Consider the following 56,711-nt stretch of genomic DNA (forward strand, 5'->3'; position numbering starts at 1 on the left):
CAGCCTCGTCCAGCTGCGCCCGCGTGAGTACGGCGCGGATCTCGAGCGCGAGGTCCGCGAGCGGGTTCTCCCCGGCCGGTGAGCGGTCGATCGCGCACACGACGGTCTCGACGATCGCGCCCGCGTCCCGCAGGGCGTTGGTCGCGTCGCGCACGGCACCACCGGTCGTGATGACGTCCTCGATCAGGGTCACCCGGCGACCGGACACGTCCGGGCCCTCGGCGAGCTTGCAGGTGCCGTACTCCTTGGCCTTCTTGCGCACGAACAGCGCCGCCGTGCCGGTCTTCGCGCTCACCATCGTGGCGATCGGGATGCCGCCCATCTCGAGGCCGCCGAGCAGCTCGGTGTCGGACGGGAGCAGGTCGAGCATCTGCGTCGCGACCCGGTCGAGGAGCACCGGGTCGGCCTCGAAGAGGTACTTGTCGAAGTAGGTGTCGGCGACCTGGCCCGAGCGGAGGGTGAACTCCCCCGTCAGTCGGCAGAGCGCGTTGATGTCGGCCGCGAGGGTGGCGTCAGTGGTCATGGGGGCATCCTCCCGCACGTCACGGAAGTGCCCAAGACAGGGGATCCGTCGGCCGCCCGCTCGGAGTAGCGTCAAAAATCGGTCGGACGTCGCGGGTCTCTCAAAGGAGCGTCACAACATGAGCACCTCCATCGATGCCCTGCGCGAGCAGGTGCGGGCTCAGATCATCACGGCCGACGACTCGGCGTACGACGATGCGCGAGCCGTGCACAACGGCATGTTCGACCGCAAACCCCTCGCCATCCTTCGGGCCGAACAGGTGGCCGACGTCGTGGCCGGCGTCAACTACGCCCGCGACGCCGGCGTCGAGCTGGCGGTTCGCGGCGGGGGTCACAGCGCGCCGGGCTTCGGTAGCACCGACGGCGGACTGGTCATCGACCTGTCGGGCATGCGCGGCGTCCACGTCGATCCGCGAGCGCTCACCGCACGAGCGGGAGGCGGTGCCACGTGGGGCGACTACAACTACGCGACCCACGCCTACGGGCTCGCCAGCACGGGCGGCATCGTCTCGACCACCGGTGTCGGTGGACTGACGCTCAACGGCGGGATCGGCTACCTCACCCGCGGGCAGGGCTTGTCGATCGACTGCCTGGCCTCGGCCGAGGTCGTGACGGCGGACGGACAGGTCCGGACCGCGAGCGCCGAGGAGAACCCCGACCTCTTCTGGGCGATCCGGGGCGGGGGCGGCAACTTCGGGGTCGTCACGTCGTTCGAGTTCAACGTGCAACCGGTCAAGGATGCTTACGTCGGGCTCTTCTTCTATGAGCTGGAGCATGCCGGCGACCTGCTGCGATTCTTCCGCGACTGGATCCAGGATGCGCCACGCGAGTACGGCGCGTTCCCGGCCTTCCAGGTGGCGCCTCCGCTGCCCTTCGTCCCGGAGGACCGCCACGGCGACACGTTCTGCGTCGCCGTCGTGCATTGGACCGGACCGATGGACGAGGGCGAGAAGGCCATGCAGCCCTTCCGCGACCTGGCGCCGCGCGTGGCCGAGATGTGCGATGTCTGGCCCTATCCGCAGCTGAACGGCGCGTTCGACGGGCTCTTCCCCAAGGGGATCCGCAGCTACTGGAAGGGCGCCTACGTGATGGAGCTGACCGATGAGGCGATCGAGGCGCACCTGGCCCACGGACCGCACGCTCCCGACGCGAGCTCGACGATGCACCTCTATCCGATCAACGGCGCCGCTCACGACCCGAGTCCGAGCGACACCGCGTTCGCCTACCGCAGCGCGACGTACGCCGCCGTGATCCTGTCCGCGTGGCAGGACCCCGCCCTCGACGTGGAGCGTCGCCAGTGGGTCCGCGACTACTACGACGCGATCTCACCCCACAGCGAGCGCGGCGGCTACCTCGGCTTCATGGCCGAGGACGACGCCGACAAGGTCGAGGACAACTTCGCGGGCAACTACCCGCGGCTGACCGAGGTCAAGCGTGCCTACGACCCCGACAACCTGTTCCGGCTCAACCAGAACATCGTGCCCTGAGTGGAGTCCATGACCAGGTCGTAGGGTCGCGTGCATGAACTCATCCCGGCTCGCACGCCGGCTCGACGGCATCCCGCCGACGGTCTTCTCCGAGATGTCCGCGCTGGCTGCCCGGACGGGGGCGATCAACCTCGGCCAGGGGTTCCCCGACGTCGACGGTCCGCCGTCGGTGATCGCGTCCGCGGTGGCGGCGCTGCAGAGCGGCGCCAACCAATATGCCCCCGGCATCGGCGTGCCCGCGCTGCGCCAGGCGATCGCCCGGCACCAGCAGCGCCACTACGGACTCGAGCTCGATCCCGACCGCGAGGTCGTCGTCACGACCGGCTGCACCGAGGGCATCGCGGCCGCCCTGCTCGGGCTGATCGATCCCGGTGACGAGGTCGTCGTCCTGGAGCCCTACTACGACAGCTACCTCGCCATGATCGAGATGTGCGGCGCCGTACGCCGACCGGTGACGCTGCGAGCGCCGGAGTTCCGCCTCGACGCCGACGCCCTGCGTGCGGCGGTCGGGCCCCGGACGCGCGCGATCCTGCTCAACAGCCCGCACAACCCGACCGGCACCGTGCTGACCCGCGCCGAGCTGCAGGCCGTCGCTGACGTCGCGATCGAGCGCGACCTGGTGGTCATCACCGACGAGGTCTACGAGCACCTCGTCTTCGACTCCCACGAGCACGTGCCGCTCGCGACGCTGCCGGGGATGTGGGAGCGCACGCTGACGCTGTCGAGCGCCGGCAAGAGCTATTCGTTCACCGGCTGGAAGGTCGGCTGGGCGACGGGGCCGGCCTCGCTCGTGGGGGCCGTGCTGGCGGCGAAGCAGTGGCTGACGTTCACCTCCGGCTCGCCGCTGCAGCCCGCGGTCGCGCACGCGCTGGACCACGAGCCCGACTGGCCGACCGCGCTCGCCCGCTCGCTGCAGGACCGTCGCGACCTCCTCGTCGCCGGCCTCGCCGACGCCGGGCTGGTGGCGCGGGTGCCGGAGGGGACCTACTTCGCGACCACCGACATCAGCCACCTCGGCTGGGAGGACGGCCGCTCCTTCTGCCTCGCGCTGCCTGAGCGGGCCGGCGTCGTGGCGATCCCCAACCAGGCGTTCTACGACGACCAGGACGCAGGACGGCACATGGTGCGCTGGGCCTTCTGCAAGGAGCCCGACCTCATTGCCGAGGGCGTACGGCGACTGGCGGCCGCCGACCTGACGCGCTGATCAGGTCGTCAGCGCGGCTCGAGCCAGGCCCGCACCTCGGGCCGGCGCAGACAGCTCACCGTCGTCAGCGCGGCGAGGGCCGGGATGAGCGCGACCGGTGATCCGAGCGCCGCGACGATGCAGAAGACGGCGCACAGGGCGGAGCTGATCAGCAGGCCCTTCGCGGCCCAGGCGCGACGGCGCGCGGTGAGCACGGCCAGCACGACGGCGAGACCGGACCACAGGGTCGCCAGCCCGCCGGAGACGAAGGCCGTCGTGAGCAGCAGGGACTCGCTGACGCCCTGCTCCTCGAGGTCGGGGTTCTGCCGGCGCAGCTCCTCGAGCACGAGGTCGGACTGGGTCGCGAGCAGCGCCAGGCTGACCAGCGTCAGCACCAGCACGATGCCGGCCACCACGACCGTGAGGACGAACGCGACCTTCACCGGGTCGGGACGCTGGTCGGGCGCCGGGGCGCCGACGGACCAGCCGGTGGACGACGACGTCGGGGGCAGCTCGGGCCGGGCGGTCCCGGTGGGCGCCTGCTCCGCCCGCAGCGGCTTCGCCGGCTCCGGGATCGGCTTGCCGGCCAGCCACTCGCGCGACGGCGAGAACCACAGCATCCCGGCCGCGATCGCGACCACCGACGACATGAAGCCGCCGGCGACGAGGCCGGTCAGGAAGATGGGCACCGCGAGCAGCGACAGGACCAAGCGCGCTTGCCGGCTGCCCTGGAGCACCTGCCAGCCGAGCGCGACGGCGGCCACGGAGCAGACCGCCGCGATCATCGCGAGGACGTGCAGGACCTGGATCATCGACTCGACCGAGAGGTCGAGGCCGGAGCCCGGCGCGTCGGCGAGGAACTTCTCGATCGACTCGCGGGTCTCGATCGAGCGCAGCCGCGAGACGGTGTCCCAGACGGACAGCACGACGAAGCTCGAGGCCAGCATCACCATCACGCCGGCCATGGTGGTCTGGCGCGGGCGGGGCGCGGTCGTCGTACTCACCCGCTCATTCCACCATCGAGGTGGTTAGGCACTGACGGGGACCAGCCTGCTCGGCCCCATCAGCCCCTCCTTGCGGGCCACGACAGCGGCCAGGGCGATGGTCGCGGCGGCAGCCAGCAGGTTGATCGCGAGCATGGAGACGCTCTTGACCAGCACGAACGTCTCGAGCGACTGCGACTGCAGCAGCCACAGCGTCATCGACGCCTTGGTGAAGCCGAGCACCGCCCACATCGCGGTGAGCTGCCAGAAGAGCCGACGCACCCGCGGCCGCGCGGCCAGCTCGTGGTCCATCGGATAGAAGTCGCCCGCGAGCCGAGCCACCATCGGGCGCGCGCTGGCGAGCGAGAGCAGGAAGAGCGCCGCCACGGCCCCGTCGCTGATGACGGGTTGGAGGAAGTAGAGCCAGGTGCTGTCCGCTGCGATCGAGAGCGCCGTGCGGCCCGTCAAGAGGATGGCCGTCAGGATCAGCAGCCCGGACGTACGCCGACGGGTCACTGCGCGCCAGGCGATGGCGCCGTACGACCAGACGAGCGCAGCGATGATCGCCGTCCACACGCCGGCCAGCACGAAGACGCCGTAGAAGACGACGGCCGGGATGACGACCGCGATCAGCAGGCTGAGCGAGACGCGGTGGATGACTGCCGCCAGGGTGGGGCGGTGGGTGTCATGAGCTGCCAAGGGGGAGAGCCAATCCTGCCGGTTCGGGGGCACCGGGCGTTGCGGGGTGTGTCGCCGTGAAATGACGACATCAATCAGCGTCAGGGGGTTCCTCGGCCCTTCCACCGTACGTCGTGATGCGTCTGCGGTCCTGATTTCCGCCATTCGAGCGGCCAGAGGCGCCGACGCGGGTCAGCGGACTTCCGTGTGGAAGTTCGGCGGCCCGTTCGGGCCATCTTTGGGTGTTCGGCCTCGCGAAGTGCCTGCGGTCCATACCACTAGAGGGGCGTGGACCCCTTCTGGGGACTGCGAACCCCCAAGGAGCAACACATGAGCAAGCACACGATGAACCACGGCACCAGGTCCAGCAGCCGTCGGAGCAAGGTGTTGGGCGTCACCGTGGCGCTGGTCGCCATCGGCGGCACCGCCTTCGCGTACTGGACCACGACCGGCACGGGCGTGGGCTCGGCTGACACCGGCACCACCGCCGCGGTGACTGTCATCCAGACGAGCTCCGTGACCGACCTGGCGCCCGGGTCGGGAACACAACCACTGAGCGGCACCATCCTCAACCCCAACAGCGGGCCGGTGTACGTCACCAAGATCGTCGCTGTGGTGACCGCCGTGAACGATGCCGCGGGTGACCCGATCGCCGGGTGTGGCGCCGGCGACTACACCATCGCCGGCACCGGAGCCGTGGGTGCTGATGTTCCTGCCGATGACACGGGGTCGTGGGGCAATCTGACGATTGCGTTCAACAACACGACCGCGAACCAGGATGCCTGCAAGAACGGTCAGGTCGTGATCGGCTACACCGCCAGCTGATCGTTCCGGGTAGGGGCGGCACTGTCGCGTCCCTACCCGGCTCCTGATTGATCCGAGCCTGAGGAATCCTTCGAGATGCCAAGCACCGCCCTGAACGGCCCGGCGCACCGCGCTGGTCCTCGTCATGCGGTGGTGCGCGATCCCCGGCGCCCCAGTGCCGCCAGCGTGGTGTTCACCCTGCTGGTCACGCTGGTGCTTGCCCTCGCGGCAGCACCCGCGGGCGCAAGCTGGACCAGTGGTGGGTCGGGAAGCGGTACTGCCGCGACCGGCACCCTCGCTCCTCCGGTGAACGTGACGACACCTGCAACCGCGATCGCGGACGTGGATGTCTCCTGGACCGCCGGCTCCGGTGGCGTGGCGCCTGAGGGCTACTTCGTCGCCCGCCACAAGGCGGCCGTGGCCAACAGCCCCGCCACGGTCGAACCTGCCTGCGCAGGTGGCCCCACCGCGTTGGTGTCGGGGCTCAGCTGCACCGATACCGGGGTGGCTGACGGGGACTACACCTACGTCGTCTTCGCGGCCTTCGCCTCCTGGACCGCCCGGAGCTCACCCAGCGATCCGGTGCACGTCACCAACGTCGCCGGCCTCGCCTTCACCGCCGCCCCCCACGACGTCACTGTCGGAGCAACGATGACACCGGCGGTCACGGTGGCCCTGCGCAACGCCGCGGGCGAGCCCATCACCGGCGCCGGAGTCCCGGTGACCCTCACGATCGGCACCAACCCCTCCGGCGGCGTCCTGGGCGGCGACACGACGCGCGGCACCGACGCCGGCGGTCAGGTTTCCTTCGGCGACCTCTCCATCGACCGACCCGGTGCCGGGTACACCCTGGTCGCCAGCAGCCCCGGACTGGCCCCGGCGGTGAGTGCGGAGTTCGCCGTCGTTGCCGCACCGCTCCTCGGCGACGCCGGGAAGTACTCGGTGCTGGCCGGAACCGCCATCGTCAGCACGGGACTGACGTCGATCAGCGGCGACATCGGTGTCAGCCCCGCGACGGCGATCTCGGGACTGGGCCCGGACAACGTCGGCGGACAGATCCACGCCGGCGACGCCGACGCGGCCCAGGCGCAGGACGCGATGTCGCTGGCCTCCGCCGAGCTGGCCGCGCTCCCCTTCCCCGCACAGAACGAGCTGGTGGGAGACCTCGGCGGTCGTACCCTGACCGCTGGCGTCTACCACAGCACCGCAGCCCTCGCGCTCACCGGAATCCTGATCCTCGACGCGCAACACAACCCGGGCGCGACCTTCATCTTCCAGGCGGACGCGGCGTTCAACACCGCCGCCGCCGCTCGCATCGTGCTGACCAACGGCGCGAAGGCCTCGAACATCTTCTGGGTCGTCACCGGCGCCACCGGCGCAGGCGCGGCCTCATACCTGGCAGGGACCATCCTCGGCCGAGGGGCGATCACGCTTGGTGCCGGCACCGAGCTCATCGGACGCGCCCTCTCCAAGGGCACCGTCACCTTGTCGAGCAACAGCATCCGGTTCACCGCCGGCCTCCCGCCCACGATGACCATCACCGGTGGCGCCATCGCTCTCACCAAGGACAGCACACCGACCATCTCCGGCACCACCAGCGCACCCGCCGCGAGTCCGGTCACGGTGAGCGTCACCGGACAGACCCTGTCCACGGTCGTCGCCGCAGACGGCAGCTGGACCGTCACCACCGCGACCCTCACCGCGGGCGTCCACAACATCACTGCGAAGGTCCGGGCACCCAGCGGCGACGGTGCCACCGCCCGCCAGGCCCTCACGCTGGAGGTCAACCCACCACCGGTGTTGCTCGGCACGGCCAGCTCGTTCTCCGTGCTGGGCACCACGGGCGTGGTCAGCACGGGTGTCACCCACCTCAGCGGCGACCTGGGCGTCAGCCCCTCCACCTCCGTGACCGGATTCGGACCCCTTCAAGGGGGCACCCTGGACGGCGACATCCACGCGGGTGACGCCGCCGCAGCGTCGGCCCGCGCCGCTCTGGTCACCGCCCTCGATGACGCGTCCACCCGCACCCCGCACACCGAGATCGCCGGCGACCTGGGTGGCCGCACCTTCCACGTCGGCGTGCACCACATCACCGCGGCACTGGCCCTGACCGGGACCGTGATCCTCGACGGTGAGGGAGACCCCAACGCGGTGTTCATCTTCCAGACCGACGCGGCGTTCAACACCGCAGCAGGCAGCACGGTCCTCCTGGCCGGCGGCGCGCAGGCGGCCAACGTCTTCTGGATCGTCAATGGAGCCGCAGGCACGGGCGCGCTTTCGTCGCTGTCAGGCTCGATCCTTGCCCGAGGCGCCATCACCCTTGGCGCGGGCGCCACGGTCAGAGGCCGGGCACTCTCGCTCGGCACCGTCACCCTGGCGTCGAACAGGTTGTCCGGGGTCATGCCATGACGTGCGAACCCCCACAGGCCAGTGGCCTCAGCACCAACGCCGGTCTGCTCCTGGCCGTCACGATCGCCTGCCTCGTCGCTGGCGCCGCCGTCGTGCTGCTCGCCCGACGTGGGCACAGCGTCCCAGCATCACTCGGGGGGCTCCTGCTGCTGGGCGCGGGGTCTGCAGCGATCGTCCTCGGCTGGCAAGCACCGGGACCGCCCGAGGAGTCGGGCTGCACGTCGTCCACCCCCGACATCACCGTCACCCAGACCTCGTCCATGGTGGGACTCGCCCCCGGGGTCGCGCCGGTCCCCGTGACCGGAAGGCTGGTGAACCGCAGTCACGAGAGCGCCCACATCACCACCGTCGACGTGCGGATCACCTCCGTCGCCTCCCGGCACCTCTCATCGTCCGGCGTGTGCACTGCCAGCGACTACCAGCTGATCCACCCCCGGATGCCAGTCCGACTGAACCTCAGCCCGGGATCGAGCACGCCGTTCGCCGGGTCATTCATCGGTTTCGCGAACAAGCCCAGCAATCAGGACGCTTGTCAGGGAGCAGTCGTCCACCTGCTCTACACCGTCAACCGCGACTGACACAGTGCGAGGCCGAGGTTCCGGCTACGACGGCGAGCGATCTCCGCGCCGGACCCGGTATCGAAGGTGAGTCGCCTCTCGACCCTCGATCGTGCGGACGTGCTCGAGCTCGACGCGATCGCCGTCGAGGGACTCGAACAGCCTTCGGCCTCCTCCGAGCAGGACGGGCACGAGGTGGATCTCCAGCTCGTCGAGCTCGCCCGCTGCGAGCAGCGACTGCGCCGCGCTGGCTCCGTGCACCATCACCGCGCGACCACCGGCTGCTCGTCGCGCCTGGGCGGCGCAGGCGGCGACGTCGTCGAAGTACGTCACCAGGTCCGGCCGATCGTCATCTTCGTCAACGCCATGGGTCAGGACATGGATCGGTACGCCGTCGTGATGATCACCGCCCCATCGGCCGGCGAGCTCGTAGGTTCGACGACCGGAGATCAGCGCTCCGGTCGCAAGCGCCTCGGCGTACACCTGGCCGTTCGGACCGGAAGCCAGCCGGTCGTCGAGCCAGTTGAACAGCCGCCCGCCATTGCGGCCGAGCTCCTGCCCGGCGCGGTCGTCGGGTCCCGCGATGAAGCCGTCCAGCGACATCGACATGTAGAGCCTGATCGGCGCCGCCGGGGATGCCTCTTCGGCTGGCGAGATCTGATCGTTGATCTTCGGTGTCCGCATCATCGTCTCCTTGGTCGTGACGCCGCTCCCGCGAGCAGCCTTCACGATGGCTACGAACAGCGCGACCTCGATACGACAACGACGAGTCATTTCTGATTGCGCATCTCGCGGCGAAACGACGAGCGAAGCTCAACCAGCCGGCAGCCGGTCGACGAGCCCGAGCACAGCACCCGGACCCTCGACATGCGCGTTGTGCCCCAGCCCAGGCAGCGTGACGGGATCCGGGACCAGCGCCGCGAGGTCAGCGTCGGAAACCATCACGTCGTGCTCACCGCGCGCCAGCACGACCGGACACCGGGCGCCTGCGAGCAGACCGGTCATGTCCGGCACGCCCACCCCGAACGTCGCCTGGTCCTGCGCGACCCGCCACCCGTCGTCGACAGCGACGACGCCCGGTGCGACGGACGATGAGTCAGGCGAGACCAGGTCTGAGAGACCGGCCAGGCGCAGATAGCGCCCTACCGCCTCGTCCCGCGTCGCGAACACCTGCACCGGCCGAGCAGCCACCCGCTCCGCACCGGCCACATCGGACGGTGGCCAGCTCACCTTCACCCCGAACGCCACGACACCGCGCACGCGCGGATCAGTTGCCAGCTCCAGCGCCACGACGCCGCCCATGGAGTGGCCGACGACGACGACCTCCCGTGACGGGGGCAGCACGTCGAGCACGGCGTCGGCATGGCTGCGGAACGTGTACGGCGCATCCCACGCGGAGCGACCGTGCCCGGGCAGGTCCACGACCAGCCACCCACCGGGCCAGCGCGACGGAAGCAGGGCGCAGGCATCGGCGTACACCTCGGCTGTGGCGCCGAGCCCGTGCAACATCACCAGCAGCGGGCCGTCGTCGCGACCGCAGGTTCGGGACCAGATCACGCCGTCACGCTAGCGGCATCACGCACTGTCCACCGGGCGTTCACGCACACCCGGAGGCGCGCTTCACCGAGGTGCGAGAGCAAGGAGGCATGACTCTTCTTCGCCTCTCCATCGCAGCCTGCGCCGCCGCCGTCCTGGCCCTTCCCGCTCCGTCCGTCGCCGCCGACGGCCAGGCCAAGCCGGCATCGACCAGCTTCGCGGTCATCGGTGACGTGCCGTACGGCGCCGCGCAGATCGAGGCCTTCCCGGGCTGGATCGACCGGATCAACGAGCAGGCCGGCCTCGACCTGGCCTTCCACGTCGGTGACATCAAGAACGGCTCGTCCCCGTGCACCGACGCCTACAGCGCGATGATCCGCGAGCAGTTCGACCGCTTCGAGATGCCGCTTCTCTACACCCCCGGCGACAACGAGTGGACCGACTGCCACCGGACTGCGGCCGGCGCCTACAACCCGCTCGAGCGCCTCACTGCCCTGCGCGCGGCGTTCTTCGAGACGCCCGGCCTCACCCTCGGCGACCCGCTCAAGGTCGACAGCCAGGCCGACCTCGGCTTCCCCGAGAACCAGAGCCTGCGCACCGCCGGGGTCGAGCTGGCGACCCTGCACGTCGTCGGCAGCAACAACGACCGCGCCCCCTGGACCGGCATCGGCCTCACCGCCCCGACCAGCGAGCAGCTCGCCGAGGAGAGCGCCCGGATGGCGGCCGCGATCGACCTCGTCGAGGAGACCTTCGCCCGCGCCCGCCGGACCGACGCCCGCGCCGTCGCGCTCTTCCAGCAGGCCGACATGTTCGACCCCGGCTATCAGCCGGGCTGGGACCTCAGCGCCTTCCAGCCGCTGGTCCAGGCGCTCGTCGACGAGGCGTCGACCTTCGACGGCGAGGTCTATCTCTTCGACGGCGACAGCCACGTCTACAACACCGACCGGCCGCTCGCGACCGGCTCGCGCTGGCTCGCCATCCACGGCGTGCAGGGCAGCGCCGACAACCTCACCCGCGTCACCGTCGACGGGGAGGCCAACAACACCAACTTCCTGCAGGTCACGCTCACCCGGCCGGGCGCCGGCGACGTGCTGACGTGGGAGCGCGTGCCCTACGACTCGTAGGTCAGACCCTCCTCAGCCGCGGAGGACCTTCTCCATCGCCTTGCCCATGGCGAGCTCGTCGACGAGCTTGTCGAGGTAGCGGATCTTCTGCATCAGCGGGTCGTCGATCTCCTCGACCCGGTGACCGCAGATCACGCCGGTGATCAGCCCGGCGTTCGGGTTGAGCCGCGCCTCGGCGAAGAAGTCCTCGAAGGTCGTCTCCGCGGTGAGGTGGTCGCGCAGCGCGGCGTCGTCGAAGCCGGTCAGCCACTCGATGACCTGGTCGAGCTCAGCTTGTGTGCGGCCCTTCTTCTCGACCTTCGCCACGTAGTGGGGATAGACCGACGCGAAGCTGATGGTGAAGATGCGGCTCACGATCACGAGCCTACGAGGGTGAGCCGCACCTCGCAGGTGTCACCTGCGTGCAGGTCGTTGGCGAGCCTCACCGGCTTCTTCATCGGCAGCACGAACGTCCCCGCCTTCGAGTCCGGGAAGAGCGAGGTCCGCCAGGTCGAGCGCCCGACCGTCACCTCGACGCGGACGCTCCCGAACCCTCCGCGCGGCCCCGCCTCGAAGGCCACGTCCTCGGCGACGTCGGCGGGCAGCGTGAGGAAGTGCCGCGACCCCGGCTCGTCGGGAGAGTGCTCCCAGACCTGCGCATGGAAGACGTGGTCGCTCATGCGCAGATCGTCGCACCGACCACCGACGTCAGCCCGCCGCCAGCTCCGAGAGCCATCCCCGGCGAACGCTGGCCCTCGGCACAGTTGCTCGCGCTCGCGGCCCGAAGGTCATTGCTGGTCTAGCCAACAAGGTAAAGGTCCGGGCGATCCGCGACGCCCGCCCGCCAGCAGGAACACGCTGGAGGCTCTCGAAGCCACCCAAGGGGATGGTGCAGGAAATCATGACCATCGGAGCAGAACGGTCCAACGCCGCGCAGCAGCTCGACCGAGCAGACCGCGCCCTCGACGGCCGTCCGATCGCCGCTGACGCGGACTCCTCGCTCACGACTCTCGTTCGGCAGTGGGTGAAGACGTCGGAGGCCGTCGAGCGGCAGGCGGTGGCGCCTCTCGTGCCCCGCCCTGCACTGCCCCGACGTCATCGACAGCCGCAAGCTCGGTCCTCCCGACGACTGGCCGTGCTGATCGACGCGGCGTCCACGACGGCGGACTACGCGGATGCCCTGTTCGCCGTGCTCGCGGACCACGGGACGGTCAGCGTCTGTCGCGCGTACGCCGACTGGACGGCCCCGGAGGCGGGCGACTGGTGGTCCGCGCCGCTGCGCCAGCACGGGATCCAGCCGCACCACCACTTCGGCCACGACGGTGACCAGCGTGGGCTGGTCGCACTCACCGTCGACGCCATGGACCTCGCACGCGAATCGGCCGTGGACACGGTGGTGATCGTCGGCGACCTGACGTCGATGCACCCGCTCGTGGCACGGCTCAACGCGACGGGGTTGAAGGTCCTGGCCTTCGGCACGACGGACACCCCCGACGACGTGAGGGCGCTCAGCCATGAGTTTGTCGACCTGACATCGATGGCCACTCCCGGCTCAGGCAGGCACCGCGCATAACCGACCAGACGCCGCACCGAACACCGACGTCAGCCCGCCGCCAGCTCTGCGAGCCGCGCCAGCGCCGGTTTCGTGTGTACGCCGAGGCGCTCGCGCGCGTCGTCCAGAGCCGCCGACGCCGGGTAGCCGGGCGGGATGCGGGCCGGGTTGAGCGCGACCCCGTCGGCCCACGCCTTGATGTCCGGCTCGGCCGAGAAGCCCATCGTGGACCGGGTGCCGACGACGTTCATCAGCGCCCAGGAGTCCATCGTGTCGGGGTACGGCGAGGGCGGGGCCAGCCTGTTCTTCACGTCGTCGTCGGTCCGGGTCGCCTCGACGTAGCCGATGAGGGCGGCCCCGAAGCAGGGGAAGCCGGCCCGGACCGGCTGCAGGGTGATGTCCTCCGGGCGCCACACCGGCAGCAGGCCGGGGTACTTCAGCCCGTCCGCGGCGCAGTGCACGACCAGGGCGTCGTCGGCGATCCCGACCGCGCCATCGGCGAAGACGAGCTTGCCCCGCTCGACGGCGTCGATGTGCCCGCGCCGTACGACGTCCTCCAGGCTCCGCAGCTGCCCGAGCTCCCACGTCGCGAGCGTCGGCGCCTTCGCCATGCTCGGCATGACGGACCTGTCGATGCGCAGCATCACCTCGGCGTCCTCGAGGCGGAGGAAGAAGTCCTCGAGCGAGCCGGCCGACGCACCGGCCTGCATCACGTCGGCCGCCATGGACAGGAAGACCGCCGGGTCCGGCTGGACCCTCGCCCGGTTGAGCATCCACGGCTCACGCGGGCGCACCCAGCAGATCGCATCGGGGTCGACGCCGCGCGCGAGCAGCCAGATGCAGGCGTCGGTGGCGGTCTTGCCGGAGCCGGCGACGACGTACTGGCTCGGTGTCTCCTCCAGCCGTGCGAGGGCGTTGACCGGCAGCACGCGAGCACCGTCACCGACCCCGAACGGCGCCGGCACCTCCGCCGGGATGCTGGGCGCGAGGTGGTGGGCGTTGACGATCCGGCACGACGCCGGTACCTCCCACCGCTCGCCGGAGATGCGCGAGGTGATCGTGCGGTCGACGACCTCGCTGTTGGGCAGGAAGGAGACCTGCCCCGTCCGCACCATCCGGTCGAGCATCCGCGCGTAGTAGGCCGTGATCTCCGACTGGGTCGCGCGCTCCTGCAGCCCCTCCTCGGGTCCGCTCTCCTGCACCCGGCCGCCACCGAGCAGGGTCGAGGGCACGCCGTACAACGCGGAGGCCTGGTGCAGCCGGACGAACGGATAGGCCTCCAGCCAGTGCCCGCCGACACCGTGGCGGCGATCGACCAGCACCACCGTGGCGTCGGAGTGGTCGATCAGCGCGTCGGTGAACGCCATGCCCATGGCGCCCGCGCCCACCACGAGGTAGTCGGCCGCCAGAGTGCGAGTCATGCGTCCACGGTGGCACTCGACGAGCGCCACCGCCACGCTCCATTTGGGTAGTCCTACGCGTACGGTTCGGGGCGTGACCTCGGACGTTCTCCTCGTCGGCTGCGGCGACCTCGGCGCCGCCGTCGGCCTCCGGCTCGTCGAGCGCGGGCACGACGTGCTCGCGCTGCGGCGCAACGCCGACCGCGTGCCGCCGCCCCTGCGCGGGCTGTCCGTCGACCTGACGCGCGAGACGCCGGTCCTCCCCGACCTCCGCGCGCGCCTCCTGGTGGTCGCGCTGACGGCGCGGCCACGGACGGAGGAGGCCTACCGATCGACGTACGTCGAGGGCATGCGCCGCGCCCTCGACGCCCTCGCCGACGCCGGACCGCTGCCCGAGCGGGCCGTGCTCATCTCCTCGACCGCCGTCAATGCCAGCACCGACCGGCCGGGGCTCAGCGACGAGACGACGCCCGCCGGGCCCAAGGACGGACCGGGCCGGATGCTGCTGGCGGCCGAGGAGCTCTTCGCCGAGCGCCTGCCCGGCGGCACGGTGCTCCGCCTCTCCGGCCTGTACGGCGGTGGCAGCACGCGGCTCCTCGACCAGGTGCGCGAGGGACGGATCGAGGACCCGCACCGCTGGACCAACCGCATCCACCGGGAGGACGCGGCAGCAGCCGTCGTGCACCTGCTGACGCGGCCCGAGCAGCCGGAGAGCCTCTACCTCGGCACTGACGACGAGCCCGCCCAGCTCGGCGACGTCGCCGCCTTCCTCGCCACCCGGATGGGCGCTTCCGCACCCCCGCCAGCCGACCCCGAGCAGGGTCACGGCAAGCGTCTCTCCAACGCCCGGCTCCGGGCGACGGGATGGCGCCCGACCCGGCCGAGCTTCCGCGAGGGCTATGGCGATCCGGGCCCCGCAGCGCGGTCCTGAGCACTACCCCAGGGCGACTAGAATCCTTGTGTGAACGACGCCCACGTCCTTGCGTACTACGCAGATGACCCCACCCGGAGCTACCAGCTGATCCAGTGGCTGGAGGTGCTCGAGGTCCTGCACGAGCGCCACCCGGTGGCCGTCGTGGTGCGCAACCCCGACGTCGCGACGTTGCTGGCCGAGCGGACGGCGCTGCCGATCCTGCTCGCCCCGTCCTTCGCCGAGCTGACCGAGCTCTATGCCTCGCTCGACGCGAAGGTCGTCCTCTACTGCAACAACTCCTCGCTCAACTTCAACTCGCTCGTCGACGGCACCAAGCTGCACGTCCACATCAACCACGGCGAGAGCGACAAGCAGTCGATGGCGAGCAACAACGCCAAGGCCTACGACCGTGTCTTCGTCGCCGGCCAGGCCGCCGTGCAGCGCCACCTCGACGGCCTGCTCGAGCTCGACACCAGCCGCCTCGTGCGGATCGGGCGGCCCCAGCTGGACCTGCGTCCCGCTCCCCTGCTCGCGCCGACCCACCGCCGTACCGTCCTCTATGCGCCCACGTGGGAGGGCGACGCGGACTACAACGACTACACCTCCGTCGACTCGATCGGCCCCGAGGTCGTGCGCCAGGTCCTCGCCGTCCCGGACGTGCGCGTCGTCTACAAGCCGCACCCCAAGGTCACCACGAGTCTGGCGCCCGCCATCCAGTCCGGGCACCTCGCGATCCTGACGGCGATCGCCGAGGCCGCCGAGCGCGAGCCCGACGCCGGCCACACGACCGTGCTGACCGGCAACATCCTCGCGGTCATGCCCGACTGCGACGCAATGGTGACCGACGTGTCATCGGTCGGCCTCGACTGGCTCTACCTCTGCACCGACAAGCCGATCCTGATCACCGACCGCCACCAGGACGCCGCGCGCTTCCGCGACGAGGTGCCGGTGAGCCACTGTGCCGACGTGGTCGACGAGTCGAACGTGGGCGACCTGGCCGAGCTGCTGACCGCGCGGCTCGAGCACGACGAGCTCCACCTCGACCGGCGGGCGATGCGGCACTTCTACTTCGACGACATCCAGGTCGGCGACAGCACCACCCGCTTCCTCGACGCCGTGACCGAGCTCGTGCGCCTGCGTGACCGGCTCGTGCACGCCAAGCTGCACGGCGACGCCATCACCGCCTGAGCGGTCCTCAGCCCTGGGGCAGCCCGGCGCCGTTGCGCTGGAAGTCGAGCAGCCGCTCGTTCTCGTAGCCGATGCGCGCTGCCGTGTCCTCGAGCTCGCGGAACATCTCCTTGAGGGTGCGGATCCCCCCGGGCGACTGCCGGGCGACGGCGCCGGCGAGGGTGAGCGCGGTGGCCTCCGCCTCGTCCTCGGGTGCCGTGTGCTGGACCAGCCCGATCGACGCGGCCTCGGCGGCACCGACCGCCCGGCCGGTGTAGATGAGCTCCTTCGCCCGGGACAGGCCGATGAGCTGGGTCAGGCGCGCGGGCCCGACGGGCACGCCGAGGCGGCTCCCCGCCCAGGCGAGCTTGAGGTTGTCGCCGGCGACGCGCAGGTCGCAGCCCGCGACGATCTCGGCGCCAGCACCGACGCAGTTGCCGACGCACACCGCGATGCTCGGCACCGGCAGCTCGTCGAGGAGGCGGTAGAGCTCGGCGAAGGCCACCATCCGGGCCACGCCCCCCGCCGCGTCCAGCGGCTCGCTCACATCGGCGCCGGCGCAGAAGGCGGTGGTCGAGGTGGTCGAGAGGACGACCGCGCGCAGGCTCACGTCCGCGGCGAGCTCGACCAGCGCCTCGTTGAGGAGGTGCAGGGTCGCGGTGTCGAGGGCGTTGCGCTTGTCGGGTCGGTTGATCCGCACCAGCTCGACGCCGTCCTCACGACGCTCTCGCAGGAGGCTGGACCGGGTGGGCGACGCGCTCGACTGGGACACGCCGGAGGACACTACAGAGGCCGCTCGGGGAGGATGTTGCCATGACTCACCTGTTGAGCGACCTGCGCGCCGCCATCGGCGACGCGCACGTGCTGACGGACCCGGCCGACCTCTCGCCGTACGCCGCCGACTGGCGTGGCGCCTATCGCGGGACGCCCCTCGCGGTGGTGCGGCCGGCGTCGACGTCCGAGGTGGCGGAGGTCGTGCGGCTCGCGCACGCGGCCGGGGTCGCGATCGTGCCGCAGGGCGGCAACACCGGCATGTGCGGCGGGGCGATCCCGAGCGGCGACGGCTCGCAGCTCGTCCTCTCCCTCGGCCGGCTCCGACAGGTCCGCGAGGTCGACGCCGCGGGCGGCACGATCACCGTCGAGGCGGGCGTGATCCTGGCCGACGTCCAGGCCGCGGCCCAGGCCGTCGACCGCCTCTTCCCGCTCTCGCTCGGCGCCGAGGGCAGCTGCACGGTCGGCGGCAACATCGCGACCAACGCCGGCGGCACCGCGGTGCTGCGCTACGGCATGATGCGCTCGCTGGTGCTCGGGCTCGAGGTCGTGCTGCCGGACGGGCGCGTGTGGGACGGGCTGCGCTCGCTGCGCAAGGACAACACCGGCTATGACCTGACCCAGCTCTTCATCGGCGCCGAGGGCACCCTCGGCATCGTCACCGCCGCCGTCCTGACGCTGCACCCCGCGACGCCCGCCCGCGCGACCGCGTGGGTCGCGCTCCCCTCCGTCGCCGCGGCGGCGACCCTGCTCCCGCTGTTGCGTGAGTACGCCGCCGAGCGGCTCACCACCTGGGAGCTGGTCTCGCGCCCGGCGCTCGAGCTGGTGCTGGCCGCCGGTCTCGCGGACCCGCTGGCGAGCGACGCCGAGTGGTTCGGCCTGATCGAGATCGCGGGCCCCGCGGGTGCGAGTGTCGACGACGACCTGGAACGGGCGCTGGCCGCCGCCGTCGAGGCCGGCCTGGTGCTCGACGCCGCGGTCGCCGGCTCGCCCGCGCAGCGGTCGGGGCTCTGGGCCCTGCGCGAGCGGGTCTCCGAGGCCCAGGAGTCGCTCGGCCCGACGATCAAGCACGATGTCTCGGTGCCGATCACCTCGCTCGACGACCTCGTCGCGCGCCTCGGGCCGGCGCTGGAGAGCGCCCTGCCCGGGATCCGGCCGATCGTCTACGGCCACGTCGGCGACGGCAACCTGCACTACAACCTCAGCCGTCCGGCTTCCCTCTCAGGCGACCATTTCGTCGCTCAGGCCGCGATGTTGTCGACGATCGTGCACGACTGCACCGTCGAGCTCGGCGGCTCCATCAGCGCCGAGCACGGCCTCGGCTCCGGGAAGGCGGCCGCCGCAGCGGCGTACAAGAGTGACGTCGAGGTCGACCTGATGCGCGCGGTCAAGAACGCGCTCGACCCCGCCGGGCTGATGAATCCCGGCAAGGTGCTGGCCCCGGACTGAGCCTCAGCGACCGACGACGGCGTAGTCGTCGGCGTCGAACTTCGCGCGGCGCTTGTACTCGAGGCCGAGCCCCGGCCAGTTGGTGGTGATCCGGCCGTTGGCGTTGCGGTACCACGACGAGCAGGCCGACCAGACGCTGTTGGCGAGGCGGCCTTGGAGCTTGTCGTCGAACTCCTGGTCGACCTCCGGCTTGACCGTGAGCGGCCCGCCGGCGACGTCGAGGTGGTCGACGAACTCGCGCACGTAGGTCGCCTGCACCTCCAGGAAGAAGACGATCGAGCCGCCACCGGTGTTGGTGTTGGGGCCATACATCATCAGCAGGTTGGGGAAGCCCGGCACCGTGAGCCCGCAGTAGGCGCGGGCGCCCTCGTGCCACTGCTCGTGCAGGTCCTGCCCGCCGACCCCGGTGATCGCCATCGGCGACAGGAACTCGGTCGAGCGGAAGCCGGTGCCGTAGATGACCACGTCGGCCTCGTGCAGCTCGCCGTCGGTCGTGCGGACACCGTCGGGAGTGATCTCGGCGATGCCGGTGGTGATCACGTCGACGTTGGGCTTCGCGAGCGCCGGGAGGTAGTCGCTGGAGAACAGGATCCGCTTGCAGCCGACCGGATAGGAGGGCCACACCTTCTCGAAGAGCCCGGGCACCGGCTTGGTCTGCTTGGCCATGTGCCGGCGGCTCATCCGGTGGATCAGCGCCGAGAGCGGCTTGCTGTAGAGGAAGGCCGTGCTCAGGCCTTCCATGACGGCATACCAACCAGCGCGCTCGGCCAGCTGCGTCGCCGGCACCCGCTCGAAGAGCTTGTGGTGCCCGCCATGGAACTCGGTGTCCGGCCTCGGCAGGAGGTACGGCGCCGTGCGCTGGAACATGTCGAGGTGGGCCACCTCCCGCTGGATCTCGGGGACGAACTGGATCGCGCTGGCGCCGGTCCCGATCACCGCGACCCGCTTGCCGGTGAGGTCGACGGAGTGGTCCCACTCCGCGGAGTGGAAGCTCGGCCCGGCGAAGGTCTCCCGCCCCTCGATCTCCGGCCAGGAGGGCCGGGAGAGCTGGCCCACGGCGGCGACCAGCACGTCGAGCTCCACCGACTCGCCGCCCGCCAGGGTGACGGTCCAGGTGTTCTTCGTGTCGTCGAAGGCGGCCGAGGAGACCTCGACGCCGAAGCGGACGTGGCGACGCACGTCGTAGGTGTCCGCGGCCTGCTTGAGGTAGTCGAGGATCGCCGGCTGCTGGGAGAAGCGACGCGGCCAGCGGGGGTTGGGCTCGAAGGAGAACGAGTAGAACGGTGACGGGACGTCGCACGCCGCACCGGGATAGGTGTTCTCGCGCCAGACGCCACCGACCTCGTCCGCCTTCTCGAACACCACGATGTCGTCGTGTCCTGCCTTCTTCAGCTCGATCGCGGCCGCGAGCCCGCCGAAGCCGGCGCCGATGATGCCGATGCGTGTCATGGCGGAACTTTCCCACGCCGCTGGGCCAGCGCACTACGAGTTGTCCACGGGCGAGGTGGCCGGCCTCCCAGCCCAGCCACCCCGCCCATGGAGCCCGCGGTCACCGGGCCGCGGCGACGACCCTGATGAGCACCGGGCAGCGAGAAGGCAGCCTCATCGGCTCCCCTCCCAGGGAATTCACCGTCGGGCCTCCCGAGCCGCGCTTACGGTCGCGTAACCGTAAATGGTCCCGCGCCTGTGCGCCAGCCCCTGGCCCGGGAAATGGGAGGAATCTTCCCCCGGGACGTCCGACGAAGTGATCCCCTCATCCGCTTTGAGCAGCGAGCCAGGTGGCGAAGTCCGGACCGGCGATGACCGCGTCCGGCCCAGGCAGGCAGGCGCCGTTCGCCATCGCCACACTCTCGACCGCGGTCTCCACCGTCACCGCCTCGCCACGGTGTACGGCGACCTGCCGGACGAGGTCGGCCAGGTCCTCCGGCTTCGGCCCGGCGAGCTCGACGCGCGGGCGCGGCTCGGTCCCGTCAGCCAGCGCCACCAGCAGTCGGGCGATCTCCTCGACGGCGACGGGCTGCGTCTTCATCTCCGGCAGTGTCACGACATCGCCCTGCCTGTTCCAGTCGAGCATCTGGCCTGGGAAGTTGAGGAACTGAGCAGCCCGCAGGATGTGCGGATCGGGCGCGTGTGCGGCGACCGCCTGCTCCTGCGCCAGCTTTGCGGCGTAGTAGCCGTAGTCGAGCATCTGGTCGACGCCGATGATGGACAGGGCGACCGCGCGGGGCACGCCCGCCGCGGTGGCCGCCTCGCCGAGGTTGCGGGCGACAGTCGTGAAGAACTCAGTGGCCACGCTCTCGTCGAGGGACGGGCTCTGAGTGACGTCGATGACGGCCTCGGCACCGGCGAGACGTTCGGCCAGGCCGTCAGGAACGGTGAGGTCGACGCCGCTCTCGCGAGCTAGCTCGACGATGTCATGACCGGCAGCCTTGGCTGCGGCGACGACGTTGCGGCCGACGAGTCCCGTCGAACCGGCGATGGCGATGCGCATGGTGCTCTCCTCTGCTCAAACCCGGACAACTCTTGTCCGAGTCATAGCAGCATACTCAGACAAACTATGTCCGGATATAGTCCGGTGCCATGAAGATGTCTGCGGGCGTGGAGTGGTCCCTGCACTGCTGCACCGCGCTGAGCACGTCGGCCAGGCCGGTGCCGGTCACCAAGCTGGCCGAGCTGCACGGCGTCTCCCAGACGTATCTCGCCAAGCACATGCAGGCGCTGTCGCGAGCCGGCCTCATCCACGCGGTCGAGGGGCGCGACGGCGGCTATCTCCTGTCGCGACCCGGCGCGGAGATCTCGGTCTACGACGTCGTCCAGGCGGTCGACGGTCCCGAGCCGGCGTTCCGGTGCACCGAGATCCGCCAGCAGGGACCACTGCCGGCGACCGGTGAGGCGTGCAAGGTGCCCTGCGGCATCGCGAAGGTCATGGCCGCGGCGGAGACCGCGTGGCGCGACTCGTTGCAGGCCGTCACCCTGGCCGACCTCGCAGCGACGCTCGACTCGACCTCACCGGGTGCCTGGGACGCCGTACGCCACTGGCTCTCGGGGACGAGATTCGACGCACCATGAGACCGCCCCCGCTCCTCGGCATCGGGGGCCGAGGAACGGGGGCGGTGGCTCAGGACAGATGACTCAGATCGTCGAGCAGTTCGACGTCACGGGGACGCCTGCGAACCGATCCTCGAGGAACTTCAGCGCGGTCGGGTAGTAGTCGAACGCGCCACCGATGTGCCCGGGCAGGATGCCCTTGCGGAAGGTGACGTTGGCGCCCTGCGCACACCAACGCTGGGCGGTGCCCAGCCCCGCGCCGTACGGGACGACGTCATCGGTGCCCGAGTGGAAGACCAGCGTCGGCACCGACGGCTTGCGACCGTTGCCGATGAGCTGCTCGCCGATGATCTGGTTCCACTCCGGGTCGCGCAGCATCGTCGGCACCGAGCGCCCGTCGAGGGTGAGGGTGGACGACTGGATGAAGGCGTGCGTCAGCACGGTCTCGATCACGCACTCCTCCTTGAGCTCCGCGATCAGCGCGCGGCCCTTGGTGTTGAGGAACGAGTTGAGGTCGACGCCGTAGGAGCCCTCGCCCACACCGGCCAGGGCATAGCCCAGGAAGCCGACCGTCAGGGTGCCGTCGAGCTTGTCGGCCGTGGCCAGCAGGTCGCCGGGCACGCCGCCGGTGGCGACACCGGCGATCGTGAGCTCAGGGGCGTAGGCCGAGGCGATCTCGGCAGCCGCGGCGGCAGCCCCACCACCCTGCGAGTAGCCGGTGAGCCCGATCGGCGTCGAGGTGGTCAGCCCGGTGTTCGGCACGTTGAGCGCAGCGCGGACCGAGTCGAGGACCGCGCGGCCCTGGACCTCACGGCTCATGTAGGTGTGCACGCCCGGGGTGCCGAGGCCCTGGTAGTCGGTGAGGACGACGGCAAAGCCCTTGGCCAGCAGGCCGGCGATGAAGAGGTTCTCGTACTCCAGGCCGCCACCGTCGGACAGTCGCGACGGAGCACAGGTGTCACCGAGCCCCTGGGTGCCGACGGCGTAAGCGATCAGCGGACGAGGACCGGTGCCGGACCATGCCTTGTTGGGCACGACGAGCTGGCCGGTGACGGGGATCTGCGTGTTGGTGCGGTCGCTCGAGGTGTACATCATGCGGGTCACCGCGGCGTCGACCGGGACGACCTTGAGGGGCGTCACCCAGAACTGCGACGGCTCGGTGCGCACGAGCTTGCCCATGCCCGCCGGCAGCGTGGCCGGGGGCGTGTAGAACGCAGCGCCGGTCGCGCCGTCGCCGCACACGAGGCGGGCGTCGGCGAGGTCGGCGTGGTCGTAGTCAGAGCCGTCGCCGATGTTGTCGATCAGGATGTCGAGGCGATTGGCGCCCGCAGTGTTCACGGACAGCGACTTGGTGGCGGTGCCGTTGTACATCGCGCCCGTGTCGGCGGCCTCGACCCCGTCGGCGAAGATCCGGAACCGGACCGATCCCAGCCAACCCTGCGAGTCGTCGACGCCCACCTTCGCGGTGAAGGCCGAGCACTGCCCGCCCAGGTTGTAGCTGATGAAGGCTCCGGCGTGGGCGCCGAGCCCCTTGGCGTAGGTCACTCCGTTGAGCTTCAAGGCCGGCCCGTCGCCGGCAGCCGTCCCGCCGTTGGCGCGATCGCGCTCGACCGGGCCCCAGCCGTTGGTGGGCACGCCCAGGAAGGGCCAGTCACTGGCGTAGACCGACGAGCTGGGCGGAGCAGGCAGCGTCGTCGGGGCGGCGACACCGTCGCCCGAGCAGCGGAACTTCGCGCTGGCCCAGTCGGCGTGGTCGGCGTCCGCACCACCCTCGGCCTGGGAGACGAGCAGGTCGACGGTCTGGGCGCCGTCGATGCTGGCGTAGATCGTCTTCACGTCGGACGAGCCGGTCAGCGTGGCGGTCTGCGCGACCTGGACGCCGTCGGCGACGACGGCGAACACGACGCTGCCCTTCGTCCCGGCCTCGTCGTCGATGCCGACCTCGGACTGGAAGAACTCGCAGTCGCCGCCCACGTCGAAGCGGATGGCGGAGTCGGCGTGGACCCCGATGCCCTTGGTGTGGCTCTTGCCGTCGACCCAGATGGTGCGGCCGTCGGTGGCGCCCTGCTCGCCGTTGGAGCGGTCACGCTGGGCGGGACCCCAGCCGTTCGTCTCCGAGACGAACGGCAGGTCGGAGGCCCACACCTCGCCTGTGAGGGGCGTCGGCTCGACGCCGGAGGAAGCTGTGACCGGGGCCAGGGTCGCCGCGACGACCACGACTCCGGACAGCACTGAGACGCGCGAGAACAGACTCATAGATTCCCTTTCAGGGTGCATGAGTGGGTGACCCCCCGACCGCCCACGATTACGGTTACGTCACCGTAGTGGCGTGGGTCACACCCCGCTAGACCTTCCGCCACATTTTTGTGGCGACGGTCACACCCCTCTGTCCCCGCTCAGCCCAGGACGAGCCCGTCCTCACCGACGTCGACCGTGACCGTGCCACCGTCGGTGACCTCGCCGCCGATCAGCAGCCGCGCGAGCGGGTCGCCGATGGCGGACTGGATCAGGCGCCGCAGCGGGCGGGCGCCGTACGCCGGGTCGTAGCCGGTCTCCGCGAGCCAGGCGCGGGCCGCGTCGGTGACGTGGATCGAGATCCGGCGCACCGCGAGCCGCTGCTCGAGCAGCGCGAGCTGGAGGTCGACGATGTGCGCGAGGTCGTCCTTGGTGAGCGCGTCGAACATGACGATCTCGTCGAGCCGGTTGAGGAACTCCGGCTTGAAGGACGAGCGCACGACGCCCATCACCGCCTCGTGCTTGGCCTCGGGCGCGAGCGTCGGGTCGACCAGGAACTGCGAACCGAGGTTGCTGGTCAGGATCAGGATCGTGTTGCGGAAGTCGACCGTCCGCCCCTGGCCGTCGGTGAGGCGCCCGTCGTCGAGCACCTGCAGCAGGATGTCGAAGACCTCCGGGTGCGCCTTCTCCACCTCGTCGAGCAGCACCACGCTGTAGGGCCGCCGGCGGACCGCCTCGGTGAGCTGGCCGCCCTCGTCGTAGCCGACGTAGCCGGGAGGAGCGCCGACGAGCCGGCTCACGCTGTGCTTCTCGGAGTACTCGCTCATGTCGATGCGGACGATCGCCCGCTCGTCGTCGAAGAGGAAGTCGGCCAGCGACTTGGCCAGCTCGGTCTTGCCGGTGCCGGTCGGGCCCAGGAAGAGGAACGACCCCGTCGGACGGTTCGGGTCCGCGATGCCGGCTCGCGATCGCCGTACGGCATCACTGACTGCTTGTACGGCGTCGTGCTGGCCGATCAGGCGCGCGCCGATCACCGACTCCATCTCGAGCAGCTTGGCGGTCTCGCCCTGCAGCAGCCGACCGGTGGGGATGCCGGTCCAGGCCTCCACCACATCGGCGATCTGCTCGGCACCGACCTCGTCGCCGACGAGCTTCTCGGTGACCGCCTCCTCCGTCACCTCAGCGTTGGCGATCTGCTTCTCCAGCGCGGGGATCGACTCGTAGTTGATCTTGCTGGCGCCGGCGAGGTCACCCTCGCGCAGCAGCTTGTCGGCCTCGATCCGCAGCGCGTCGAGCTGGCGGCGCAGCTCACCCTCGCCCTCGAGCGTCGACTTCTCCCGCTCCCAGCGGGCCTCGAGCCCGCGCAGCTCCTCCTCCTTGTCGGCGAGGTCGGCCTTGAGCACCGCGAGCCGTTCGACGGACGCGTCGTCCGACTCCTTGGCGAGCGCGAACTCCTCCATCTTCAGCCGGTCGACCTGGCGGCGGAGCTGGTCGATCTCCTCCGGGCTCGACTCGTGCTCCATCCGCAGCCGCGACGAGGCCTCGTCGATCAGGTCGATCGCCTTGTCGGGCAGCTGGCGGCCGGTGATGTAGCGGTCGCTGAGCGTGGCGGCCGCGACGAGCGCGGCGTCGGTGATGCGCACACCGTGGTGGGCTTCGTACTTCTCCTGGATGCCGCGCAGGATCTGGATCGTGTCCTCGACGCTCGGCTCACCGACGAAGACCTGCTGGAAACGGCGCTCCAGCGCGGGGTCCTTCTCGATCCGCTCGCGGTATTCGTCGAGCGTGGTCGCGCCGATCATGTGCAGCTCGCCGCGCGCGAGCATCGGCTTGAGCATGTTGCCGGCGTCCATCGCGGAGTCGCCGCCGGCGCCCGCGCCGACGACGGTGTGCAGCTCGTCGATGAAGGTGATGACCTGCCCGCCGGCGTCCTTGATCTCCTCGAGCACGGCCTTGAGCCGCTCCTCGAACTCGCCGCGGTACTTCGCACCCGCGACCATCGCCGCCAGGTCGAGGCTGAGCAGCCGCCGACCCTTGAGCGAGTCGGGCACGTCGCCGTCGACGATGCGCTGCGCGAGCCCCTCGACGACGGCGGTCTTGCCGACGCCGGGCTCGCCGATGAGCACCGGGTTGTTCTTCGTCCGCCTGCTGAGGACCTGGATGACGCGCCGGATCTCGGCGTCGCGGCCGATGACGGGGTCGAGCCGTCCGTCCTGCGCCGCGCGCGTCAGGTCGATCGAGAACTTCTCGAGGCTCTCGTACGTCGACTCCGCATCCGGGCTCGTGACGCGCCGGTTGCCACGGATGGCCGTGAGGCCCTCGCGCAGCCCGGCCTCGGTGAGGCCGGCGTCGGTGAGGATCTTGCGGGCCGTCGACTCGACCGTGGCGAGCGCGATGAAGAGGTGCTCGGTCGCGACGAAGTCGTCCTTCATGCTGCCCGCGAGGTCGATCGCGCTGGCCAGGACGCGGGTCAGCGCCGCGCTCGCGGCGGGCTGCTGCACGGTGGCGCCGCTCGCCTTGGGCAGGGCGCCCAGGGCCTGCTCGGCCTGCGCGGTCAGGACGGCGGCGTCGAGGCCGGCCTTGGTGATGAGGTTGCGGGCCGTGCCGTCCTCCTGGCGCAGCAGCGCGACCAGCAGGTGGATCGGCTCGGTCTGGGTGTTGCCGGCGGTGGTGGCGGACAGCTGCGCGGCCTCGATGACCTCGCGGCTGCGGGTGGTGAACTTCTCGGCGCCGAACTGGCTCAACTCTGCTCCTCCATCGAGTCATGGTCGACCACTGGTCGATCACTGGTGGACCACTGTGGTGCACCGCCGGTTCAACGCGCCAGAAGTTGAGTCGATTCCCCTCAACTTCGCCGAATGTCGGTGTGCCGTGCCATCGTGCCCGCACAGCCGTGAGGAGACAGATGTACGACGACAAGCTGGCCCGGATCCGCAAGCTGCTCGCGCAGGCGGAGGACCCCGCAGCGACCACCGCCGAAGCGGAGGCGTTCAACGCCAAGGCCGCCGAGCTGATGGCGCGCCACGGTGTCGACGCCGCCCTGCTCGCGGCCGCCGACCCGGGTCGCGAGGTGGTCGGCGACCTGACCGTCGAGCTGCTGGCGCCGTACGCCTATGAGAAGGGCACGCTCGGCGCGGCCGTCGCACGCGGCCTGCGCTGCAGTGCCGTCCTGCGCAAGCAGCGCGGTGGTGGCGAGACCGCCCACTCGCTGCACCTGTTCGGCCACACGACCGACCTGGTGCTGGCCGAGATGCTCCTGACCAGCCTGATGGTGCAGGGCACCGGCGAGCTCACCCGCCGACCGGTGCCGCCCGGCGAGCACCCCGCGGCCTACCGGCGCACCTGGTGGCTGGGCTTCGCCTCCGCGATCGGTCGCCGCCTGGAGGAGGCCGAGGCGGCAGCCGCCCGCGACTCGGAGGCCGACTTCGCCGCGGTCGGCACGTCCGCGGCACTGGTGCTGGCCGACCGGGCGACCCTCGCCGAGCGCTCCGCGGCCGACGCCTACCCCCGACTGCGCACCGCCCGGCCGCGCTACCTCTCCGGCGGCGGCATCGCCGACGGCCACGCTGCCGGTGAGCGGGCCGACCTCGGCCGCGCCACCCGCGTCCGCGCCGCCGATCGCAAGCGGCTCGGCTGATCGGTCAGGGCTTCGCTGCGCTCGACCGGCGCTGGAGCTCCACCGTCATCGCGATCATGCCGTCGATCATCCGGTCGCGGTCGAGCTCGGTCGGGGTGATGAGCTGCCCGAGCACGAAGCGCACCACCAGCTCGGCGCTCACCTCGGTGGCGTCGCGGTCGAGATCGGGCCACCTCTCCAGCATCATCTCGACCACCCGCCGGCGGACCGGCTTGATGATCGCGTGGGTCTGCACGGTGAGCAGGGGGATCAGGCCGTCGGTCGACCCGGCCTGCGCGTCCTTCACCATCCGGCCCAGGATGCGGTGCCCGGCCATCTCGTCGAGCAGCCACACGAGGGAGGAGCGCATCGCCTCGTCATAGCGCTCGGCACCCGACATCCGTCCCTCGATCCCCGCGAGGAAGCGGGACACCTCGCGCTCGAACAGGGCCGTCACGAGGTCGTCCTTGGAACCGAACTCGTTGTAGATCGTCTGCCGGCTGACACCCACCTCGTCGGCGAGGTCGACCATCCGCACCTGGGTCCAGGAGACCTCAGCCGCGCGGGACCAGGCGGCGTCGAGGATCGAGGAGCGCAACAGGCTGTGCACGCGCTCGCGGAACAGGCCCCCGGTCCGCGCCTCAGTCGGCTCTCTCATGGCGCAATCGTGACACGCGGAAGTGGCTCAGGAAGAACCGATCAGCCCTGGCTGACGATGCGCTCGGCCGCCGGCTCGTCTCGCGATCACGCCTCGGGCTTGGGGTGATCGGGGAGGTCGGTCGCGTCGTCCTGGTCGACGAGGACGGCACGACAGAAGTCCTCGCCGAACGGCGTGAGGTTGATCGAGCGACGCAGGACCTTGGCGTGCCGCACGGACTTCATCGCCTCGATCACGTCGGGCTGGGCCTCGAGCACCTGGTACTCCATCGGGTCCCTGACCAGCTCGCGGGAGAACCACACCATCCCGAGCCGGAACAGGTTGTGCAGGTAGGACGGGACCTGGTCGACGTAGCGACAGCCCGCCCGGGGCCCGATCATCGTCAGGCCGGGCTTGACCAGCGTCGAGCTGACCATGCCGACGGCCCCACCGGTGCGTACGTCGACGCTGGGCTGCGGCCCGCCACGCATCAGCAGCACGAGCACCCGCGCCTCGTCGGGGGCCAGCTCCTCGAGGATGCGTGCGTAGGCGGGGTGGGCGGCGTCGGTGCGCCAGACGTCGCGGCTGCGCTCGAGCAGCTCGGTGCCGCGCTCGCGCAGGCTGGGCACGCGGCGCAGCATCCGCTCCCCCGCGTCCTGCAGGGGCGTGGTCCGCTGCTGGCCCGGTGCCAGCACGGGGTCGGCCAGCTCCCCGAACGAGTCGCCGATCTGGGCGAGGATCTCCGGGAGCGGGGCGCCCGCGGAGAGCGCCCGCGTGACGTCGGAGACGAGGTGGGCGGTCTTGCCGACGTCCTTGACGAGGGCCTGCGCCTCCTCCCGGTCGGTGGTGGCGCGAGCCAGCCGGCCGGCGACCCTGGCCGAGGTCATCAGGCCCCACTCGGTGCCGTGCAGCCAGGTCGACGCCGCGAGTCGGGCCAGCCCCGGCACGTCGGTCATCCCGGGTCCGATCGGCTCGGGGACGTGCACCGGCCCGTCGTCGTCGCTGTTGTCGAGCTCGATCGTCATCCGCCACCCACTCCAAAGATCGCCAAGTGCACCAGCCCACCAGCAAAGCCCATGATGGCGCCATGGGCGTAGAGCATCCACTCGTCCTCCTTGAAGGCCGAGCGCATCATCTCCACGAACTCCTCGGGCGGCAGGGCCTTGGTGCGCTCGGAGAACAGCTGCTGGATCCGCACGCCCTGCTGGCGGCTGAACTCCGGGTCGCGGAACGGGCGGACGGTCTGCAGCATCGCCTCCTCGGCGAAGGAGTCCTTGATGTTGTCGTAGGACCGGCGCCCGATCGCGATCCGGGCGGCCGCCCGCAGTGGGCCGGCGGCCTTGTCGATCGCCGGGCCGAGGGCACCGACGAGCATCTGCCGGGTGCGATCACCGCGCGGACCGTCGAGCAGGAAGTCGCCGATGCGCTCGAGGGTGACGACCTCGTCGGCGATCAGCCGCGCATAGATCTCCGCAGCCTCGTCCTGACGGCGCAGGAAGAGCCCGTGGAAGCGGAAGCCGAAGTAGCGCTTCGGCACCAGCGGCTCGAAGATCAGCCACATGCCGAGCTTGTTGGTGATCCACCCGACCAGGATGCCGAGCACGGGCAGCAGCCACGCCTGGTGGAACCAGTGGTCGGCGAACGCGACCGGGACACCGAGCAGGAAGCCGAAGATGGCACCGAAGTGGACCATCATCCGCAGCTCGTGGGCGCCGATGTCGCGGAAGACCCGGACGACGAGCTCGGGGTGCTCGCGGAAGTGGTTGATGATCATCAGCTTGGGGTCGAGCAGCTGGTCGATGTGCTCACCGATCTGCCCGGTCACCGACCGCGCCACGGCGGGCAGCTGCAGCTGCACGCGCGAGACGAGGGCGCGCTTGCCGACGGCGGGCAGGTCACGCCAGAGGCTGGGGTGCTCGCGCCGCATGACCGAGTCGACGAGCTCGGGCAGCTCGGGTTCGAAGACCTTGACGATGTGGTCGGCGATCCGGTCGGGCTCGAGCTGCTCGTAGAAGTCGGCGGGCGTGCCGATCTTGGCGATCGCCTTGTCCACCGCGATGCTGCCCATCTTGGCGGCGCGGGCCGGCACGATGCCCTGCCAGCCGATGCCGCCGGTGAGCAGGCCGGGGATCTCCTGGATCTTGTGCGGCGCGCGACGCGTCAGCTCAGCCAGACCGCGAACCCTCACCCCGTGGAAGTGGATCGGGAAGAACAGCATCCACAGCCCGGTGAGGTTGATGAGCCAGCCGATCGCGGCGGTGAACAGCGGGATCGAGGCGAAGGCCAGCCACTCCATCGGCGTGTCGATCCGCTGCAGCGTCCAGTCCACGTGCAGCAACCAGTCCCAGACGTCTGCCACGGTCACAACTCCACTCACGGCCGGGGCCCGGCCTGTCAGGCGCACCCTAGGGCCTCCACACACACGCCACGAGTGACTACGACAATATGGTGTACAAATAGCGCCCATTCGTCAAGCAACGCGGGTGCGGAGCCCCGGACTGCGGGCTTTCCTGACATCGTGGAGGCCATGACCGTCACGATGCATTCCGACGCCTGGCTGGTCGTGATCGATCCGCAGCGCATCTTCGCCTCGCCCGACAGCCCGTGGGGATCGCCGATGTTCACCGACATCCTCGATCCCGTACGGCGCCTCGCGGCCGTCGCAGGCGACCGCACCGTGGTCACCCGCTGGGTGTCCCCCGACCCGGCGCAGGGCAGCTGGGCGCCGTACCTCCAGGCGTGGCCGTTCGCCGACGTGCCGGACGACGACCCGCTCTTCGACGTCGTCGACGAGCTGGCGGACCTGGCGAGGACGGTCGTCACCGCGACCACCTTCGGCAAGTGGGGGCCGACCCTCGCCGAGGTCACCGGGCCGACACCGCGGCTCGTGATCGCGGGCGTCGCCACCGACTGCTGCGTCATCTCCACCGCGCTGGCCGCCGCGGACGCCGGCGCCACCGTGACGATCGTGTCCGACGCGTGCGCCGGCTCGACGCCGGAGAACCACCGGTCGGCGCTGGCCGTGATGGGCCTCTACCCACCGCAGATCACCATCGCGACCACCGCCGAGGTGCTCGCGTGACACGCGTGATCCACACCGGTCAGGCGCTCGTCGACGTCGTGATCGAGGTGCCCGACCTGCCCGAGCGTGGGCAGAACGTGATGGCCACCTCCGTCACCGACTACGCCGGCGGCGCCGTGACGGTGCTGGTCGCGGCCGCGCGGTCGGGTGCCCGGTGCGTGCACGCCGGCGCCCACGGCACGGGACCGCACGGCGACCTCGTGCGGCAGGCGCTCGCGGCGGAGGGGGTCGAGCTGAGCGCGCCGCCGATCAGCGGCCACGACACCGGCATCTGCGTCGTGCTCATCGAGCCGAGTGCCGAGCGCACCTTCGTCACCACCCTCGGCGCCGAGCGCGAGATCACGTCCGAGTCGCTCGCGACGTCGGCGCCGGAGCCCGGGGACCTCGTGTGCGTCACCGGGTTCTCGCTCGCGCTCGAGCAGACCGGCAAGCCGCTCCTGGCCTGGCTGCGCACCCTGGACGCCGGCGTCGTCGTGGTGCTCGACCCGGGCTCGGCCTTCGCCGGCCTCTCGCCGCACGTGCGGACCGAGATGCTCGCCCTCACCGACGTCTGGTCGAGCAACCTGGAGGAGGCTGCCGACATCCTGGGCACGCCCGAGGCCGACGACCTGGCCGCCGTGACTGCCGCGGTCGCCCCGCTCCTGCGCGGGGATGCGATCACGATCGTCCGCGACGGAGCGGCCGGCTGCGCCGTACTCGTCGACGGCGAAGCTGTCCTCGTGCCGGGCTTCCCGCAGACGCCCCTGGACACCAACGGTGCCGGCGACACCCACACGGGAGCCCTGCTGGCCGAGGTGGCCGCGGGCACCCCCTGGGTCGAGGGCTGCCGCCGGGCCAATGCCGCAGCGGCGATCAAGGTGACACGACGCGGCCCCGCGACTGCGCCCACCGCCGCCGAGGTCGACGCGTTCCTGGCGGAGCAGGCGTGAACCTGCCCGTCCTGCAGGCCGACTGCTCGCAGTGCTTCGCGCTGTGCTGCGTGCTGCTGCCCTTCCAGAAGGGCGAGAGCTTCCCGGAGACGAAGCCGAGCGGCGTGCCGTGCCACAACCTCGACGACCGCGACCGCTGCGGGATCCACGCGACCCTGCGCGAGGACGGCTGGTCCGGCTGCGTGGCCTTCGACTGCTTCGGCGCCGGCCAGCAGGTCGCGCAGGTGACCTACGGCGGGGTCTCGTGGCGCGAGGGCGGCAACCTCGGCGAGATGGCGGCGGTGCTCTCGGTGATGCGCCAGCTGCACGAGATGCTCGCGCTGCTCGACGAGGCCGTACGGCGCAGCGCCGGCCCCGCAGGCCCGTGGCTCGAACGCGTCGTGGGCCTGGTCGGCGGCACCCCCGAGGAGCTGCTCGCCCTCGACATCGACCAGCTCCGGCTCGAGGTGGGCGCGGTGCTCGGCGAGGCGAGCCGCGGCGTCCGTGCGCACTGGACCGACGCGCTCGACCTGACCGGTCAGGACCTCGCCGGGCGCGACCTGCGCGAGCTCGACCTGCGTGGCGCAGCGCTGCGCGGGGCGGTGCTCCTCGGCGCCGACCTGCGTGGCTGCGACCTCACCGATGCGGACCTGCTCGGGGCCGACCTCCGCGGCGCCGACGCCCGTGGGGCGGAGCTGTCGGAGGCGCTGTTCCTCACCGTCGCGCAGCGCGCGGTGCTCCGGGTCTGACCCGGGCCGGGCTCAGGGCTGGCGCCAGACCACGACCGACTGGCCGGCGGCCGAGTGGCGCAGCACGGGCAGCGTGTTGGGGTGGACTGCCCCCGCGGCCGCGCGGGCCTGGCGTAGCGCCGCCCGGGTCGCCTCCAGCTCGGCGACGAGGTCCTCGTTGCGGTGGCGCAGGGCGGTGACCTGGTTGTCGAGCTCGAGGATGCGGCGCACGCCCTCGATCCCGGTGCCGTGGGCCGTCAGGTCGGCGATCTCACGCAGCAGCTCGAGGTCGTGGTGGGAGTAGCGCCGGCCGCCGCCCGGCGTGCGCCTGGGCGTGATCAGCCCCATCCGCTCGTAGGCACGCAGGGTCTGCGGGTGCAGCCCGGTGAGCTCGGCCGCCACGCTGATGACGTAGACGGCCGCGTCGGGCGAGGGGGTGCCGAAGGTGTTCACTGGGCGTCCCGGAAGAGCTGATCACGCACCGGCGTCGACGCAGTGGCGGCGCGGTAGGTCGCGAGCGCCTCGCGGGCAGCCTCGTCGAGGGTGGCCGGCACGACGACCGCGATCGTGGCGAGCAGGTCGCCGTGGGTGCCGTCGGGCTTGCGGGCGCCCTTGCCGCGGACACGGAAGGTCCGGCCGTTGGGGGTGCCGGCCGGCACCTTCAACGTGACCGGGGCGCCACCGAGGGTCGGGATCTTGATGTCGCCACCCAGCGCGGCCTCGTCGAACGAGACCGGCACCTCGATGGTGAGGTTGTCGCCCTTGCGTCCGAAGACCGGGTGGCCGGCCACCTTGATCGCGACGATGAGGTCGCCCGCCGGGCCACCGCTCTCGCCCGGGGAGCCCTTGCCACGGAGCCGGATCTTCTGGCCGTCCTTGACCCCGGCCGGGATCCGCGCCTGGACCGTGCGCGCGGAGGTGCCACGACCGGTGCCGTGACAGACCGGGCACGCCTCGTCGTAGACGAGCTGGCGACCGTGGCAGGTCGGGCAGGTCTCATTCATCGAGAACGCACCGCCCACCCCGGCCACGACGTAGCCGGCGCCCTCGCACTCGGGACAGATGTGGGGTCGGGTGCCGGGCTTGCCACCGGTGCCCTTGCAGGTGGGGCAGGCCGCATCCGAGGTCAGGCGCAGCGAGATCGTCGTGCCGTCGAGGGCGTCGACGAACCCGATCGTGGTCGTGGCCTCGAGGTCGGCGCCCTTGCGGGGCCGGGCCTGGCGCTGCTGGCGGGCTCCGCCACCACCGAAGAGGTCGCCGAACATGTCGCCGAAGCCGGCGCCACCGGCCTGGTCGCGCAGCAGGTCGTTGATGTCGAACCCGCCCTGGCCGGCGCCCCCGCGGTTGAAGCCGCCGAAGCCGCCACCGCCTGCGGTGAGCGCGCGGAACTCGTCGTACTTCTTGCGCTTGTCCGCGTCGCCCACGACGTCGTAGGCCTCCGCCACCGACTTGAAGGTGTCGTGCTTCTTGGCGTCGTCGGGGTTGGAGTCGGGGTGGTTGGCGCGCGCGAGCTTGCGGTAGGCCTTCTTGATGTCGTCGGCCGTCGCGTCCTTGCTCACGCCGAGCACGGCGTAGAAGTCCTTGGCAGCCCAGTCGTTGCGGAACCCGTCGTTCTTGTCAGCCATGCGCTCACCTCCTCCTCGTGGGTCGGGTCTGCTGGGACGTCATGGGGACCGGTCGTTCGGACGACCACTCCCCATGACGTTGTGATCGGTCGGTCAGCTCTCGGGCGTCTCGGGGTCGACGACGAGCACCTGCGCGGCGCGCACCACCCGGTCGTTGATCTTGTAGCCGGCCTTGGCCACCACCTTCGCGGTCACCACCTCGACGTCCGGGTCGGTGCCGAGGTGGCTCAGCGCCTCGTGCAGCGTCGGGTCGAACGCCTCGCCCGGCTCGCCGAAGCGGGTCAGGCCGAGCCCGTTCACGATCCGCTCGAGCTGCTCGGCCACGGCCTTGAGGCCGCCCTCGAGCTCACCGTGCTCACGCGCGCGGTCGATCGTGTCGAGCACCTCGACGATCGGCTGCAGGACCTTGTACGTCGCGTTCTCGGCGATCAGGCCACGGTCGCGGTCGACACGGCGCTTGTAGTTGAGGAACTCCGCCTGCAGGCGCTGCAGGTCGGTCGTGCGCTCCGCCAGCTGCTCCTCGACCGACGCGACCTGCTCGACCTCAGCGACGTCCTGGGGCTCGAGCGGACCCCCCTCCTCGAGGAGGTTGTCGATGCCGCTGATCTCCTCGGCGTGCGGGTCGACCGGGGTGTCGGCGCCGGCCGAGGCCGAGGCGCCCTCAGCGGGCACCTCGACCTCGGTCTCGTTCGCCATCTCGGCTGCTTCGTCCCCGAAGGATGAAGTCACTTGGACTCACCCTCGGCGGTCGCACCGTCCGACGAGTCGTCGGCGGGCTCGTCGACGATCTCGGCGTCGACGATGTCGTCGGCCTGGTCGTCGCCAGCACCCTCGGTCGCGTCGCCGGCGTTGTCGGCCTCGGCGGCGGCGTACATCGCGGCGCCCATCTTCTGGCTGGACTCACCGAGCTTGGTGACACCGGCCGTGAGGTCCTCGGCCGAGGCGTCCTCCTTGGCCAGGGTCTCCTTGAGCGCGTCGACGTCGGCCTGGACCTCGGTCTTCACGTCCTCGGGGATCTTCTCGCCGTTCTCGGTGAGGAACTTCTCGGTCGAGTAGACGAGGCTGTCGGCCTGGTTGCGGACCTCGATGGCCTCGCGACGCTTGGCGTCCTCCTCGGCGTACTGCTCGGCCTCCTTGACCATGCGGGCGACCTCGTCCTTGGACAGGGCCGAACCGCCGGAGATCGTCATCGACTGCTCGCGACCGGACGCGTGGTCCTTCGCGGAGACGTGCACGATGCCGTTGGCGTCGATGTCGAAGGTGACCTCGATCTTCGGGATCCCGCGCGGGGCCGGCGGCAGCCCGGTCAGCTCGAAGTTGCCGAGCGGCTGGTTCTGCGACCAGAGCTGGCGCTCGCCCTGGGCGACCTTGATCTCGACCGACGGCTGGTTGTCGTCGGCGGTGGTGAAGATCTCCGAGCGCTTGGTCGGGATCGTGGTGTTGCGCTCGATGAGGTTGGTCATCACGCCGCCCTTGGTCTCGATGCCGAGGGAGAGCGGGGTGACGTCGAGGAGCAGCACGTCCTTGACCTCGCCCTTGAGGACGCCGGCCTGGAGGGCGGCGCCGACGGCGACGACCTCGTCAGGGTTGACGCCCTTGTTGGGCTGCTTGCCGCCGAGCAGCTCGGTGACGAGATCGGAGACGGCCGGCATGCGGGTCGAGCCACCGACGAGCACGACGTGGTCGATCTTGCTGACCTCGACGCCGCCGTCCTTGAGCACCGACTTGAAGGGCTCGCGGGTGCGGTCGAGGAGGTCGGCGGTGAGCTTCTGGAACTCGCTGCGCGTCAGCTTCTCCTCGAAGTGCAGCGGGCCGCCCTCGCCGTGGGTGATGTAGGGCAGGTGGATCGTGGTCTCGCTCGAGGACGACAGCTCGATCTTGGCCTTCTCGGCGGCCTCCTGGAGGCGCTGCTTGGCGATCTTGTCGGCCGCGAGGTCGACGCCGTTGTTGTCCTTGAACTTCTTGACCATCCACTCGACGACCCGGTTGTCCCAGTCGTCGCCACCGAGGTGGTTGTCACCGGAGGTCGCCTTGACCTCGACGACGCCCTCGCCGATCTCGAGCAGGGACACGTCGAACGTGCCGCCACCGAGGTCGAAGACCAGGATCGTCTGGTCGTCGCCCTTGTCGAGGCCGTAGGCCAGCGCGGCCGCGGTCGGCTCGTTGACGATGCGCGAGACGTTGAGGCCCGCGATCTCGCCGGCCTCCTTGGTCGCCTGGCGCTGGGCGTCGGAGAAGTAGGCGGGGACCGTGATGACGGCGTCGGTGACGGTCTCACCGAGGTAGGCCTCGGCGTCGCGCTTCAGCTTCTGCAGGATGAACGCGCTGATCTGCTGGGGCGTGAAGTCCTTGTCGTCGATCTTCTGCTTCCAGTCAGTGCCCATGTGGCGCTTGACGGAGCGGATGGTGCGATCGACGTTGGTGACGGCCTGCCGCTTGGCGACCTCACCGACGAGGACCTCACCGGACTTGGCGAACGCGACCACCGACGGGGTGGTGCGAGCGCCTTCTGCGTTGGCGATGACGGTGGGTTCTCCACCTTCGAGGACGGAGACGACGGAGTTCGTCGTCCCGAGGTCAATGCCGACCGCACGAGCCATGGGGTGTACCTCCTGGGATACCGAGTGTTTTGCGTGTGTTGCGATGTCTGGGTGGTGGCGCAACGCCATCCTGCCGCGACAGCGACGAGTCTGGCAAACAAGTTGAGTCGATTCAACTCAAGTCTGTTCAGGGGCTCCAACGCAGGAGCAGGCGTCCTTGTTCCGGCCCGCGACGACTTTTCCCAACTGCCTGCGCGACCCCGGTCCTGACCGCACACTTCTGGGGTGATCCTGCGAGTCGACGTCCGCCACCTCGCGGTCATGGCGCTCGCCGTACTCCTCGTCACGTCCGTGCTGCTGACCGCGCGGGCCCGCGGAGCGGACGCCGCCCTGTGCGAGCGGCACGCGACCGACGCGGCGGCCCGCGCCCAGCTCCTGACGGGCAGCGGCACCCCGGTCGCGGTCATCGGCGACTCGTGGACCGTCGGCCTGGGGCTGGGCGACCTCGGCGGCTCCTGGCCCAGCGAGCTCGCGGCCCGGGTCACGGTCGCCGGCTTCTCCGGGTCGGGCTTCAGCCGGCGCGCGAGCCACTGCGGCAACCGCGCCTTCGTCACCCGCGTCGCTGCCACCCGGGGCGCCGACCTCGTCGTCGTGGCGGGCGGCCTCAACGACGTCGACCAGCCGACGGCCGACATCCGCGCGGGTTTCCGCTCGCTGATGGACTCCCTCGAGGGTCGTCGCGTCGCCGTCGTCGGACCCGCGTCCGCGCCGTCGCGGGCCGCCGGCGTCGCGCGGGTCGACGCCACGCTGGCCGCGCTGTGCGAGGAGTACGGCGTCGCCTACCTCGACACCAGCGCGTGGGAGCTCTCCTACCTGTCCGACCGGCTGCACCTCACCCGCGCCGGCCACGCGGCGTACGGCAAGCGCGTCGCGAGCGAGCTCGTGGCCCGCGGCCTCCTGGGCTGAGGCCGATCCAGACACTGGCGAGCGCCTGTCCGGAAGTAGGTAACCAGTTACCTACCTGCGCGCTGAAGGCACACGTGACTGAGGGAACGAGTGCTGCTGGTCGGCCTCCGCAACACCGTGCGGGTCACTTCTACATCTTCACGCATTGCACCTTCCTGCATGGCGTTCTCCATAGACCGATGCCCCTTCGCATTGCCAGTTTGTGCAGTGCGCCTGTTACTCCGCAGGTGCATCGGATGGCCGAGATCCGGCCATGAAGGAGAGGAACCCCCGTGACACGCTCACTCGCGAGCACTCCACGACTGGCAGGTCTGGCCGCGCTGGCCCTGTCGGCCGCCACGCTGGCCATCCCGACGACCTCGGTGATGTCGGCCAACGCCGCACAGGACGACACCAGCTCACTGCAGGCCGCCAACGACAGGGCGGCCCAGTGGATCGCCAGGCACGAGGGCCGGGTGAAGCTGTCGGAGGGCGACAAGCTCATCCGCACCGCCACCCTGCAGGGCGGCAACGGCACCGTCTCGGTCGCCTACGAGCGCCTGCACCGGGGCCTGCCCGTCATCGGCGGCGACTTCGTCGTCGTGACCGGTGCCGACGGCGCGGTCCTCAACACCGAGGTGGCCCAGACCGCACCGGTCGACGTCGCCTCCACGCCCCCCGCGCTCGCGCGCGAGCGAGCCGTCGAGATCTCCCGCGCGCAGGTCGACGCGGTCGACAACGTCGAGGCGACCACGCTGGTCATCTGGCAGGACGGCGCCACCAGCCGCCTCGCCTACGAGACCACCGTCTCGGGCCGCGACGCCGGCACGGCCTCGCGCCAGTCGGTGTACGTCGATGCGCAGGACGGATCCGTCCTGGGGACCAAGGAGCACGTGATCCACGGCAGCGGCACCGCCGCCTACAGCGGGCCCAACCCGCTGACCTTCGCCACCAGTGGTTCCGGCAGCAGCTTCACCATGACGGACCCGACGGCGACCACGCTGAAGTGCCAGGACTCGGCCAACAACGTCACCTTCTCGGGCACCGACGACGTGTGGGGCAACGGCATCGCCACGAACAAGGAGACGGGCTGCGTCGACGCGCTCTACGGCGCACAGCAGATGAAGGCGATGATGTCGTCCTGGCTCGGCCGCAACGGCATGAACGGCACCGGCGGCTGGGTGCCGATCCGGGTCGGCCTCAACGACATCAATGCCTACTACGACGGCACGCAGATCCAGATCGGCCACAACCAGTCGAACCAGTGGATCAGCTCCATCGACGTGGTCGCCCACGAGTTCGGCCACGGCGTCGACGACAAGACCCCGGGCGGGATCTCCGGCGGGGGCACCCAGGAGTTCATCGGTGACGCGCTGGCGACGGCCACGGAGTACTACGACGGCCAGACGTCGCCGTACGACTCCCCCGACCACACCATCGGCGAGGAGATCGACCTCGTCGGCCAGGGCCCGATCCGCGACGGCTCCAACCCGGCCAACGCGGGCGACCCGGCCTGCTGGACGACCTCCATCCCCAACGCCGAGGTGCACGCGGCCGCCGGCCCCGGCGACCACTGGTTCTACCTGCTCTCGCGCGGCGGCGTCTCCAAGTGCGACGGCACCACCGTCACCGCGATCGGCGAGCAGTCCGCGATCAAGGTCCTCTACAACGCCATGCTGATGAAGACCTCCACGTCGTCCTACCTGAAGTACCGCACCTGGACGCTGCAGGCGGCCAAGAACCTCGACAGCACCTGCGCCCAGTTCAACGCCGTGAAGACGGCCTGGGACGCGGTCAACGTGCCGGCGCAGACGGCTGACCCGACGTGTGGTGGCACCACGCCACCGCCCACCGGCGGCAACATCCTGCTCAACGGTGGCTTCGAGTCCGGTGCCGCATCGTGGGCCGGCAACACGGGCCTGATCACCACCAGCGCGAGCCGCCCGGCCCGCACCGGTTCCTACAAGGCGTGGTTCGGCGGGAACGGCGCCACGTCGACGGAGAACCTCACCCAGACGGTCACGATCCCGGCGACCGCCACGGCCGCCAATCTGACCTACTGGATCCGCACCGACACGGCCGAGAGCGGCTCGACCGTCTACGACACGATGAAGGTCCAGGTCGTCGTCGGTGGGGTCACCAGCACACTGCGGACGTTCAGCAACGTCGGGACGAATGCGACGTACACGCAGTTCAGCCACAGCCTGCTCAGCCACAAGGGCAAGGCCGTGACGGTGAAGTTCCTGATGAACGAGGACTCGTCGCTGCAGACGAGCTTCGTCGTCGACGACACCGCGGTCAGCGTGAGCTGAACCCTGGGAGGCTGGGGACGGCTGGTTATCTTCGAGTCATGACTTCCGTTCCCAGCCTCCCGCTCCACGACGGCACCTCGATCCCGCAGCTCGGCTTCGGCGTCTACCAAGTGCCGCCGGCCGAGACCGCCGCGACCGTGCTGATGGCCTTCGAGGTCGGCTACCGCCACATCGACACGGCCCAGATGTACGAGAACGAGGAGGGCGTCGGTGCGGCCATCAAGGACTCCGGGCTCGCACGTGACGACCTCTACATCACGACGAAGCTCAACAACGGCTTCCACCTCCCCGACGACGCGCGCCGGTCGCTCGAGGAGTCGCTGAGCCGGCTCGGGCTCGACCAGGTCGACCTCTTCCTCATCCACTGGCCGCTGCCGACGCGCTACGACGGCGACTTCGTCTCCACGTGGGAGACGCTCGTCGCGCTGCAGGAGGAGGGCAAGGCACGCTCGATCGGCGTCTCCAACTTCCAGCCCTCCCACCTCGACGAGATCGTCGCCAAGACCGGCGTCGTCCCCGTCGTCAACCAGGTCGAGGTGCACCCGTTCTTCGCCAACGAGGACGTCCGCGCGGCCAACGCACGCCACGGCGTGGTCACCGAGGCGTGGTCCCCGATCGCGCAGGGCAAGGTCAACGACGACGACGTGATGGGCGAGCTCGCCTCGCTCGTCGGGAAGTCACCCGCCCAGGTCGCCCTGCGCTGGCACCTCCAGCGCGGCGACATCGTCTTCCCCAAGTCGATGCACCGCGAGCGGATGCAGCAGAACTTCGACCTCTTCGACTGGTCGCTGGCCGACACGCACATGGCGGCGATCGACGAGCTCGACGCCGGTTCCGCCGGGCGACTCGGTCCCGACCCCGACCTGTTCGACTACATCCCCCGCTGAGTCGGCGCCAACCTCACGCGCGCGGCGTCGCCGTACGCCTGCACCAGCGGTGTGCGACCGCTGCTGGGCGGACAGGGGGAGGGAGCAGTGGTCACGGCCCGGAGCCGCCGCCGACCAGGCGCCACTCGCCGTCCCGCTCGGCGAGCGAGTAGAACCAGGTCAGCCTGCCGGGTCGGATGGAGCCGTCCCCACTTCCGGAGGTCGTGAGGACAGTGGAATAGGTGACTTCACCATCACGCGGGCCGGCGGGCTCGCCGATCGGCTCGAACGCACTGACCACCACCGCGTCGCAGAGCTCCCCGTTGCCCACGGTGAACGTGTCAGTGCCGAGTGCGTGCGCGGTGACGCAGTCCTCGGCGAGGAGGGCCCGCAGGTAGGTCTCGAGGACCACGGCGTGCGATGCGTCAGCAGGGGGTGACGGGACGGACGGTGTGTCTTCGCAACCCACCAGGAGCGTGGCTGCCGCCACGAGGGACAACGCGCGCAGAGTGGGTCGCAGGCTCACGAACTCAATATGGCAGAACGGCATGGACGAATCCCCTGATCCGCTCGCCGTCCGCAACGTCATGGGGACTGGTCGTCCGGACAACCAGTCCCCATGACGTTGCGCTCGCCGGGCTCAGATCCCGAGGGTCGTCGTCCACTGCGTCAGCAGGTGGGCCAGCCTGGTCCGCTCGAGGTCGGAGAATCCCGCGAGCAGGCGTTCCTCGTTGGCGAAGTGGAGCCCGACCACCTCATCGACCAGGGCTCGGCCTGGTTCGGTGAGGGCGATGCGGCGTACGCGCCCGTCGTGCTCGACACGCTCGCGGGTCACGAGGCCGGCGGCAGCCAACCGGTCGACGCGCTTGGTCACGGTGCCCGAGGTGATCATCGTGGTCTCGGCGAGCTGACCGGGGGTCAGCGCGAACGGCGAGCCGGCGCGACGCAGCGCGGCGAGCACGTCGAAGTCCCCGTCGCTCAGGCCCGCCTGCTCGAACACGGGGCGGAGCTCGGTGTGCAGGGCGTCCGCCAGCCGGTGGAGACGGCCGATGATGCCCATCGCGCTGGTGTCGAGGTCGGGGCGCTCGCGCGCCCACTGGGCTTGCAGCCGGCCGACGTGGTCGAGGTCGCCATTCACGAATCGGAATATATCTTCCTCGGCAGATATTGTCTCTTCTGTGGAAACTATTCTTCGGAGCCGGTTCGGGATCATCCTCCTGACGGCGATCGCACCGGCGGCGTGGGGCACGACCTACATCGTCACCGAGCAGTTCCTGCCCCCGGACCGTCCGCTCTTCGCGGCGCTCGTCCGGGCCCTGCCCGTCGGCCTCGTGCTGCTCGCCTGGCGACGCCAGCTGCCGCGTGGCGACTGGTGGTGGAAGGCCACGGTGCTGGGCCTGTTCAACATCGGCCTGTTCTTCCCGCTGATCTTCGTCGCGGCCTACTACCTCCCCGGCGGGCTCGCCGCGACCATCCAGGCGACCTCACCGCTGGCCGTCATGGCGCTGGCCTGGCTCCTGATCGGCGAACGAGCCGCCGCGGCGCGCATCGTCGCCGCGGTCATCGGCCTCGCCGGCGTCACGCTCCTCGTCCTGCAGAGCCCCGACGGCGTGACCACGCTCGGGCTCGCAGGCGCCTTCGGCTCGGTGGCCGTCAGTGCGCTCGGCTTCGTGCTGATCAAGCGCTGGACCCCGCCGGTCGACATGCTCACCCTCGTCTCCTGGCAGCTCGTCGTCGGTGGCCTGGCCCTGCTGCCCGTCGCGCTCCTCGTCGAGGGCGCGCCCCCGGCCGTCGACCTCACCGCCGCGCTCGGCTACGCCTGGATCGCGATCGTCGGCACCGGCCTCGCCTACGTCTGCTGGTTCACCGGCCTGCGCGCCATGCCGGCCGGCGCCGTGTCGCTGATCGGCCTGATCAACCCGGTGGTGGGTACGGCGCTGGGCGTCGCGTTCGCCCACGAGGTGTTCGGTCCCATGCAGGCGCTGGGCGTGCTGCTCGTCCTCGGCGGCGTGGTGCTCGGCCAGCGCGTGTCCCGTCGTCCGGCACCCACTCCTCCGGAGCCGGTGGCAGACGTCGGCGACCGGGCGTTGACAATGACCAGGTGAGTTCCGGGGACACCGAGCGCGTGGACGCGACCTTCCGTCTCCGCGACGTCGCGCTGTCGGCGTACGCGCCCTCGATCGTCAGTGCGATCGGGCACGGCGCGGTCCTGCCGGTCCTGGCGCTGCGCGCCCTCGACCTCGGCGCGGACGTCCCGACTGCCGCCTTCATCGTCGCCCTGCTGGGCGTCGGCAGCCTGCTCGCCTCCCTGCCCGCTGGCGCCCTCGTCGCGCGGATCGGCGAGCGCCGGGCCCTGACCACGGTCGGGTCGCTCGACGCGGTCGCGATGGCCTTCGCCGCCCTCACCGACTCGGTCGTCGCGCTCGGGCTGGCCGTGCTGCTCAGCGGCATGACCTGGACCGTCTTCATGATGGCGCGACAGGGCCACCTCATCGATGCCGTCCCGCTGGCCTTCCGTGCGCGGGCGATGGCCGCGCTCGGTGGCAGCATGCGGATCGGGGTGCTCGTCGGACCGCTGCTCGGCGCCGGCCTGATCCACCTCGGCGGGCTGACCTGGGTCTTCTGGCTGGCCGCCGCGATGTCGCTGGCGTCGGCGCTGCTGGCCCGCTCGATGCCCGACCTCGGCTCCGAGCACCGCGGCGCGACGCCGCACCTGTCGGTCGTGTCGGTGCTGATGGAGCACCGGCGCACGCTGCTCACCGTCGGCGTCGCGGTCGTCATCATCTCGGCCAGTCGAGCGCTGCGCATCGGCCTGCTGCCGTTGTGGGCCGAGCACGTCGGGCTGTCCGCGAGCACGACCTCGCTGATCTTCGGGGCGGCCGCGGCCGTCGACCTCGTGTGCTTCTTGCCGGGCGGCTGGCTGATGGACACCTACGGGCGGTTCGTCGTCGCCGTACCCGTCGTCGCGACCACGGCCCTCGCCTGCCTGCTGCTGCCCCTCGCGACGACCGCGGTCACGGTGGCCGCGGTGATGGCGCTGATGGCCGTCGGCAACGGCCTCGGCGCCGGCATCGTGATGACCCTGGGCGCCGACACCGCGCCGATCGAGGGACGCGCGCAGTACCTCGGCGGCTGGCGGCTGTGCGGCGACATCGGGCTCTCCGGAGGCGCGCTGCTCGTCAGCCTCGCCGCAGCCGCGGCGCCGCTGGCGGCCGCGTGCCTGGTGATGGGCGCCGGGGCTGCCCTCGGCACCGTCTGGGTGGGCTACTTCACCCGGCGGCTGGACCTCAGCCGACGGTGACGACGACCTCGTTGGAGACGAGGTCCTTGTCGGTGTCGATGACCCGGAAGGTGTTCTCGCCGGTCTGACCGGTCTGCACGTAGGTCGAGAACGTCTGGTTGTTCACCGACGCCGTCACCGGGAAGTCCTCCCAGCTGCCGTCCTCGAGCCGCTGCACCTGGAGGATCGCGCCCTCGCCGGTGGGGTAGCTGCCGGTGAGGTCGATCTGCTGCATCGCACTGACCGACTGCTGGCCTGCGGAGAGCTCGATCTCCTTGCTGTTCGCGTCGGACGGGTCGACGGGCGAGGCGGTGGTCGACGCCGGGCTCTCCGGCACCACCGTGTCCGAGGTGATCGTGGGCTCCGGCAGGTAGAGCGAGCCGCTGCTCGTGGCGCTGCCCGCCGACGAGGCAGTCGTGTCACCGTCGAGACCGAGGACCTTGCTGCCGACGAGAGCGGCCAGGCCGCCGATGATGCCGATCACCGCGGCGACGGCGACCAGCGCGATCAGGCCGGTCAGGACCGGGCGGTCCTCGGTGTCGACCACGTGACTCTCCTCGTTGCAGGCTGGGGTGGCCGCCATTGTCGCCGACGGCCGGTCAGGAGCCCAAGCCGGCTCAGAAGCCGCGGGTCCACACGACGTCGTCGACGATCCCGCGCGAGCGCCAGCCGAGCGGCGTACGCACGAGGTCGTGGTGGTAGTAGCCGCCCACCTCCCACAGCTTCTCCGTCCCGTCGGGGTCGGTGCTCACCATCGGGTTCGTGAAGTACGCCGTCGCGCGGGCCGCATCCCCGTCGAGCTCGATCGACACCTGGCCGATGAGGTGCTGGAAGCGGTCGAAGCCCGCCAGCCCCTTCTCGATCCACGGGACCACGACGGCGGGCACGTCCTTGGGGCCGCCGACGATCGAGTAGTCGAGCACCGCGTCGTCGGTGAAGACGTGCACGAGGTCCTCGAAGGAGCGCGTGTCGACCGCTCGCGTGTAGCGCGTGATGAGGTCGGTGATCTCCTGGCGGTCGCTGAGCTCCTGCAGGTCCATGGCGCGAGCCTAGAACACGTTCTAGTGTGTGGCCATGAGATTCACGTATGCCGAGGCGATGACCCAGGCGAAGTTCTACGCCCCGCTCGCCCAGGCCGCCGAGGCCGCGGGCTACACCTCGATGACGGTGGCCGACTCGCTGATCTATCCACGCGAGTCGGACTCGAGCTATCCCTACACCGACACCGGCGACCGGGAGTTCCTCGAGGACAAGGAGTTCGTCGAGACGATGGTGATGTGCGCGCACCTCTTCGCGGTCACCTCGACACTGCGGCTCACGCCGTTCGTGCTCAAGCTCCCCGTCCGGCCGCCGGTGCTCGTCGCCAAGCAGGCGTCGTCGCTGGCCTTCCTCTCCGACAACCGGCTGGGGCTGGGCGTCGGGCTGTCGCCGTGGCCCGAGGACTTCGTGACCCTCGGCGTCCCGTGGGAGCGCCGCGGCAAGCGGATGGACGAGTGCATGGACGTCCTGCGCGGGCTGACGTCGGGTGAGTTCTTCGGCTACGACGGGGAGTTCTACAGCTTCCCCGAGCTCAAGCAGAGTCCGGCGCCGACGTCACCGATCCCCCTCCTGGTCGGCGGCCACAGCGATGCGGCGCTGCGCCGCGCCGTACGCAAGGGAGACGGCTGGATGCATGCCGGCGGGGACGGGGAGGAGCTCGACCGGCTGCTCACGCGGCTGGCTTCGATTCGGGCCGAGGAGGGGGACACGCGCGACGACTTCGAGGTGCACGTCATCTCCTACGACGCCTACGACCCCGACGGCGTGAAGCGGCTCGAGGACCGCGGGGTCACCGACTGCATCGTCGGCTTCCGGGTCCCCTACATCCTGGGCCCGGACACCGAGCCGCTCGCGAAGAAGGTCGAGCACCTGGAGCGCTACGCCGAGTCGGTGATCTCGCGTGTCTCTTGACCTGTTCCGCGACGCGATCGAGGAGGCGGAGCAGCTCATCCGCAACCCGCCCTTCGACATCACCGAGCAGGAGCTCGCCGAGGGGCTCGACTACCTCGCCGGCTCGATCCGCTCGGCGATCCAGATGGCGTTCGACCACGACCTCGAGCACCCCGTTCTGATCAACCCGACGCACCAGTACTCACGCCAGGGGCTCGACAACCCCGACGCGGTCTACTTCAACGCCAACCTCACCTCCGACGCGTCGTACGTCGTCTCGGGGCGCCGCGGCACGACCGCCGACCTGTCCTTCCAGATCATGAGCGGGGGCTACACGTCCTCGGGGACACCGGACACGCTCGCCGCCTTCGACGACCGCTCGCTCCCCGTCGCCGACGACGGGACCTTCGAGTGGCGGTTCGGGCCGGAGCTCGGACTCCGGAAGGGCTCGACGCTGATCGTCCGCGAGGTCTACTCCGACTGGCTGGCGGAGGACCGGGGCACCCTGCGCATCCAGCGCCTCGACACCGCCGGGGTCCCACGCGCTCCGGTCTCGGTCGAACGGATCGAGAAGAGGTACGCCGTCGCGGCGAAGCTGCTCACCGGACGGCTGGCCACGTGGTTCGCGTTCCCGGAGTGGTTCACATACAAGGAGCCCGTCAACACGCTGACCGCCCCGGCCACGACGCCCGGCGGCCTGCCCACGCAGTTCTCCTCCATCGGGCACTACGCGCTCGCCGACGACGAGGCTCTCGTGGTCTCGGTGCCGGCCAGCGCGGCGCCGTACCAATCGATCCAGGTCGGCTCGAAGTGGTACGTCTCGACGGACTACGAGCACCACCAGACGTCGCTGACGCGCGCGCAGTCGCACGTCGACGACGACGGGATGCTGCGCTACGTCATCTCCGCGCAGGACCCGGGGCTGGCGAACTGGCTGGAGACGACCGGGCACGCGGCCGGCGTGATGATGCTGCGCTGGCAGCGGACGGACCAGGCTCCCGGTGGGCCGACGGTGTCGGTCGTGCCGTTCTCCTCGCTCGCGTCGATGGCGTCGCTGGCCCACCAGCGCGTGACGCCTGCCGAGTACGCCGCGCGGATCGAGGCGCGGCAGGTCGGGATCGCGCGGCGGATGATCTCGTGAGTGGGTCGTCTGCGCCGCAACCCTCGACGCAGAACTGAAACACGTTCTAGTCTGACGCCATGACGCTCCTCCAGGACAAGGTGATCGTGCTCTCCGGTGTCGGCCCGGGGTTGGGCCGTGCCCTCGGCGAGGAGGCTGCGCGGATGGGCGCCGACCTCGTGCTGGCGAGCCGCACCGAGCGGCGGCTGGAGAAGATGGCAGCCGTCGTCGGCGAGCTGGGGCGCCGGGCCCTCGTCGTACCGACCGACATCACCGATGAGGCGCAGCGTGCCGCCCTCGTCGAGCGAGCGCTGGCGGAGTTCGGGCGGGTCGACTGCCTGATCAACAACGCGTTCGGGATCCCGCCGATGGACCCGCTGACGACGCTCGACCTCGACGGCCTGCGCGCCGCGCAGGAGACCAACGTCTTCGCCCCACTGCGGCTGAGCGCACTGTTCGCCGACGCCCTCGCGGCGAGCAGCGGGTCGATCATCAACATCAGCTCGTGCGTGGTCTACACCTCGCAGCCGGAGTACAGCGGCTACAAGCTGTCCAAGGGCACCCTCCAGCACCTCAGCTCCAGCCTCGCGACCGAGCTCGGCCCGCGCGGCATCCGGGTCAACTCGGTCGCGCCGTCCTACATCTACGAGGACGTCAACAAGGCCTACTTCGACTGGATCGCGTCGGAGTCGGGCCGCACCCACGACGAGGTCTACGCCGAGAAGGCCGCGCCGACCGACCTCAAGCGGCTCGCGACGGCCGACGAGGTCGCGCGGGCGACGCTCTTCCTCGCCAGCGACCTGGCCAGCGCGGTCAGCGGGCAGACGCTCAACGTCGACTGCGGCGAGTTCCACTCGTGAGGGTGCGTGACGATGTCGGCACCCTCGACGACATCACCGCGGCGGCCGTTCGTACGACCGGGCTCAGCGACTTCGGCGACGACACCCACGAGGAGGGACTGGGGGTTCTCCTCCAGGACTACGCCAGCGCCTCCGGCCTGACCGGCGTCGGCAACTACCGCATGCGCGGCATGGTCAAGGGCCTGCTCGTCGCGAAGCTGATGGCGCAACAGGGCTTCAGCGCCAACCCCGCGTCGAAGGACGTCGCGATCGAGAGGCCGGTCTTCATCATGGGTCTCCCCCGATCCGGCACGACGCTGCTGCAACGCCTCCTGACGGCGGACCCGGCACACCAGGGCCTTGAGCAGTGGCTCGCCGACCTGCCGCAGCCCCGCCCGCCGCGCGACACCTGGGAGAGCGACCCGATCTTCGGCGCGATGCAGGCGGGCTACGCCGCGTTCCACGAGGCCAACCCCGAGCTCGCCGGGCTGCACTACTCCGACGCGGCGTCGCACGAGGAGTGCTGGCGGCTGCTGCAGCACACCGGCCGCTCGGTCGCCTTCGAGACGCAGGCCTTCACCCCGGGCTACTCCGCCTGGCTTGCCGGGCAGGACTGGACGCCCGCCTACGAACGGCACCGCGCACTGCTGCAGCTGATCGGCCTCAACGACACCGAGAAGCGCTGGATCCTCAAGAACCCCAGCCACCTCGTCGCGCTCGATGCGATCAAGGCGGTCCACCCCGACGCGGTCGTCGTCGTCACGCACCGCGACCCGGTCGCGTGCACGGCGTCGATGTGCTCGCTGGCCGCCGCCTCGACCCGCGGCACCTCGGACGTCTTCGTCGGCGACACCATCGGTCGCACCCAGCTCGACCTGCTCGCGCGTGAGCAGGCGGCCTTCCGCGCGAGTCCGCACTCGGGCGACGTGGTCGACGTGGCCTACGACGACCTCGTCGCCGACCCGCTCACGACCGTGCGCGGGGTGTACGGCGCTGCCGGGCTCGAGTGGAGCGACGCCGGCGCCGCAGCGGTGTCGGCGGAGCTGGCGCGGTCGCGCAGCGGCGTACGCGCCCCGAAGCATGCCTACGACCTGGCCGACTACGGCCTCACCGAGGCGCAGGTGCGCGACGTCCTGACCGAGTAGTTCGCCTCGGTCTCGACACGGCGCTGGCGCGCCTGCTCAACCAGCGGCACAGGTTCGCTGGTTGAGCAGCGAGGAACGAGCGCGTCGAAACCAAGGACTCAGCGCGTGATGCGGATCGTCGCGCCGTCGCGCGGCACGCTGGTGATGTTGCGGACCTTGGGCTTGTCCTCGCCCATCGACTCGACGGCATAGGTCGAGAGGACCTCGCGCAGCACGACGACGCCCTCCATCAGCGAGAAGCCGGCGCCGATGCAACGGCGCACGCCGCCGCCGAACGGGATCCAGGTGTTGGTCGCCGGCTGTCCCTCGATGAAGCGCTCGGGCCGGAACTCCGACGGCGACTCGTGGTTGTCGGGCCGCGAGTGGGCGATGATGATCGAGGGCCCGACGGTGGTGCCGGCGGGCAGGTCATGGCCACCGATGCTCGCGGGCTTCATCAGGGTGCGCACCACCATCGGGATGACGGGGTGCAGGCGCATCGACTCCTTGAGCACCGCCTCGAGCCAGTCGTCGTCGCCCTCGACGGCCGCCGCGCGCGAGCGCTCGAGCAACGCGGGAGATCGCCCCAGCTCGTAGAGCGCCCACGCCAGCGCCGTCGCGGTGGTCTCGTGACCGGCGAGCAGGAGGGTGATGAGCTGGTCGCGGAGCTCCTCGTCGGTGAGGCGGTCATCGGTGGAGCCGCCCTCGGTGCCGACGCGGATCAGCCGGGACAGCACGTCGGTGCGCGAGTCCAGGTCGGCTGCCGCCCGACGCTCGCGGATCTCGGCGTAGATGAGCGCGTCGAGCTCGAAGGCGTTGTCCTTCGACCGCTTCCACGGGCCGAGCTTCTGCAGCCGCGGCATGCCGTAGCCGAAGAGGATCGCCGGGCTGATGTCGACGACCTTGTTGACCCGTGGGCGCATCTCGGCGAGCCGGGCCTCGTCGGTGACACCGAAGACGACGCGCAGGATCACCTCGAGGGTGAGCCGGTTCATCCGCCGGAGGGCGGAGAACGACTCCCCCGGCAACCACGACGCGACCTCGGCGGTGGCGACGTCGGTGACGAGATCGGCGTACTCACGCAACGCGTGGCCGTTGAAGGCGGGCATCAGGAGCTTGCGGGCCCGCTTGTGCTCGCTGGAGTCCTGGAGCAGCAGCGAGTGCTCGCCCATCATCGGCCCGAGGATGGCGTTGCCCTTGCCGGCGTGGAAGACCTCCGGGTCGCCGGCGAAGATCTCGCGCGCGTGCTCGGGCCGGGTGAAGAGGACGAGCGGCCGGCCCTGCGGCAGGATCCGGACCGTGAACGCGTCGCCGTAGCGCCGGTGCGCCCACGGCACGAACTGGTGGCGGAAGCGCAGCAGCCCGATGCTCTGGATGATCGCCGGCCAGCGCGGACCCGGCGGCAGCCCGTCGAGGTCGACCGGCGTCGGCGACCCGGCGAGCGGACGCATCTTCTCGTAGCGGCGGGCCGTCAGCGCGTGCGCCTCCGCGTCCGTCGTCGCCATCTGGTCGGGTCGCTGCTCCAGCGCTGTCATGACCCGAGCCTAGGCCGCAGGCGGGGGCGCTGTACGCGCAACTCAGTCAGCGCGTGAAGTTACAGGACAGTCGTCGACGGCGCCGGGACGACCTCGAAGCGGGTCGTGGCCTTCAGCTTCAGGTCTCCGCAGCTCTGCCGCAGCACCGGCCCGGGGAGCTCGACGACCTCCACGTCGGGACTGCCTCCGCCCAGCACGTGCAGCTCGCGCACCTGGTCCACACCGCTGCGTCCGGCCCGGCCGCGGCTCAGGTCGAGCGGCACTCCGCCGGCCTCGATCTCGGCGCACGCATCGACCACGTTGTCGGTCGTCAGCCGACCGAGGGTGTGGCCGCTGGGCAGCGCGAGCAGGGTGCCGGAGAACCGGTGCCCGCCGAGGTGCGTGGTCTCCCACGTCTCCTCGGGCCAGCGTGCCGCCAGCGCCGCGGTGATCGGGCGACCGATCTCGGCGCAGCACCGGTCGCGACGGCCGTTGGTGCACCCCAGCCACAGCGCGCCGTCGTGGTCGGTCAGGTCGCGCTCGAGGTCGAGATCGAGGAGCGCCTCGGCGTCGGGCAACGACGCGGTGCGTACGGCGAACCCGTCGCCGTACGCCACGGCATGGAAGACGCGCACGCCCGGCCCACCGACGCCACCGTGGCGCCGGATCAGCTGCACGCGGACCCCGGACAGGCCGTCGAGGTGTCCCTTCACCGCCTCGGGCAGTCGACTCTCCGCGACGGCCTGGCGCCCCCACGCCCCGGGATACTCCACGAACAGGAAGGCAGAATCCGTCGGCGCCGTACCGGCCAGCGGCTCGCCGTCGTCGCGGCTGCCCACGTGGCAGCGGAAGTCGTCGTCAGTCATCTCATGACATTGTGCCGGGCTCATCCTGGCGGCACGGGTTGGGGAACCAGATCGGGCGACCAGGCTCGCCAGACCCCGATGTCGTTCCCCGACACCGGTCAGCGCGAAGCGTGGCCTGGCCTGGCGGGCGTTCCTTGGACCTGAGTCCTCAGAAGACTCAGGTCCAAGCGCGGGTCTGATCCGCCGAGCTGGCGCCCCGCGCCGCGAAGCTACCGAAGGGTACGGGGGTCACCCGGTGGCAAAGACCCCCCGACTGTTCGGTAGCTCCCGTTGGGCGCCGGGCAAGCCGGCGACCGGCTCCTCAGGCCGGGATCAGCCCCTCGCGGCGTGCGATCGCGGCGGCTTCGGTGCGGGAGGAGGCGGCGAGCTTGCCGAGGATGTTGGAGACGTGGACCGAGACCGTCTTGGTGCTGATGAAGAGCTGCTTGCCGATCTCGCCGTTGCTGCGGCCCTGCGCGACGAGCGCCAGGATCTCGCCCTCGCGCGGCGTCAGGCTCACGGTGTCGACCTGCGACCGAGCGCGCTGGGCGGCCGATCCGAGCGTGGTCAGCTCGGCCAGCAGCGGCTCCGCGCCCAGCGCCCGCGCGGTGTCGCGCGCTTGGTCGGCAAGGACCCGTGCGCCGGCAGCGTCGCCGGTCGCGCGCAGCACCTCGGCGAGCCTTGCTCGCACGCGGGCGACCTCGTAGACGTTGCCGTAGGCCACGAAGGCCGCCTCGGCCGCTCGCCACGCCGCGACCAGCTCGTCGGGACCGGGAGGATCGAGCTGGCTCAGCCACCGCCAGCGCAGCTCCTCGGCGGCGAGGCGCGCCACCCAGGCCTGGTATTCGGGACCGCGCGCCGTGTCGTACTGGGCATAGAAGTCGGCGACCCGCGCCGCGTCGCTGAGCATGCGCCCGGTGACCTTGGCTGCTGCCTCCCGCTCGGCGACGGACTGGTGGGCGGCCGCCGTCGCGTGGATCCCGATCACGATGGTGGTCAGCCGCAGCCGCGCCTGGAACCACTCGTGCCACAGCGGCCGGACGGTCTCGACGACGTGGTCGTAGATCTCGACGGCGCGGGCCGGGTCGCCGGCCTGCTCGGCGCGCATGAGCTCGGCGGAGGCACCCACGATGGCGATCAGCCCGTCGCGCGACCAGTAGTCGCGCAGCGTGGTGAACGAGTCGGGCTTGCACCTGCCCCGGATCGCGACGATCTGCATCTGGTGGGCGAAGTAGAGCCACTCGTAGGTCAGCGGCGGGTTGAGCCCGGACACGTCGAGCAGGTCGAAGGCCTCGTCGAGCCGACCGAGCTCGGACAGGACGCTGGCCTTCATCCAGCGTGCCTCCGCCGGGAAGGGCGCCCACCGCAGACCGACCTCCTCACCACGGCGGATGACCCGCTCGTAGACCTCGACCGCTGCGTCGAACTCACCCCGGTCGTGGTGGAACCGGCCGAGGAAGTAGAGGGCACGCAGCTCGGGCTCGACGTGTCCCTCGGCGCGCGCACGCTCGGCTGCTCCCCGCCAGGCCGACCGGCGCAGGTCGAGGTCGGGAGTGTCGTCGAGACTGATCAACGTCGTGGAGATCTCGACGGCGATGCCGGTCAGGCTGTGCCTCTCGGCCAGCGCCAGCCCCTCCATCGCGACCATCCGCGCCCGCTCCTCGTCCCACCGGCTCAAGCACTGGGCGTGGATGCCGAGGGCGCGGGCCAGCAGCTTGGGCGGCGCGTCGGCGAGGAGCTCGACCGCTTCGGCCGCCATCGCCTCCGGGTCCTCGGTGGTGTCGGTCAGCAGCAACGCGGCGGCGATGGAGGTGAGGATCTGTCCCCGGTCGATCGCCGACGCGTCCGCCGGCATCGCCTCGAGGTGCTTGCGCAGCACGGTGACGGCCTTGGACACCCGCCCCGAGGCGATGAAGGCCTCCGCGCACCTGCGCACCAGCGCGTGCAGGTCGATGTCGGCGGGCAGCTCGGGCAGGGCGGCCAGCAGCCGCCACGCCTCGAGGAACTGCATCGCCGCCTCGTTGGGCCCGCCGACCGCGAACGCCTGGTTGCCGGCCTCGATGCTGGCCACGGCGGCGGTCAGCCGATCACCGGCGCGCCGCGCGTGCAGCGCGAGCTCGGCAGCGGTGCCGGCCACGCGGCCCGACTGGAGCGCGGTCATGAAGGAGGTGTGCAGCCGGGCCCGCTCACCGGGCAGCAGGTCGTCATAGACCGCCTCGCCGAGGAGTGCGTGGCGGAAGGCGTAGGACGCCCCCCGGGCCTGCACCAGCACGTTGGACTCGACAGCCGAGCGGAGGGCACCCTCGAGCTCGGCCGCGTCGAGCCCGGTGACCGCGGCGATCAGCTCGTGGGAGACATGACGACCCGCGACACTGGCGACGCGCACGACCTCGAGGGTGCGGTCGTCGAGATCGTCGAGACGGACCATCAGCACGTCGGCCAGCTCGGCCGGGATCTGGCCGCCGGTCGCCCAGGTCGCGCCGACGAGCTCCTCGACGAAGAAGGCGTTGCCCTCGGCGCGGTCGACGATCTCGGCGACGCTCGCCTCGGGGATGGTGGAGTGCTTGTGCATCGCATAGACGAGCCGGCGCACGTCACCGTCGGCGAGCGGTTCGACCTGCACCCGCTCGACCCCGCGCAACCGGGCCCACTCCGCCACCTGCGGTCGCAGCGGGTGGCGGCGGTGCAGGTCGTCGGAGCGGTAGGACACGACCAGGCCGACCGGGCCCGCGAACGGGCGGGAGAACAAGAAGCTGAGCATGTCGCGGGTCGACTGGTCCGCCCAGTGGGTGTCCTCGACCACCACGAGGAGCGGCCCCGCCTCCGAGAGGGTCTCGAGGAGGTCGTGGACGGCGGCGAAGATGTTGCCCCGGTCGAGCGACTGGTCCTCGTCACGGTCATCGGTGGCGCGCAGCCGACGGCCGGGCTGGAGGCGGGCGAGAGTGGGGTGACGATCGGTCACGCTCGCAGCCACCTCCGGCCGGTCCGTCAGGACGCGTCCGAGGATCTCGGAGAAGGGGAGATAGGGCAGGGACCCGTCGGCCAGGTCGAGACAGTGCCCGGCCAGCACCAGCCAGCCCTCGTCGACGGCGACGTCGCGGAGCTCGGTCAGCAGCCTGGTCTTGCCGACCCCGGCGTCGCCGGCCAGCAGCACCGCCCGGGCCGCACGCGGCAGGCTGGCAGCCGACGCGCGAATGCCGAGCCGGGAGATCAGGTCCTCCAGCTCGGCATCGCGTCCGACGAGGTCGGTGCTGCGGGTGGTCGACACAAGGGTCATTGTGTCGTCTTCCACTGACAACGGCTCTCCTGTTTCCTCGGGTTCGGTGGAGCTGACCGTCGCCTGGGTCGTGCTCATCGCGGGTCGGAGGTCTTCGCGGACCGCTTGGCGGCGGCCAGCTCGCGGCGCGTGGTCAGGCCGCGCCGTACGCGCCCCTCGCGATAGGTGACCTCGGCGTTCATGAAGCTGTCGGTGGTGAACATGGTGTCTCCTTCATCGTGATCACCGCCTGTCTGGCGGTATGAGGAGAGATTGCGCCGCTGAGGTAGGCAGCCACATCGGGCACGTGTCCTAACCCTGCTGCCACGCCTACCTCAGATCGCCCTCAGGGCTACCTCAGACGGCGTGCGCGAGCACCGGGACCAACGCTCTTGCCGGATGGGCAGGTAAGCGCCAAGGTGCAGCAAGAGAAAAAAGTCCAGGCGAATCGCGACGTGGGTGTATCAACCACTGCTCAGCCCGCTCCTACCCAATGTGAGGGACGTCAGCATGGTGCGTGAGAGGCGTGTCAGGGGCACCGACCCGTGGCCGGCCGGGGGGACGGACATGGCAACACTGGTCTTCGAGGCTCGCGGGGGAAGCCAGTCTGCGTGGAACCAGCTCGTCGAACGCCTGCTGCCCTTGGTGACGTCCCTCATCCGACGCCACCGCGTCACCGGAGCCGATGCCGACGACGTCAACCAGACCGTGTGGCTGCGGCTGGTCGAGCACCTGGACCGCATCGACGAGCCGCGCGCGCTGCCGGGATGGCTGTCCACCGTCACCCGCAACGAGTGCCTGCGCATGCTGGAGAAGAGGGGCCGGGTGATCCCGACCGACCCGCAGACCTCCCCGACCTTCGAGCGCGCCGACGACGCCCCCGACGTCGCCGACGCCTTGCTGGTCAGCGAACGACAGAACGCCCTGGTGGACGCGCTCCTCGAACTGCCCGCCGAACGACGAGAGCTGCTGCTCCTGCTGACCGAGGACCCCCCGCTCACCTATGCGGAGATCAGTCGCCGATCCGGCATCCCCGTGGGCAGCATCGGACCGACCCGCGCCCGTGCGATCCAGCAGCTGCGCAACACGACTGCCCTGCGTCACCTCGCACCACCTGCCCCCGACGGGAGAAACCGATGAACGAGACCACCCCTGATGAGCAGGCCGTCCTGGACGAGCTTGCTCTTGCTCTGCGTTCACGCGACGACATCGACCCCAAGCACCGCGTTGCTGCCCAGGCAGCCTTCGCGTGGCGCACCATCGACGAGGAGCTGATGGAGCTGACCTACGACTCCCTGCTCGAGCCGTCAACCGTCCGCAGCGCGGGCGTCGACGAGCCGCGCACCGTGTCCTTCAGCTCCACCATCGGCAGTCTCGAGCTCGAGATCGACGGCGAGCGGATCATGGGCCATGTGCTCCCCGGCGGGACCGTGACCGTGGTCATGACCAATGTCGTCGGTCAGCGCGTCCAGTCGCCCAGCGACGAGGACGGAGTCTTCGAGCTGATGGGCTCGCTGCCCGGTCCGGTCCGCTTCACCATCGAGGGCCAGGGCACGACCCAGTGGCTGACCTTCTGACCCACCAGCCGCTGGTTGAGCAGGCGCGCCAGCGCCGTGTCGAAACCAAGGCGGCGGTCTGACCTAGTTGTTCGGCTCGAGCACCGGCCCGACACCCCGGCGTCCGGCGATCCTGGCCTCGGCCAGCAGCTCGTCGGCGGCGTGGCGCGCGCTGATCCCGTGCTGGCTCAT

The 56,711-nt window shown here is 70.7% G+C and carries 55 protein-coding genes (1 of these 55 cut by a window edge); 26 read left to right on the top strand and 29 right to left on the bottom strand.

Annotated elements, in window-relative coordinates; translation table 11 throughout:
• Window positions 1-523, bottom strand: a 523-nt coding sequence (gene pyrE / locus CF8_RS16645) for an orotate phosphoribosyltransferase (RefSeq protein WP_036491297.1), incomplete at its 3' end; no start/stop codon positions are given.
• Window positions 524-641: 118 nt separating this feature from the next.
• Between pyrE and CF8_RS16650 the strand changes: the two genes are divergently transcribed.
• Both CF8_RS16650 and CF8_RS16655 read left to right on the top strand, forming a co-directional pair.
• The gene (locus CF8_RS16650) at window positions 642-2,009 is read left to right on the top strand and encodes an FAD-binding oxidoreductase (protein ID WP_010834263.1); all 1,368 of its coding nucleotides are present in this window, start codon (window positions 642-644) and stop codon (window positions 2,007-2,009) included.
• A 34-nt stretch (window positions 2,010-2,043) separates the two neighbouring features.
• Window positions 2,044-3,213 (top strand): pyridoxal phosphate-dependent aminotransferase, encoded by a 1,170-nt coding sequence (locus CF8_RS16655; RefSeq protein ID WP_010834264.1) that lies wholly within the window; start codon window positions 2,044-2,046, stop codon window positions 3,211-3,213.
• 8 nt (window positions 3,214-3,221) lie between these two features.
• Here CF8_RS16655 and CF8_RS16660 read toward each other — a convergent pair whose 3' ends face one another.
• Window positions 3,222-4,196: a hypothetical protein gene (locus CF8_RS16660; RefSeq protein ID WP_010834265.1), complete on the bottom strand. Its 975-nt coding sequence runs from the start codon at window positions 4,194-4,196 to the stop codon at window positions 3,222-3,224.
• A gap of 24 nt (window positions 4,197-4,220) precedes the next feature.
• Window positions 4,221-4,874 (bottom strand): VC0807 family protein, encoded by a 654-nt coding sequence (locus CF8_RS16665; RefSeq protein ID WP_010834266.1) that lies wholly within the window; start codon window positions 4,872-4,874, stop codon window positions 4,221-4,223.
• Window positions 4,875-5,183: 309 nt separating this feature from the next.
• On the opposite strand from CF8_RS16665, the gene CF8_RS21140 reads away from it, so the two are divergent.
• The 3 genes from CF8_RS21140 to CF8_RS16685 all read left to right on the top strand — a co-directional run bounded on the left by CF8_RS21140 (window position 5,184) and on the right by CF8_RS16685 (window position 8,644).
• Complete coding sequence (locus tag CF8_RS21140) at window positions 5,184-5,678, top strand: hypothetical protein (RefSeq protein ID WP_010834267.1); 495 nt, start codon at window positions 5,184-5,186, stop codon at window positions 5,676-5,678.
• 291 nt (window positions 5,679-5,969) lie between these two features.
• Window positions 5,970-8,066, top strand: a complete 2,097-nt coding sequence (locus CF8_RS21145) for an ice-binding family protein (RefSeq protein WP_198016870.1) — start codon at window positions 5,970-5,972, stop codon at window positions 8,064-8,066.
• Complete coding sequence (locus CF8_RS16685; protein ID WP_010834269.1) at window positions 8,063-8,644, top strand: hypothetical protein; 582 nt, start codon at window positions 8,063-8,065, stop codon at window positions 8,642-8,644. Before CF8_RS21145 ends, CF8_RS16685 begins: the two co-directional genes overlap by 4 nt.
• 24 nt (window positions 8,645-8,668) lie before the next feature.
• Here CF8_RS16685 and CF8_RS16690 read toward each other — a convergent pair whose 3' ends face one another.
• Both CF8_RS16690 and CF8_RS16695 read right to left on the bottom strand, forming a co-directional pair.
• Window positions 8,669-9,397 carry a dihydrofolate reductase family protein gene (locus tag CF8_RS16690; protein WP_010834270.1) on the bottom strand — a complete coding sequence of 243 codons (729 nt, stop codon included), beginning with the start codon at window positions 9,395-9,397 and terminating at the stop codon, window positions 8,669-8,671.
• Window positions 9,398-9,436: 39 nt separating this feature from the next.
• Window positions 9,437-10,180, bottom strand: a complete 744-nt coding sequence (locus CF8_RS16695; protein ID WP_010834271.1) for an alpha/beta fold hydrolase — start codon at window positions 10,178-10,180, stop codon at window positions 9,437-9,439.
• 89 nt (window positions 10,181-10,269) lie between these two features.
• On the opposite strand from CF8_RS16695, the gene CF8_RS16700 reads away from it, so the two are divergent.
• Entirely contained in the window at window positions 10,270-11,283 is a 1,014-nt protein-coding gene (locus CF8_RS16700; protein WP_036491301.1) for a metallophosphoesterase, read from the top strand.
• 12 nt (window positions 11,284-11,295) lie between these two features.
• Here CF8_RS16700 and CF8_RS16705 read toward each other — a convergent pair whose 3' ends face one another.
• Window positions 11,296-11,637: a DUF2200 domain-containing protein gene (locus tag CF8_RS16705; RefSeq protein WP_036493440.1), complete on the bottom strand. Its 342-nt coding sequence runs from the start codon at window positions 11,635-11,637 to the stop codon at window positions 11,296-11,298.
• A 2-nt stretch (window positions 11,638-11,639) separates the two neighbouring features.
• A complete protein-coding gene (locus CF8_RS16710) occupies window positions 11,640-11,942 on the bottom strand; it encodes a DUF1905 domain-containing protein (protein WP_010834274.1) in 303 nt (100 codons plus the stop codon).
• 221 nt (window positions 11,943-12,163) lie between these two features.
• Here CF8_RS16710 and CF8_RS21150 point away from each other — a divergent pair, with 221 nt between their 5' ends.
• Window positions 12,164-12,835: an NYN domain-containing protein gene (locus tag CF8_RS21150; RefSeq protein WP_157953164.1), complete on the top strand. Its 672-nt coding sequence runs from the start codon at window positions 12,164-12,166 to the stop codon at window positions 12,833-12,835.
• Window positions 12,836-12,864: 29 nt separating this feature from the next.
• On the opposite strand, the gene CF8_RS16720 is transcribed toward CF8_RS21150, so the two are convergent.
• Window positions 12,865-14,235, bottom strand: a complete 1,371-nt coding sequence (locus tag CF8_RS16720; RefSeq protein WP_036493446.1) for an NAD(P)-binding protein — start codon at window positions 14,233-14,235, stop codon at window positions 12,865-12,867.
• 73 nt (window positions 14,236-14,308) lie between these two features.
• On the opposite strand from CF8_RS16720, the gene CF8_RS16725 reads away from it, so the two are divergent.
• Both CF8_RS16725 and CF8_RS16730 read left to right on the top strand, forming a co-directional pair.
• Complete coding sequence (locus CF8_RS16725; RefSeq protein ID WP_010834277.1) at window positions 14,309-15,145, top strand: NAD-dependent epimerase/dehydratase family protein; 837 nt, start codon at window positions 14,309-14,311, stop codon at window positions 15,143-15,145.
• 30 nt (window positions 15,146-15,175) lie between these two features.
• The gene (locus CF8_RS16730; protein ID WP_010834278.1) at window positions 15,176-16,315 is read left to right on the top strand and encodes a CDP-glycerol glycerophosphotransferase family protein; all 1,140 of its coding nucleotides are present in this window, start codon (window positions 15,176-15,178) and stop codon (window positions 16,313-16,315) included.
• Between the two features lie 7 nt (window positions 16,316-16,322).
• Here CF8_RS16730 and CF8_RS16735 read toward each other — a convergent pair whose 3' ends face one another.
• Entirely contained in the window at window positions 16,323-17,066 is a 744-nt protein-coding gene (locus tag CF8_RS16735) for an enoyl-CoA hydratase/isomerase family protein (protein WP_198016871.1), read from the bottom strand.
• A gap of 41 nt (window positions 17,067-17,107) precedes the next feature.
• Here CF8_RS16735 and CF8_RS16740 point away from each other — a divergent pair, with 41 nt between their 5' ends.
• Window positions 17,108-18,514 carry an FAD-binding oxidoreductase gene (locus CF8_RS16740; protein ID WP_010834280.1) on the top strand — a complete coding sequence of 469 codons (1,407 nt, stop codon included), beginning with the start codon at window positions 17,108-17,110 and terminating at the stop codon, window positions 18,512-18,514.
• Window positions 18,515-18,517: 3 nt separating this feature from the next.
• Here CF8_RS16740 and CF8_RS16745 read toward each other — a convergent pair whose 3' ends face one another.
• Complete coding sequence (locus tag CF8_RS16745) at window positions 18,518-19,963, bottom strand: flavin-containing monooxygenase (RefSeq protein ID WP_010834281.1); 1,446 nt, start codon at window positions 19,961-19,963, stop codon at window positions 18,518-18,520.
• Window positions 19,964-20,267: 304 nt separating this feature from the next.
• Window positions 20,268-21,005: an SDR family oxidoreductase gene (locus tag CF8_RS16750; protein ID WP_010834282.1), complete on the bottom strand. Its 738-nt coding sequence runs from the start codon at window positions 21,003-21,005 to the stop codon at window positions 20,268-20,270.
• Window positions 21,006-21,094: 89 nt separating this feature from the next.
• Here CF8_RS16750 and CF8_RS16755 point away from each other — a divergent pair, with 89 nt between their 5' ends.
• Window positions 21,095-21,583, top strand: coding sequence for an RrF2 family transcriptional regulator (locus CF8_RS16755; protein WP_010834283.1), 489 nt, complete (start codon window positions 21,095-21,097; stop codon window positions 21,581-21,583).
• A 63-nt stretch (window positions 21,584-21,646) separates the two neighbouring features.
• Here the strand turns inward: CF8_RS16755 and CF8_RS21615 are convergent, their stop codons facing one another.
• Window positions 21,647-23,818 carry an NPCBM/NEW2 domain-containing protein gene (locus CF8_RS21615; protein WP_198016872.1) on the bottom strand — a complete coding sequence of 724 codons (2,172 nt, stop codon included), beginning with the start codon at window positions 23,816-23,818 and terminating at the stop codon, window positions 21,647-21,649.
• A 140-nt stretch (window positions 23,819-23,958) separates the two neighbouring features.
• On the bottom strand, window positions 23,959-26,541 hold the full coding sequence (gene clpB, locus CF8_RS16765) for an ATP-dependent chaperone ClpB (protein WP_010834285.1): 2,583 nt from the start codon (window positions 26,539-26,541) through the stop codon (window positions 23,959-23,961).
• A 161-nt stretch (window positions 26,542-26,702) separates the two neighbouring features.
• Here clpB and CF8_RS16770 point away from each other — a divergent pair, with 161 nt between their 5' ends.
• Window positions 26,703-27,434, top strand: coding sequence for a DUF2786 domain-containing protein (locus CF8_RS16770; protein ID WP_010834286.1), 732 nt, complete (start codon window positions 26,703-26,705; stop codon window positions 27,432-27,434).
• Window positions 27,435-27,438: 4 nt separating this feature from the next.
• On the opposite strand, the gene CF8_RS21155 is transcribed toward CF8_RS16770, so the two are convergent.
• The 3 genes from CF8_RS21155 to CF8_RS16785 all read right to left on the bottom strand — a co-directional run bounded on the left by CF8_RS21155 (window position 27,439) and on the right by CF8_RS16785 (window position 30,409).
• Window positions 27,439-28,071 (bottom strand): TetR/AcrR family transcriptional regulator, encoded by a 633-nt coding sequence (locus CF8_RS21155; protein WP_010834287.1) that lies wholly within the window; start codon window positions 28,069-28,071, stop codon window positions 27,439-27,441.
• A gap of 86 nt (window positions 28,072-28,157) precedes the next feature.
• The gene (locus CF8_RS22620) at window positions 28,158-29,075 is read right to left on the bottom strand and encodes an Abi-alpha family protein (protein ID WP_010834288.1); all 918 of its coding nucleotides are present in this window, start codon (window positions 29,073-29,075) and stop codon (window positions 28,158-28,160) included.
• Complete coding sequence (locus CF8_RS16785) at window positions 29,072-30,409, bottom strand: DUF445 domain-containing protein (protein ID WP_232211526.1); 1,338 nt, start codon at window positions 30,407-30,409, stop codon at window positions 29,072-29,074. Before CF8_RS16785 ends, CF8_RS22620 begins: the two co-directional genes overlap by 4 nt.
• Before the next feature lie 168 nt (window positions 30,410-30,577).
• On the opposite strand from CF8_RS16785, the gene CF8_RS16790 reads away from it, so the two are divergent.
• From CF8_RS16790 to CF8_RS23275, 3 genes are read left to right on the top strand one after another with little or no spacing between them, the layout of a single operon-like run.
• On the top strand, window positions 30,578-31,132 hold the full coding sequence (locus CF8_RS16790; protein ID WP_084622914.1) for a cysteine hydrolase family protein: 555 nt from the start codon (window positions 30,578-30,580) through the stop codon (window positions 31,130-31,132).
• Window positions 31,129-32,061, top strand: coding sequence for a PfkB family carbohydrate kinase (locus tag CF8_RS16795; RefSeq protein ID WP_036491304.1), 933 nt, complete (start codon window positions 31,129-31,131; stop codon window positions 32,059-32,061). Before CF8_RS16790 ends, CF8_RS16795 begins: the two co-directional genes overlap by 4 nt.
• Window positions 32,058-32,789: a pentapeptide repeat-containing protein gene (locus tag CF8_RS23275; protein ID WP_010834292.1), complete on the top strand. Its 732-nt coding sequence runs from the start codon at window positions 32,058-32,060 to the stop codon at window positions 32,787-32,789. Before CF8_RS16795 ends, CF8_RS23275 begins: the two co-directional genes overlap by 4 nt.
• Window positions 32,790-32,801: 12 nt before the next feature.
• Here CF8_RS23275 and CF8_RS16805 read toward each other — a convergent pair whose 3' ends face one another.
• The 4 genes from CF8_RS16805 to dnaK form a co-directional block, all read right to left on the bottom strand.
• Entirely contained in the window at window positions 32,802-33,221 is a 420-nt protein-coding gene (locus CF8_RS16805) for a heat shock protein transcriptional repressor HspR (RefSeq protein WP_010834293.1), read from the bottom strand.
• A complete protein-coding gene (gene dnaJ / locus CF8_RS16810) occupies window positions 33,218-34,393 on the bottom strand; it encodes a molecular chaperone DnaJ (RefSeq protein ID WP_010834294.1) in 1,176 nt (391 codons plus the stop codon). The genes CF8_RS16805 and dnaJ overlap by 4 nt, the downstream gene beginning before the upstream one ends.
• Before the next feature lie 93 nt (window positions 34,394-34,486).
• Window positions 34,487-35,089 carry a nucleotide exchange factor GrpE gene (grpE, locus tag CF8_RS16815; protein ID WP_010834295.1) on the bottom strand — a complete coding sequence of 201 codons (603 nt, stop codon included), beginning with the start codon at window positions 35,087-35,089 and terminating at the stop codon, window positions 34,487-34,489.
• Window positions 35,090-35,118: 29 nt separating this feature from the next.
• Window positions 35,119-36,993: a molecular chaperone DnaK gene (gene dnaK, locus CF8_RS16820; protein ID WP_010834296.1), complete on the bottom strand. Its 1,875-nt coding sequence runs from the start codon at window positions 36,991-36,993 to the stop codon at window positions 35,119-35,121.
• A gap of 225 nt (window positions 36,994-37,218) precedes the next feature.
• Here dnaK and CF8_RS16825 point away from each other — a divergent pair, with 225 nt between their 5' ends.
• The 3 genes from CF8_RS16825 (at window position 37,219) to CF8_RS16835 (ending at window position 41,077) form a co-directional block, all read left to right on the top strand.
• Window positions 37,219-37,899 (top strand): SGNH/GDSL hydrolase family protein, encoded by a 681-nt coding sequence (locus CF8_RS16825; protein WP_010834297.1) that lies wholly within the window; start codon window positions 37,219-37,221, stop codon window positions 37,897-37,899.
• Between the two features lie 272 nt (window positions 37,900-38,171).
• Window positions 38,172-40,190 (top strand): M4 family metallopeptidase, encoded by a 2,019-nt coding sequence (locus CF8_RS16830; RefSeq protein ID WP_010834298.1) that lies wholly within the window; start codon window positions 38,172-38,174, stop codon window positions 40,188-40,190.
• Window positions 40,191-40,228: 38 nt separating this feature from the next.
• Complete coding sequence (locus CF8_RS16835; RefSeq protein ID WP_010834299.1) at window positions 40,229-41,077, top strand: aldo/keto reductase; 849 nt, start codon at window positions 40,229-40,231, stop codon at window positions 41,075-41,077.
• A 91-nt stretch (window positions 41,078-41,168) separates the two neighbouring features.
• Here the strand turns inward: CF8_RS16835 and CF8_RS16840 are convergent, their stop codons facing one another.
• Both CF8_RS16840 and CF8_RS16845 read right to left on the bottom strand, forming a co-directional pair.
• A complete protein-coding gene (locus CF8_RS16840; protein ID WP_156887257.1) occupies window positions 41,169-41,582 on the bottom strand; it encodes a hypothetical protein in 414 nt (137 codons plus the stop codon).
• Between the two features lie 114 nt (window positions 41,583-41,696).
• Entirely contained in the window at window positions 41,697-42,194 is a 498-nt protein-coding gene (locus CF8_RS16845; protein WP_010834301.1) for a MarR family winged helix-turn-helix transcriptional regulator, read from the bottom strand.
• A 40-nt stretch (window positions 42,195-42,234) separates the two neighbouring features.
• On the opposite strand from CF8_RS16845, the gene CF8_RS16850 reads away from it, so the two are divergent.
• Window positions 42,235-43,161 carry an EamA family transporter gene (locus CF8_RS16850; RefSeq protein WP_010834302.1) on the top strand — a complete coding sequence of 309 codons (927 nt, stop codon included), beginning with the start codon at window positions 42,235-42,237 and terminating at the stop codon, window positions 43,159-43,161.
• Complete coding sequence (locus CF8_RS16855) at window positions 43,158-44,357, top strand: MFS transporter (RefSeq protein ID WP_036491308.1); 1,200 nt, start codon at window positions 43,158-43,160, stop codon at window positions 44,355-44,357. The genes CF8_RS16850 and CF8_RS16855 overlap by 4 nt, the downstream gene beginning before the upstream one ends.
• On the opposite strand, the gene CF8_RS16860 is transcribed toward CF8_RS16855, so the two are convergent.
• Window positions 44,344-44,883, bottom strand: a complete 540-nt coding sequence (locus CF8_RS16860) for a hypothetical protein (protein ID WP_010834304.1) — start codon at window positions 44,881-44,883, stop codon at window positions 44,344-44,346. The two genes, CF8_RS16855 and CF8_RS16860, sit on opposite strands and share 14 nt — an antisense overlap.
• A 70-nt stretch (window positions 44,884-44,953) precedes the next feature.
• A complete protein-coding gene (locus CF8_RS16865) occupies window positions 44,954-45,376 on the bottom strand; it encodes a nuclear transport factor 2 family protein (RefSeq protein ID WP_010834305.1) in 423 nt (140 codons plus the stop codon).
• A gap of 34 nt (window positions 45,377-45,410) precedes the next feature.
• On the opposite strand from CF8_RS16865, the gene CF8_RS16870 reads away from it, so the two are divergent.
• The 4 genes from CF8_RS16870 to CF8_RS16885 are packed head-to-tail and all read left to right on the top strand — an operon-like array spanning window position 45,411 to window position 49,369.
• Window positions 45,411-46,286 (top strand): TIGR03619 family F420-dependent LLM class oxidoreductase, encoded by an 876-nt coding sequence (locus CF8_RS16870; RefSeq protein ID WP_010834306.1) that lies wholly within the window; start codon window positions 45,411-45,413, stop codon window positions 46,284-46,286.
• Window positions 46,276-47,406: a hypothetical protein gene (locus tag CF8_RS16875; RefSeq protein WP_010834307.1), complete on the top strand. Its 1,131-nt coding sequence runs from the start codon at window positions 46,276-46,278 to the stop codon at window positions 47,404-47,406. Before CF8_RS16870 ends, CF8_RS16875 begins: the two co-directional genes overlap by 11 nt.
• Before the next feature lie 59 nt (window positions 47,407-47,465).
• The gene (locus CF8_RS16880) at window positions 47,466-48,245 is read left to right on the top strand and encodes an SDR family oxidoreductase (protein WP_010834308.1); all 780 of its coding nucleotides are present in this window, start codon (window positions 47,466-47,468) and stop codon (window positions 48,243-48,245) included.
• 2 nt (window positions 48,246-48,247) lie between these two features.
• Complete coding sequence (locus CF8_RS16885) at window positions 48,248-49,369, top strand: sulfotransferase family protein (RefSeq protein WP_010834309.1); 1,122 nt, start codon at window positions 48,248-48,250, stop codon at window positions 49,367-49,369.
• Between the two features lie 98 nt (window positions 49,370-49,467).
• Here CF8_RS16885 and CF8_RS16890 read toward each other — a convergent pair whose 3' ends face one another.
• From CF8_RS16890 to CF8_RS23510, 4 genes are all read right to left on the bottom strand, one after another.
• Window positions 49,468-50,883: a cytochrome P450 gene (locus CF8_RS16890; protein ID WP_010834310.1), complete on the bottom strand. Its 1,416-nt coding sequence runs from the start codon at window positions 50,881-50,883 to the stop codon at window positions 49,468-49,470.
• Between the two features lie 59 nt (window positions 50,884-50,942).
• Window positions 50,943-51,728, bottom strand: a complete 786-nt coding sequence (locus tag CF8_RS16895; RefSeq protein WP_010834311.1) for a sucrase ferredoxin — start codon at window positions 51,726-51,728, stop codon at window positions 50,943-50,945.
• A gap of 301 nt (window positions 51,729-52,029) precedes the next feature.
• Window positions 52,030-54,975: a helix-turn-helix transcriptional regulator gene (locus CF8_RS23505; RefSeq protein ID WP_051204249.1), complete on the bottom strand. Its 2,946-nt coding sequence runs from the start codon at window positions 54,973-54,975 to the stop codon at window positions 52,030-52,032.
• Between the two features lie 83 nt (window positions 54,976-55,058).
• Window positions 55,059-55,187 (bottom strand): hypothetical protein, encoded by a 129-nt coding sequence (locus tag CF8_RS23510; RefSeq protein ID WP_269634795.1) that lies wholly within the window; start codon window positions 55,185-55,187, stop codon window positions 55,059-55,061.
• Window positions 55,188-55,530: 343 nt separating this feature from the next.
• On the opposite strand from CF8_RS23510, the gene CF8_RS16905 reads away from it, so the two are divergent.
• Together CF8_RS16905 and CF8_RS16910 are read left to right on the top strand one after the other, a co-directional pair.
• Window positions 55,531-56,103, top strand: a complete 573-nt coding sequence (locus CF8_RS16905; RefSeq protein ID WP_010834313.1) for an RNA polymerase sigma factor — start codon at window positions 55,531-55,533, stop codon at window positions 56,101-56,103.
• Window positions 56,100-56,540 carry a hypothetical protein gene (locus CF8_RS16910; protein ID WP_010834314.1) on the top strand — a complete coding sequence of 147 codons (441 nt, stop codon included), beginning with the start codon at window positions 56,100-56,102 and terminating at the stop codon, window positions 56,538-56,540. Before CF8_RS16905 ends, CF8_RS16910 begins: the two co-directional genes overlap by 4 nt.
• A gap of 63 nt (window positions 56,541-56,603) precedes the next feature.
• On the opposite strand, the gene CF8_RS16915 is transcribed toward CF8_RS16910, so the two are convergent.
• Window positions 56,604-56,711, bottom strand: partial view of a S8 family peptidase gene (locus tag CF8_RS16915; protein WP_010834315.1) — the final stretch only. The gene runs 1,170 nt beyond the window's last position; the window shows 108 of its 1,278 coding nt (coding positions 1,171-1,278); its start codon lies beyond the right edge, outside the window — the gene reads right to left on this strand; it ends in the stop codon at window positions 56,604-56,606.

It is taken from the genome of Nocardioides sp. CF8 (assembly GCF_000389985.1).
Lineage (GTDB): Bacteria > Actinomycetota > Actinomycetes > Propionibacteriales > Nocardioidaceae > Nocardioides > Nocardioides allogilvus.

Coding starts and splice junctions, on each gene's coding strand:
- CF8_RS16650 (WP_010834263.1), top strand. CDS start 642: ATGAGCACCTCCATCGATGCCCTGCGCGAGCAGGTGCGGGCTCAGATC.
- CF8_RS16655 (WP_010834264.1), top strand. CDS start 2,044: ATGAACTCATCCCGGCTCGCACGCCGGCTCGACGGCATCCCGCCGACG.
- CF8_RS21140 (WP_010834267.1), top strand. CDS start 5,184: ATGAGCAAGCACACGATGAACCACGGCACCAGGTCCAGCAGCCGTCGG.
- CF8_RS16685 (WP_010834269.1), top strand. CDS start 8,063: ATGACGTGCGAACCCCCACAGGCCAGTGGCCTCAGCACCAACGCCGGT.
- CF8_RS16690 (WP_010834270.1), bottom strand. CDS start 9,397: ATGACTCGTCGTTGTCGTATCGAGGTCGCGCTGTTCGTAGCCATCGTG.
- CF8_RS16700 (WP_036491301.1), top strand. CDS start 10,270: ATGACTCTTCTTCGCCTCTCCATCGCAGCCTGCGCCGCCGCCGTCCTG.
- CF8_RS16710 (WP_010834274.1), bottom strand. CDS start 11,942: ATGAGCGACCACGTCTTCCATGCGCAGGTCTGGGAGCACTCTCCCGAC.
- CF8_RS21150 (WP_157953164.1), top strand. CDS start 12,164: ATGACCATCGGAGCAGAACGGTCCAACGCCGCGCAGCAGCTCGACCGA.
- CF8_RS16720 (WP_036493446.1), bottom strand. CDS start 14,235: ATGACTCGCACTCTGGCGGCCGACTACCTCGTGGTGGGCGCGGGCGCC.
- CF8_RS16740 (WP_010834280.1), top strand. CDS start 17,108: ATGACTCACCTGTTGAGCGACCTGCGCGCCGCCATCGGCGACGCGCAC.
- CF8_RS16745 (WP_010834281.1), bottom strand. CDS start 19,963: ATGACACGCATCGGCATCATCGGCGCCGGCTTCGGCGGGCTCGCGGCC.
- CF8_RS16750 (WP_010834282.1), bottom strand. CDS start 21,005: ATGCGCATCGCCATCGCCGGTTCGACGGGACTCGTCGGCCGCAACGTC.
- CF8_RS16755 (WP_010834283.1), top strand. CDS start 21,095: ATGAAGATGTCTGCGGGCGTGGAGTGGTCCCTGCACTGCTGCACCGCG.
- CF8_RS21615 (WP_198016872.1), bottom strand. CDS start 23,818: ATGAGTCTGTTCTCGCGCGTCTCAGTGCTGTCCGGAGTCGTGGTCGTC.
- CF8_RS16770 (WP_010834286.1), top strand. CDS start 26,703: ATGTACGACGACAAGCTGGCCCGGATCCGCAAGCTGCTCGCGCAGGCG.
- CF8_RS21155 (WP_010834287.1), bottom strand. CDS start 28,071: ATGAGAGAGCCGACTGAGGCGCGGACCGGGGGCCTGTTCCGCGAGCGC.
- CF8_RS22620 (WP_010834288.1), bottom strand. CDS start 29,075: ATGACGATCGAGCTCGACAACAGCGACGACGACGGGCCGGTGCACGTC.
- CF8_RS16790 (WP_084622914.1), top strand. CDS start 30,578: ATGACCGTCACGATGCATTCCGACGCCTGGCTGGTCGTGATCGATCCG.
- dnaJ (WP_010834294.1), bottom strand. CDS start 34,393: ATGGCTGACAAGAACGACGGGTTCCGCAACGACTGGGCTGCCAAGGAC.
- grpE (WP_010834295.1), bottom strand. CDS start 35,089: ATGGCGAACGAGACCGAGGTCGAGGTGCCCGCTGAGGGCGCCTCGGCC.
- dnaK (WP_010834296.1), bottom strand. CDS start 36,993: ATGGCTCGTGCGGTCGGCATTGACCTCGGGACGACGAACTCCGTCGTC.
- CF8_RS16835 (WP_010834299.1), top strand. CDS start 40,229: ATGACTTCCGTTCCCAGCCTCCCGCTCCACGACGGCACCTCGATCCCG.
- CF8_RS16865 (WP_010834305.1), bottom strand. CDS start 45,376: ATGGACCTGCAGGAGCTCAGCGACCGCCAGGAGATCACCGACCTCATC.
- CF8_RS16870 (WP_010834306.1), top strand. CDS start 45,411: ATGAGATTCACGTATGCCGAGGCGATGACCCAGGCGAAGTTCTACGCC.
- CF8_RS16880 (WP_010834308.1), top strand. CDS start 47,466: ATGACGCTCCTCCAGGACAAGGTGATCGTGCTCTCCGGTGTCGGCCCG.
- CF8_RS16890 (WP_010834310.1), bottom strand. CDS start 50,883: ATGACAGCGCTGGAGCAGCGACCCGACCAGATGGCGACGACGGACGCG.
- CF8_RS16895 (WP_010834311.1), bottom strand. CDS start 51,728: ATGACTGACGACGACTTCCGCTGCCACGTGGGCAGCCGCGACGACGGC.
- CF8_RS23510 (WP_269634795.1), bottom strand. CDS start 55,187: ATGTTCACCACCGACAGCTTCATGAACGCCGAGGTCACCTATCGCGAG.
- CF8_RS16905 (WP_010834313.1), top strand. CDS start 55,531: ATGGCAACACTGGTCTTCGAGGCTCGCGGGGGAAGCCAGTCTGCGTGG.
- CF8_RS16910 (WP_010834314.1), top strand. CDS start 56,100: ATGAACGAGACCACCCCTGATGAGCAGGCCGTCCTGGACGAGCTTGCT.